At 70.5% G+C, this 40,674-nt stretch carries 41 protein-coding genes; 16 read left to right on the top strand and 25 right to left on the bottom strand.

Features of this window, described 5'->3' with window-relative positions; all coding sequences use genetic code 11:
- Positions 1–366 precede the first annotated feature (366 nt).
- The 6 genes from ACRX5W_RS22490 to ACRX5W_RS22465 all read right to left on the bottom strand — a co-directional run bounded on the left by ACRX5W_RS22490 (position 367) and on the right by ACRX5W_RS22465 (position 5,186).
- Entirely contained in the window at positions 367–507 is a 141-nt protein-coding gene (locus ACRX5W_RS22490) for a hypothetical protein (protein ID WP_436790060.1), read from the bottom strand.
- Positions 508–641: 134 nt separating this feature from the next.
- On the bottom strand, positions 642–866 hold the full coding sequence (locus ACRX5W_RS22485; protein WP_436790059.1) for a hypothetical protein: 225 nt from the start codon (positions 864–866) through the stop codon (positions 642–644).
- 226 nt (positions 867–1,092) lie between these two features.
- Positions 1,093–2,685 (bottom strand): alkaline phosphatase D family protein, encoded by a 1,593-nt coding sequence (locus tag ACRX5W_RS22480; RefSeq protein ID WP_436790058.1) that lies wholly within the window; start codon positions 2,683–2,685, stop codon positions 1,093–1,095.
- Between the two features lie 323 nt (positions 2,686–3,008).
- Positions 3,009–3,941 carry an anti-sigma factor RsbA family regulatory protein gene (locus tag ACRX5W_RS22475; RefSeq protein WP_436790057.1) on the bottom strand — a complete coding sequence of 311 codons (933 nt, stop codon included), beginning with the start codon at positions 3,939–3,941 and terminating at the stop codon, positions 3,009–3,011.
- Complete coding sequence (locus ACRX5W_RS22470; RefSeq protein ID WP_436790056.1) at positions 3,938–4,288, bottom strand: STAS domain-containing protein; 351 nt, start codon at positions 4,286–4,288, stop codon at positions 3,938–3,940. The genes ACRX5W_RS22475 and ACRX5W_RS22470 overlap by 4 nt, the downstream gene beginning before the upstream one ends.
- Positions 4,289–4,502: 214 nt before the next feature.
- Positions 4,503–5,186, bottom strand: a complete 684-nt coding sequence (locus ACRX5W_RS22465; protein WP_436790055.1) for a winged helix-turn-helix transcriptional regulator — start codon at positions 5,184–5,186, stop codon at positions 4,503–4,505.
- A gap of 37 nt (positions 5,187–5,223) precedes the next feature.
- Between ACRX5W_RS22465 and ACRX5W_RS22460 the strand changes: the two genes are divergently transcribed.
- Positions 5,224–6,249: an alpha/beta fold hydrolase gene (locus ACRX5W_RS22460; protein ID WP_436790054.1), complete on the top strand. Its 1,026-nt coding sequence runs from the start codon at positions 5,224–5,226 to the stop codon at positions 6,247–6,249.
- Positions 6,250–6,481: 232 nt separating this feature from the next.
- Complete coding sequence (locus tag ACRX5W_RS22455; protein ID WP_436790053.1) at positions 6,482–6,973, top strand: pyridoxamine 5'-phosphate oxidase family protein; 492 nt, start codon at positions 6,482–6,484, stop codon at positions 6,971–6,973.
- A 589-nt stretch (positions 6,974–7,562) separates the two neighbouring features.
- On the opposite strand, the gene ACRX5W_RS22450 is transcribed toward ACRX5W_RS22455, so the two are convergent.
- The gene (locus ACRX5W_RS22450) at positions 7,563–9,098 is read right to left on the bottom strand and encodes a hypothetical protein (RefSeq protein WP_436790052.1); all 1,536 of its coding nucleotides are present in this window, start codon (positions 9,096–9,098) and stop codon (positions 7,563–7,565) included.
- 1,079 nt (positions 9,099–10,177) lie between these two features.
- Here ACRX5W_RS22450 and ACRX5W_RS22445 point away from each other — a divergent pair.
- On the top strand, positions 10,178–11,167 hold the full coding sequence (locus tag ACRX5W_RS22445; protein ID WP_436790051.1) for a LysR family transcriptional regulator: 990 nt from the start codon (positions 10,178–10,180) through the stop codon (positions 11,165–11,167).
- Between the two features lie 140 nt (positions 11,168–11,307).
- Here the strand turns inward: ACRX5W_RS22445 and ACRX5W_RS22440 are convergent, their stop codons facing one another.
- Together ACRX5W_RS22440 and ACRX5W_RS22435 are read right to left on the bottom strand one after the other, a co-directional pair.
- Positions 11,308–12,729 (bottom strand): MFS transporter, encoded by a 1,422-nt coding sequence (locus ACRX5W_RS22440; RefSeq protein WP_436790050.1) that lies wholly within the window; start codon positions 12,727–12,729, stop codon positions 11,308–11,310.
- A 78-nt stretch (positions 12,730–12,807) separates the two neighbouring features.
- A complete protein-coding gene (locus ACRX5W_RS22435; protein WP_436790049.1) occupies positions 12,808–13,413 on the bottom strand; it encodes a TetR/AcrR family transcriptional regulator in 606 nt (201 codons plus the stop codon).
- A gap of 151 nt (positions 13,414–13,564) precedes the next feature.
- Between ACRX5W_RS22435 and ACRX5W_RS22430 the strand changes: the two genes are divergently transcribed.
- The 3 genes from ACRX5W_RS22430 to ACRX5W_RS22420 all read left to right on the top strand — a co-directional run bounded on the left by ACRX5W_RS22430 (position 13,565) and on the right by ACRX5W_RS22420 (position 15,809).
- Positions 13,565–14,845 (top strand): MFS transporter, encoded by a 1,281-nt coding sequence (locus tag ACRX5W_RS22430; protein ID WP_436790048.1) that lies wholly within the window; start codon positions 13,565–13,567, stop codon positions 14,843–14,845.
- Positions 14,846–15,172: 327 nt separating this feature from the next.
- Positions 15,173–15,430: a hypothetical protein gene (locus ACRX5W_RS22425; protein ID WP_436790047.1), complete on the top strand. Its 258-nt coding sequence runs from the start codon at positions 15,173–15,175 to the stop codon at positions 15,428–15,430.
- Positions 15,431–15,434: 4 nt separating this feature from the next.
- Positions 15,435–15,809: a toxin Doc gene (locus ACRX5W_RS22420; protein WP_436790046.1), complete on the top strand. Its 375-nt coding sequence runs from the start codon at positions 15,435–15,437 to the stop codon at positions 15,807–15,809.
- 224 nt (positions 15,810–16,033) lie between these two features.
- On the opposite strand, the gene ACRX5W_RS22415 is transcribed toward ACRX5W_RS22420, so the two are convergent.
- The 3 genes from ACRX5W_RS22415 to fdxA form a co-directional block, all read right to left on the bottom strand.
- The gene (locus ACRX5W_RS22415; RefSeq protein ID WP_436790045.1) at positions 16,034–16,918 is read right to left on the bottom strand and encodes a hypothetical protein; all 885 of its coding nucleotides are present in this window, start codon (positions 16,916–16,918) and stop codon (positions 16,034–16,036) included.
- Between the two features lie 84 nt (positions 16,919–17,002).
- The gene (locus ACRX5W_RS22410; RefSeq protein WP_436790044.1) at positions 17,003–18,034 is read right to left on the bottom strand and encodes an NAD(P)H-dependent flavin oxidoreductase; all 1,032 of its coding nucleotides are present in this window, start codon (positions 18,032–18,034) and stop codon (positions 17,003–17,005) included.
- A gap of 106 nt (positions 18,035–18,140) precedes the next feature.
- Positions 18,141–18,467 (bottom strand): ferredoxin, encoded by a 327-nt coding sequence (gene fdxA / locus ACRX5W_RS22405; protein WP_436790043.1) that lies wholly within the window; start codon positions 18,465–18,467, stop codon positions 18,141–18,143.
- 89 nt (positions 18,468–18,556) lie between these two features.
- Here fdxA and soxR point away from each other — a divergent pair, with 89 nt between their 5' ends.
- Positions 18,557–19,021, top strand: coding sequence for a redox-sensitive transcriptional activator SoxR (soxR, locus tag ACRX5W_RS22400; RefSeq protein ID WP_436790042.1), 465 nt, complete (start codon positions 18,557–18,559; stop codon positions 19,019–19,021).
- A 379-nt stretch (positions 19,022–19,400) separates the two neighbouring features.
- On the opposite strand, the gene ACRX5W_RS22395 is transcribed toward soxR, so the two are convergent.
- Entirely contained in the window at positions 19,401–20,252 is an 852-nt protein-coding gene (locus tag ACRX5W_RS22395; protein ID WP_436790041.1) for a DUF4232 domain-containing protein, read from the bottom strand.
- 571 nt (positions 20,253–20,823) lie between these two features.
- Positions 20,824–21,156 carry a helix-turn-helix transcriptional regulator gene (locus ACRX5W_RS22390; RefSeq protein ID WP_436790040.1) on the bottom strand — a complete coding sequence of 111 codons (333 nt, stop codon included), beginning with the start codon at positions 21,154–21,156 and terminating at the stop codon, positions 20,824–20,826.
- Between the two features lie 127 nt (positions 21,157–21,283).
- Between ACRX5W_RS22390 and ACRX5W_RS22385 the strand changes: the two genes are divergently transcribed.
- From ACRX5W_RS22385 to ACRX5W_RS22370, 4 genes are all read left to right on the top strand, one after another.
- Positions 21,284–21,805: a universal stress protein gene (locus tag ACRX5W_RS22385; RefSeq protein WP_436790039.1), complete on the top strand. Its 522-nt coding sequence runs from the start codon at positions 21,284–21,286 to the stop codon at positions 21,803–21,805.
- Between the two features lie 73 nt (positions 21,806–21,878).
- On the top strand, positions 21,879–22,934 hold the full coding sequence (locus ACRX5W_RS22380; protein WP_436790038.1) for a TerC family protein: 1,056 nt from the start codon (positions 21,879–21,881) through the stop codon (positions 22,932–22,934).
- Positions 22,934–23,257, top strand: coding sequence for a hypothetical protein (locus ACRX5W_RS22375; protein ID WP_436790037.1), 324 nt, complete (start codon positions 22,934–22,936; stop codon positions 23,255–23,257). Before ACRX5W_RS22380 ends, ACRX5W_RS22375 begins: the two co-directional genes overlap by 1 nt.
- Before the next feature lie 211 nt (positions 23,258–23,468).
- The gene (locus tag ACRX5W_RS22370) at positions 23,469–24,404 is read left to right on the top strand and encodes an SDR family oxidoreductase (RefSeq protein WP_436790036.1); all 936 of its coding nucleotides are present in this window, start codon (positions 23,469–23,471) and stop codon (positions 24,402–24,404) included.
- 101 nt (positions 24,405–24,505) lie between these two features.
- Here ACRX5W_RS22370 and ACRX5W_RS22365 read toward each other — a convergent pair whose 3' ends face one another.
- On the bottom strand, positions 24,506–25,357 hold the full coding sequence (locus tag ACRX5W_RS22365; RefSeq protein WP_436790035.1) for a DUF1963 domain-containing protein: 852 nt from the start codon (positions 25,355–25,357) through the stop codon (positions 24,506–24,508).
- A gap of 385 nt (positions 25,358–25,742) precedes the next feature.
- Between ACRX5W_RS22365 and ACRX5W_RS22360 the strand changes: the two genes are divergently transcribed.
- On the top strand, positions 25,743–26,516 hold the full coding sequence (locus ACRX5W_RS22360) for a lycopene cyclase domain-containing protein (RefSeq protein ID WP_436790034.1): 774 nt from the start codon (positions 25,743–25,745) through the stop codon (positions 26,514–26,516).
- Positions 26,517–26,543: 27 nt separating this feature from the next.
- The gene (gene crtI, locus ACRX5W_RS22355) at positions 26,544–28,034 is read left to right on the top strand and encodes a phytoene desaturase family protein (RefSeq protein ID WP_436790033.1); all 1,491 of its coding nucleotides are present in this window, start codon (positions 26,544–26,546) and stop codon (positions 28,032–28,034) included.
- Here crtI and ACRX5W_RS22350 read toward each other — a convergent pair.
- The gene (locus ACRX5W_RS22350; protein WP_436790032.1) at positions 28,015–29,007 is read right to left on the bottom strand and encodes a phytoene/squalene synthase family protein; all 993 of its coding nucleotides are present in this window, start codon (positions 29,005–29,007) and stop codon (positions 28,015–28,017) included. The two genes, crtI and ACRX5W_RS22350, sit on opposite strands and share 20 nt — an antisense overlap.
- Before the next feature lie 294 nt (positions 29,008–29,301).
- On the opposite strand from ACRX5W_RS22350, the gene ACRX5W_RS22345 reads away from it, so the two are divergent.
- Positions 29,302–30,012 (top strand): CDP-alcohol phosphatidyltransferase family protein, encoded by a 711-nt coding sequence (locus ACRX5W_RS22345; RefSeq protein ID WP_436790031.1) that lies wholly within the window; start codon positions 29,302–29,304, stop codon positions 30,010–30,012.
- A gap of 8 nt (positions 30,013–30,020) precedes the next feature.
- Here the strand turns inward: ACRX5W_RS22345 and ACRX5W_RS22340 are convergent, their stop codons facing one another.
- From ACRX5W_RS22340 to ACRX5W_RS22310, 7 genes are all read right to left on the bottom strand, one after another.
- Entirely contained in the window at positions 30,021–31,514 is a 1,494-nt protein-coding gene (locus ACRX5W_RS22340; RefSeq protein ID WP_436790030.1) for a phytoene desaturase family protein, read from the bottom strand.
- The gene (locus tag ACRX5W_RS22335) at positions 31,502–32,665 is read right to left on the bottom strand and encodes a glycosyltransferase (protein ID WP_436790029.1); all 1,164 of its coding nucleotides are present in this window, start codon (positions 32,663–32,665) and stop codon (positions 31,502–31,504) included. The genes ACRX5W_RS22340 and ACRX5W_RS22335 overlap by 13 nt, the downstream gene beginning before the upstream one ends.
- Complete coding sequence (locus ACRX5W_RS22330; protein ID WP_436790028.1) at positions 32,662–33,525, bottom strand: carotenoid biosynthesis protein; 864 nt, start codon at positions 33,523–33,525, stop codon at positions 32,662–32,664. The genes ACRX5W_RS22335 and ACRX5W_RS22330 overlap by 4 nt, the downstream gene beginning before the upstream one ends.
- Positions 33,522–34,268, bottom strand: coding sequence for a hypothetical protein (locus ACRX5W_RS22325; RefSeq protein ID WP_436790027.1), 747 nt, complete (start codon positions 34,266–34,268; stop codon positions 33,522–33,524). The genes ACRX5W_RS22330 and ACRX5W_RS22325 overlap by 4 nt, the downstream gene beginning before the upstream one ends.
- Before the next feature lie 108 nt (positions 34,269–34,376).
- A complete protein-coding gene (locus ACRX5W_RS22320) occupies positions 34,377–35,315 on the bottom strand; it encodes a YhjD/YihY/BrkB family envelope integrity protein (protein WP_436790026.1) in 939 nt (312 codons plus the stop codon).
- A 404-nt stretch (positions 35,316–35,719) separates the two neighbouring features.
- Positions 35,720–36,505: a maleylpyruvate isomerase family mycothiol-dependent enzyme gene (locus tag ACRX5W_RS22315; RefSeq protein WP_436790207.1), complete on the bottom strand. Its 786-nt coding sequence runs from the start codon at positions 36,503–36,505 to the stop codon at positions 35,720–35,722.
- 285 nt (positions 36,506–36,790) lie between these two features.
- Positions 36,791–37,510 carry a leucine-rich repeat domain-containing protein gene (locus ACRX5W_RS22310; RefSeq protein WP_436790025.1) on the bottom strand — a complete coding sequence of 240 codons (720 nt, stop codon included), beginning with the start codon at positions 37,508–37,510 and terminating at the stop codon, positions 36,791–36,793.
- Positions 37,511–37,792: 282 nt separating this feature from the next.
- Between ACRX5W_RS22310 and ACRX5W_RS22305 the strand changes: the two genes are divergently transcribed.
- Positions 37,793–38,023: a hypothetical protein gene (locus ACRX5W_RS22305; protein WP_436790024.1), complete on the top strand. Its 231-nt coding sequence runs from the start codon at positions 37,793–37,795 to the stop codon at positions 38,021–38,023.
- A gap of 504 nt (positions 38,024–38,527) precedes the next feature.
- Here the strand turns inward: ACRX5W_RS22305 and ACRX5W_RS22300 are convergent.
- Entirely contained in the window at positions 38,528–39,730 is a 1,203-nt protein-coding gene (locus tag ACRX5W_RS22300) for a low temperature requirement protein A (RefSeq protein ID WP_436790023.1), read from the bottom strand.
- Between the two features lie 429 nt (positions 39,731–40,159).
- Entirely contained in the window at positions 40,160–40,384 is a 225-nt protein-coding gene (locus ACRX5W_RS22295) for a hypothetical protein (protein WP_436790022.1), read from the bottom strand.
- A 110-nt stretch (positions 40,385–40,494) separates the two neighbouring features.
- Between ACRX5W_RS22295 and ACRX5W_RS22290 the strand changes: the two genes are divergently transcribed.
- Positions 40,495–40,674, top strand: a 180-nt coding sequence (locus ACRX5W_RS22290; RefSeq protein ID WP_436790021.1) for a hypothetical protein, incomplete at its 3' end; no start/stop codon positions are given.

Raw genomic sequence — 40,674 nt, 5'->3', positions numbered from 1 at the left:
CGGTGCCGGCACCGCCGACTGGTCGCGCTCGTCCCCCGGGGGCGGCGCGTCTGCAGCCATTCCGGAAGCCTCCCTCCTCAGCACACCGATCGGGGGCACGCCGGCTCGACGTCTCCTTTCCATGCCTCCTCTTTCCATGCTGCCCCTCGAACCGGCAACGCACGATCGGGCCGAGTCCTGGCGGTGCACAACGCCGAAACAACGAAGAGCTGCCCCGCACTCCGCGTCACAGGACGACTCCGGACAGGGACGGCACGGCGACTGCCGACTCGGACGCACGCGAGACCCGGTCGGACGGCCGGCACGGCCGCCGGACGACCGTCATCCGGCGTCACCAGTCGTCGGCGGACTCGACTGAGTGCGAGGTCAGCACCCCACCTCGCGCACGTAGCGGCTCATGCGGCGCGGCGAGTACCAGTGGACCGAAATCGCATGCTCGGTCGTGGTGTCGCGTACGTGGATGTGGCGGTCAGGGAGGCTCCGAGCGCTGTGAGTCGACAGCCGCACGCGAACTTCCGTACCGGGAAAGAAAGTTGCGAACATGCCGCCCGCCCGTCGACACACGGGCCGTCGGTACGCCGGGCCGGACCAACGCAACTGGTCCGACCCGGCGTACGTCGACGTCCCGGGAACCGGCGGTTCTACGCGGAAGCCACCACCTGACCGGTGGTGACCTGAGGCGGGTCGGGGAACAGCGACGCCAGGTTCTCTCGCACGAACTCCGCTGCCTTCGAGGTCGATTCCTCGGCGCCGGACCGGTCCTCGAAGACGCTGGTCGAGACCATCACCCCGTTTCCGGCATCGACCCAGTAGTAGGCCACGAAACCAGGCACCTGACGCACGAGGGGCACGAACCCCTCGGTCACGGCGCGGGCCACCTCGGCCGGATCGGCGACGTTCTCGTAGCGTCGGACTGTTGCGTAGATGGCTGTTCTCCTTGCATGTCCGGGTTGTGATTGCCCAGACGCCGTACCCAGGGAGCGGATACGCCGTCATCAGGGCGCCCGACATTCACCGGAAAGGCCGCGCCGCAGGTCCCGGAGTCGAACGCTGCTCCGGCCCGGCCGACCGAGACAAAACGCGATCCGGGGCTCAGGCCGGGGTCAGTCCCGGGACACCGGCGATCGCCGCCCACGACGCGGTGGTGCGTACCGGCGACTCGCGTGCCGTGATGCCGTCGACGGTGCGCACGTCGGTGAGCCAGCGCTCGCGGTCGACGGTCACGCGCAAGTAGCCGCGACGGGAGCCGTCGAAGTACCGCACATGGGGATTCAGCGTCGGATTGGCCGCCTTGAGAGGCCCGTCGAACGCGGCCGGGAAGTCCGAGCTGACGCTGGTCGCGGTGAACTCGACAGCGACCGGGGCACTCGCCAAATCGTCGCGGTCCACGCGCAGGTCGCTGCACCACGTGGAGTGGATGTCCCCGGCGAGCACCACCGGGTTGGCCGCACGGGTGTCACGCAGCAGGCGCAGCAGGCGGACGCGGGCCGGATCGTAGCCGTCCCACTGGTCGAGGTTGGCGATCGGCGGGAACGGGTTCGCCGGGTCAAGGAAGTTCGGGAAACGGATCTGACTGACCATCACCTGCTGCGCCAGGACGTTCCAGCGGGCCCGCGACGAGCGAAGGCCGTCGGCGAGCCACCGCTCCTGCGCGGCGCCGACGAGTGTGCCCGAGCCGTTGTCCAGGCCGTCGGCGACGGGCCCGAAGTCACCGGAGTGGCCGCCGGGTTGGTCGGTGCGGTACTGACGGGTGTCGAGCACGTTCAGGCGTACCAGGTCGCCGAACTCGAAGCGCCGGTAAAGCCGGTAGTCCGTCGACCCGGGAACCACCGCCCTGCGCAACGGCATGTGCTCGTAATAGGCCTGGTACGCCGCTGCCTGCTGCCGCGCGAATCGCGCCGGGTCCTGGAACCGGTCGCCGGTGTCGTCGATCTCGTCGACGAGGCCCGCGTAGTTGTTCTCCGTCTCGTGGTCGTCCCACGTGACGATCCACGGGAACGCGGCGTGGGCGCGTTGCAGCGCGGGATCGGTCTTGTACTGGGCGTGGCGTGCCCGGTAGTCGCCGAGGGTGACGAGCTGGTCCAGGCCCACGGTCTGCGGCGCGGTGTGCAGGCGGTCGGGGTACGCACTGCTCGGATCGTATTCGTAGATGTAGTCGCCGAGATGCACCACGACGTCCAGGTCCTCGGCAGCCAGACCGAGGTAGGCGGGCCAGTAACCGTTCTGCCAGTCCTGGCAGTTCACGACGCCGACGCGGAACCGGTTCGGCCGCGAGTACGCCTCGGGCGCGGTACGCGTACGGCCGGTCGGGCTCACGTGGCCACCGGCGCGGAAGCGGTACCAGTAGACGCGGCCGGGCCGCAGCCCTCGTACGTCCACGTGCACGGAGTGGGCCAGTTCGGGGCGCGCGGCGGCGGTGCCGCGGCGTACCACCGCCGAAAAACGCTCGTCGGCGGACACCTCCCACTCGACGGGCACGGTCCGGCGGCCCATCGCCGCAGCGTCGAACGGGTCGGCGACCAGCCGTGTCCACAGCACCACCGCGTCGGGAAGCGGATCTCCGCTGGCGACGCCGAGGAGGAACGGGTCGCGGCGCACCGGCTCGGCGTGCGCGGTGCGCGTGCCCGCCAGCCCCAGCCCGACCCCGAGCGCGGCACCGGCCGCCACGGTGGCGCGACGGCTCACGGGCCGGGAGGGAGAAGACGACGGGGAAGGTTCGATCGCAGATGGCACTGACGCCTCCTGGGGCCGCCGCGGGTGCGGAAGGTGAATGACGACGCACGCTGATCCCCGAATCGAAGCACGCCGTGATGACCCACCCGTGAATGGCAGGCGGCCCGCACGTGACCGGCGCGGCGCCGAACTCCCGCCGCCTGACCACCGCTTCCCTGATGCGTGGCGGACGGACGCGTCACGCGACGGACGAACCGCCTCCGCCGTCGCCGCCACGAAACCTCGCGCCCAGGCGTCGGGGAAGTACGCCCGCGTCGGGCGTGGGCCACGACGTTTCAGCGGTCGAAGTGGATGCGCACCGTGGTGCCGTCGTCACCGGTGTGCACCCGCACGAGATCGGCGACGTTGTGGACCAGCAGCAGGCCCCGACCGCCGATCTGCCCGGCCTCCGGGGGCCTGCGGCCGGCGAGCGGGTCGGCCAGCCGACCCCGGTCCCGGACCTCGCACCGGAACTGTCCGGCTTCTGCCCAGACCGCCAGCGTTCCGCTGCCCCCGCCGTGCATCACGCTGTTCGTCGTCAGTTCCGCCACGGCCAGCTCCACGTCCAGCAGGCGCTGCCCCACCAGGCCGAGTTGTCGGGCCTGGCCGACCGCGAAACGGCGCGCCGCGGAATGCTTCGGGGCGGCGAAAGCGAACTCCGCCGCCGTCGGCGCGGGGGACAGGGGCTCATTGAAGCGGGCCACGGCCGCCCGCCAGTCGTACGCGTCGCTGTCCTGCTCCCGCCCGCGGCTGATGACCGTGGGATGGGTGAGCCGGGCATCGGCCAGGATGTCCGCGTCCAAGCGGGCCTCGTCGTACGGGCACAAGATGGTCGCCGCCCGGTTCTCGAAGGCCGGGTTGATCAACGCCTCGTGCTGGGCGCACGCGGGATACTCCATCGCGCTGCGGTCCGCCCAGATCGGCTCGCCGATGATCCGCACCCGCCGCCGCGGATGGGAGTCGGCGAACTTGCGGAGCACCTGGGAGATGATGCGCCCGGGGTTGCGTCCGGCCTCGGCCATGTCCAGGAAGGACACCGCGTCGGCATCCGCGCCCAGGCCGGCCCTGATCAGGTCGAGATTCCGGCCCGGCACCGCCACGGCCACCGGTTCGTCCGAGGCCAGGCCCTCACGCACGAACGACACCGTCTGCGCGGTGTACTCCTCCTCGGTGCGATAAAACAGCGCTGGATGAACGAACGCCTCATCGATGCCCGGCCGCCTCGTCACGGTGCCACCTCGATCCGGCGCATCTCCGGCCAGAACATGTCCAGCACGCGCGGTAGTTGCGGCGGAGGGTGCTCCACCACGACCCGGCCGCCCGGCAGGGTCAAGGCCGTGACCGCAAGCGCCGCCACACCCGCAACATCGACGAAGCCGACGCCTGACAAGTCGATGAAGGACACATCCTCGTGCTGCCCGGCCATCGTCCGCAGAGCCTGCTGCCAGGCCGTGCGGGTGGCCGCGTTGATCTCGCCGCTCGCGCGGATTCCACGACGATCGGACAACAGGGTCACCTCCAGCACGGCCGATCCGTATATCGGCCCGGACCCTTCCCGGCCGTGCGGCAGATCCACATCTTCTCCTCGCGGGGTTCGTCGACAGCCTGCTCGCCGACCCACCCGCGGCGCCGGACCGCGCCCGCTCATTGCCAACCGGGGAAGCCTATCGCCGCTGTCCCCAGGCGACCGCACGGCCCCCGCCCGAGGCGACCGGGGTCCTCGCGACAGCGCAAACGAAAACCTAATGGATGGTTGGGTCTGTGATGGTCCGCGTGAGCAGAGTCGGACGTCACGCGGGCCTCGGGTCCGCTCCGGCCGGAATCGGCCGCCGCGCGTCCCCCGGCGGATCCACCTGATGAACGGCTCCTTGTGGTCGGCGTTCCGGCAGTGCCGCGACCAGCCGGTGCAGCGCTTCCTCGTTCCCCGTCACGCGGAGCTGTCCCGACGAGACCGCGCCGGCCACGGTCGACCGGTGGGCGAAAACGTCCTGAAGGGCGACTTGGGTGGCGGTGACCGACGTGTCGGCGGGTGTCGACACGTCACCGCGGGTCACGGACGTCAGTCGGCCGTCGGTGACGTCGATGCGGTAGACGTCGCGCTCCAGTTCGATGCGGTAGGTCGCGGTCCAGGGTGAGTCCGGCTGCGGAACGAAATAGGCGCGCATGCCCAACAGAACGGTGTCCGCCGTCAGTTCGCCATCGAGCGGCACGACCGGCGACCGCATCCCCCAAACGCGGAGGGCCGCGAAGACCGGCTCCAACTCCGCGCCCCACGAAGTCAGTTCATAGACCTTGGCGGATGCCGGCCGTGGCAGGTCGCGCTTCTGCACGACGCCGACGGATTCGAGGTCCTTCAAGCGCTGCGCGAGCACGCTGGGGCCGATCGCCGGCAGGGCGGCCTGCAGGTCGCTGTAGCGGCGTGCGCCGAGCCGTAGTTCGCGGACGACCAGGAGCGCCCACCGATCGCCGATCATGTCGAGGGCGTGCGCGATGGGGCAAGCCTGACCGTACGTGCGCCGTCTCGACTTCGCTGAATCCGCCGCCTTCGTCATCGCCCACCTCGCATCGTCCGATCCTTGCTTTGAAAATAGTAGCAGTTACTTCGGTTTCAGTAGTAGATTGAGGGCCTCGACGACCCAGGAGGCTTCCATGACCCCCGTCCGCATCAGCCCCGAGACGACTGTCCGCGCCAACGGCATCCGGCTCGCCGCGCAGGCGTTCGGCGAACCAGACGCTCCGGCCGTACTGCTGATCGGGGGCGCCGAAGCGTCGATGGACTGGTGGGACGACGAGTTCACGGCGCGCCTCGCCGACGCGGGGAGGTACGTGCTCCGGTTCGACACACGCGACACCGGCCGCTCGACCACGTTCCCGGCCGGTGAACCGACGTACTCGCAGGACGACTTGGTGGCCGACGCGGTCGGGTTGCTCGACGCTTTCGGCATCCGGGCGGCGCACATTGTCGGGATCTCGATGGGCGGCGGCCTGGCACAGCGGATCGCCCTCACCCACGCCGAGCGTGTGCTCACCCTGACCCTGATGTCGACCACCCTCGGCGGGCCCGGCGGGCCGGAAAGCCCGGAGCTGCCGCCGATGAGCGACGCGTTGGCCAAGGCCTTCGCAGAGCCCGGACCCGGCCCTGACTGGTCGGACCGGGATTCGGTGATCGCCTACTTCCTGGCGGCCGAACGCCTTTTCGCCGGCACGATCCCGGTGGACGAGGATCAGGTGCGCGCCGTCGCAGGCCGAGCCTTCGACCGAAGCACGGACCCGGCCGCAGCCGCGAACCACTGGTTGATCGACAGCGGCGAGCCGATCCGCGCGACGCCGGGCGACATCGGCGCTCCCACGCTCGTGCTGCACGGCACCGCGGACCCGCTTTTGCCGTACGGGCACGCCGAGGCCCTGGCCCGCGTGATCCCCGGCGCCACCCTCGTGCCCCTGCCGGGTATGGGACACCAGATGCCGCCACGCTCGCTCTGGGACACGGTCGTCCGGGCGATCGCGCGGCACACCGCGGCACACGCGACAGACTGAGCAGGGGCTGCGGCAGCGGGACGGCAGTCGAGGCGACCCTCGACCAAGCGCGCCGGACGCGGCCGCGAGCGTGGGTGACGTTCAAGTCGCGAAGCAAGTTCGCCGCACGATGTCGAGAACGGCGTGACGGCTTCGTCCCAGGGGTGGAAGCGACAACTGTCGGCCGCACCGCACTCAGGAGGCCCACCATGACGAAGTCAGCGAGATTCTCGAACACCCGCTGAGCCAGGCGATGCTGGCGCGTGACCTCTGCCGCCTGGCCTACGTCGCCAAGGACGGGACACCGCGGAACATCCCGATCGCCTTCGCCTGGAACGGCAAGGAGGTCGTGATGTGCACGTCGAAAAACGCCCCGAAGCTGGCCTCGCTCCGTCGAAACCCGGCCGTCGCCATCACGATCGACACCGAGGTGCACCCGCCGAAAATCCTGCTCGTCCGCGGCACCGTGGAACTCGACGAGGTCGACGGCATTCCCGACGAATACCTTGAGATGAACGGCTCCTACGCGATGACAGCCGAGCAACGGGTCGAGTGGGAGGCCGGGGTCCGCTCGCTCTACGACGGCATGGTCCGCATCGTGATGACGCCGACGTGGGCCAAACTGATCGACTTCGAGACGACTTTGCCCAGCGCGGTCGAGGAACTCGTCCGGCAGCGCGCAGAACGCCGGCAGCAGAGCGGCAACGGAGTGCGGTCCGACGAGCCGGGGGCGTCGGCATCATGACCGTCAGGCCCACGGCGCCGACTGCAGAACAGCCTGACGACTTCGCCCGGCTCCCCGAAGCGGCAGCCGAGCCGGTTCGCCGAGCATCAGCTCCGGGCCCGCCCCCGGTCGGCGTGCGTACGACGCCGGCTCCGTCTGTTCTGCCGGCTGTGAAACGCACGGCCGGGCGGTGCAGAGGGCACACCACCCGGCCGGGTCTCTCTGTTCCGTTGTCAGGTCCCGTTCGCGGGTGTACGTGCGCCCGTCCAGGGTGGTGGTGAAGGTGCCGATGGCGTTGAACGCGGTTCCGAAGAGAATCGGTCGGCGGGAAGCCGAACTTCGGGGGAGTGGGTGACGGTGGCGCCGGGATGACCGACGCCGGATCACGAGTCTCGGCCGGGGCATCTCCGATGCGGCCCGGGACCTGCCCCCGTTCTCGGAAGCGTCGGGCTCGACGCCCGTCGGCGAACGCCTGGACGTCGATGCGTCCGCTGTTCTCACGAAGGACACCGACGGCTTCGTCGCCGGACCGCGTGTCCGGAAGTCCGAATCACGCGGTCCGGCGGCCGAGTTGGTCCTCGTCAGCCAACGAATCGGGCCGGAGACCTTGTCACACGGGTTCGAGGAGGATCAGGTAGATCGCGTTCGGCTCAAGATCGATCGTCTCGGTGTACGTCTTGCCGGGATCGACGATCTTCTCGTCGACCTGCTGGAGATCGGCCTTCGCCGGGTCGGCGAAGTAGTTGCTCGTCGTTTGGTCGATCCGGAACATGCGCTGACGGACCGGCCCGTGCCGCAGGTTCGGCGGCAGGTTGGACATGTCGATCGTGGCCTGGTAGCGGCGTTCGTTGACATGCTGGTAGTTCCAGACCATGAGCGACGCGCCGGTCCTGTCCTTCGCCGCGACGGCATACACGCCCTGGCCCGCCTCAAGGCTGTCCGAGACGGCTTCCACCTTGGTGGTCTTCATCTTGGACTGCATCAGCAGCATGTTTCCGTAGGGCGTGAACGTGTCGACCACAGGTCCGTCGGGAGTCCGGGTGACCAACTGGTCCTTGCGCCCGTTGCTCCCGTGGCGGAGCACCCAGTGGAAGGGGTACGTGTTGGGCTGGTTCGACCACCAGTAGTGGAGTGCAGCCATTCCGGCGGCCTGCCGGACGTAGTCGGTTGTGCCGGGATCCGGATCGTCGTACGCCGGGCCGGGATACAGGCCCGTCTCCGTGATGAACGCCGGGATGCGCGTGCTGATGCAGCGTTCATGCAGCCATGCGTCGACCTGGGCCCGCTGCGTGCCCACCTCGCTCGGATCCTCCTTGAAGAAGTGGAAGCGGGTGTAATCGTCGTTGAAGTCGCCGTATCCGTGCCAGGAGATGAAATCGAGGCGCTTTCGCGGGTTCGGGTCGGCCGCGTAGTCGTCCAGGAAAGCCTTGAACCACCGTTCCTTGAAGTAGGCGAACGCGGGGCCGCCGACCTTGAGCGGAACCTCGGGCCGCAGTTCTGCGTTGAGTTCGTTGACGGCCTCGTAGAACGGTACGTAGTACGCGTAGAGATCCTCGGGCTGCAGCGCCGGCTCGTGTCCCGCGCGGACGTCCTCCCCGTGGAGAGCCCAGTCGGGCTCGTTGAACGCCTCGACATACTCGATCTTCGGGTGGCGCTGCTTCAGCCCCCCGATGGCCAGCTTGACCAACCGCTTGATCTCGGACGGGTCCTTGCCCTCCCGTATCAGCCAGGCCGGGTTCCCCGGACCGTCGTAGGGGGCACCCGTCATCACGATCATCAGCGATTCGGCGAGGTCGTCGGCTTCGCTCAGGTACGGGTCCATGCGCTGGAACTCGCACGTGCCCGCCACCGAGTCGCAGATGTCTCCGCGGAGCCACACGCGCTGCACGTCGCTGCGAAGGCCCTGCTCGTTGAGGAAGTCGACGTCGGCACGCCGTTGCTCGGGAAAATGATTGATGTGGTGGAAGTTGTTGAACCGTTCGGTGTGCAGCAGCGCACCTTGGCGGTCACCGAAGTCAACGGACACGGTGGCCGGTTCGAAGGGCTCCGAGTCGGCTGTCGCCGGCTGGATCACAGCCACGAGGACGAGCATTGCGACCAGCACGGAGACTGGCGCGAGACGTCTGCGCAGGAACCTGAGGAGCATAGGTCGTTCACCTCACGTTGTAGGTGGCCCGAATGAAGACAGTCCGACAACGGTCGCCTGGCGGAATAAAGATTTCAGGCTCGTTCTCCACCGCAAATCGCTCCTCGCCGCGCACGACGAATCAGCCCAACCCATTTCACCTGGAATACGGGGTTCGGACTCGCAATTGCCACGACAATTGAATGCTGCTGCCGATGCACGGGCGAAAACATCTCGATCGCTTGGCCGGGATGATTTGTCGGTGGCATCTCGCAGGTTGCGGCGGCGCGTCGAGGGCGCGGTGACCTGAGGAGTCAGCCGGACTGTGTGGTGAATCGAGTCGTCTCCGCCGCGCGTGGGTCGGCAATGGCCGTGGCCGACAACGACCGTCTGGTGGGGCTTTGCATACTCATCTGCACTCTGGGAGACCTCGCTTCCGCAGACATGGGGAGTCCGTTCGCCGTATGCAAAGAACCAATGGCCACCTACCGCCAGGACAGGGCGGGTTGCTCGAAGTCGTGGCCGGATGCCACGGTACGATTTGCGTTCCCGTGACGTCGTCCGGTGCTGCGGCCCTGAAAACCCTGAGAGCTGCAGTCGCCGTCGGCGCCCATGGCGGTCGCAATCATAGAAATTGTCGTTCTCGAATTTCAATGGATGCATTGTCAGAACTAAAACTCATGATGCCATTGCCGGAAATGATGGGGCCCGGGTCGTCGGGCTCGGGCGGCCTGCGGCGATGCGGGATGAGCGCGCCCCGGCCGTCTTCCTCGCTCGGGGCGGCCGGGGCGCGGCGCGAAGGCAAGGAGCGGCGTCCGCGCCCACGTCGGAGTCGCATTGCCCGGGCGACCCCAACTCCCTTGACCGCGACCGCCCGTGGCCGTGGCCGCGGGTAGCGGTGGTCCGGCCCATCGACATCGGCGGTCGACATTGAAAGCCCTGCTTCCATCAATCAGAATCAGTGTTCGAGCGGACGGCTCAGCCGGCACCTCGGCCGACGCGCCAGGCACGATCGCCGCCACACCCGCCGCGAGAACGGTCACTGATGAACGGCGGGCCCGGTGGACGGCTTCCGCCTGCGGGCAGGCGAGAGGAAACGCGTGGAGTTCAAGCAACTCAAAGCCCTGATCACGGTGGCCGAGGTCGGCAGCGTCACCCGCGCCGCCGAACTTCTGGACCTGGTCCAACCCGCTGTTACCCGGCAGATCCGCACACTGGAGGACGAACTCGGCGTCACACTGTTCGAGCGCAGCAGGCAGGGCATGCGCCTCACCGAGGCAGGGGAGATCATGGTCGACCGTGCCCGCCTCGTCCTCGACGACCTCAGGCACGCCCTGATGGCGGTTCAGCAGCCGCCCGGCCAGACGACCGGCACCGTGAACATCGGTCTGCCGGAGAGCACCGCCGACCTGCTGGGACCGCCCGTCGCGGCGACGATCCGACGCGACCACCCCGGCGTCCGCCTTTGCTTGAGCACCGCGAGCTCCGGCCATCTGCAGGAATGGCTCGACAACGGCACCCTCGATCTGGCCCTCCTCTACGCCGTGGACGACGAGCAGGCACTCAACACGCATCCACTGGCACGTGACAACCTGTGGGTCGTCGCGCCGTCCTCGGCAGGACTGCGGCCGGACGACCCGATTCCCTTCGCGCTTGCCGCGCAGCACCCTCTCGTCCTGCCTCCGGTCAGCCACGCGCTGCGCACGCTCATCGACGGCGCAGCAGCCGACGCGGAGGTCACCGCCGACGTCGTCGTCGAGGCCGACTCCTTGCGTCTGCGGAAACAACTTGTGCTCACCGGTCTCGGCTGGACCATCCTGCCCGGAGCGGCAGTCATCGACGAAGTCGCCGACGAGTCGCTGTGCGCAGCCCCCCTGTGCGATCCCGAAATATGGTGCTCCATCGTGGTCGCCACCCAACGCGCCGTCCGAACACCGCCTGCCGTACGAGCTGTCGCCCGCGCCCTCAGCCGCCAGGCCAAAGCCGTGGCCCGCCAAGGACGATGGCGGCCCGCAACCCTGCACTGCGCAGGCCGGACCCAACCGAAGGGCTGCGAAACACCCGACCCGGACGGCGCCCTGTCGGGCTGACGGCCACCAGGCGTGCGCGCCGAGATGGATGCGGTCTCGGTTGACGAAACGGATGCGGCGCTCCGCGGCAGCTTCGTCATCGGCCTCCCAACCTCCGGACCTCCGGCAAGGTCGTGTCCGGGCCCGGAGGACCGGGGGTGTCAGTGGTTGTCGGCCGGCTCTCCGGACACGCTGCCGTGAGTCTCCGCGCCGGTTCCGTCAACCGATGATGTGCGCAGCAAGAGCCCGGTCAGGAGGGTCGCGATCAGGCCTCCGGCACCGGCGATCACGAAAACCGCCTGCGGGCTGGTGACGTCGAGCAGCAGCCCGCCGCAGACATAGGAGAGCGCCGCCGCCACTCCGATGGCTCCGTAGAAGGTGCCGAAAACACGACCGAGCAAGGGGCCGGGCACGGATCGTTGCAGGAGTGTGCCCGCGGCCACGTCCATGGCGGCGATGCCGAGCCCGCGGGTTGTCTGTACGACGAAGGCTGCGGCGACCGACCAGGCAAGCCCCGTCAACAGGTTGCCCGCGCTGCTGACAGCGAAGCCCGCGAGCAACAGGAGCGGCATCGAGAACCGCGTCACCCGGTTCAGCAGGAGGTAGCCGACGAACAACCCGATCCCGACCGCTGCCAGCAGGACCCCGGCGGCCGAGTCGCCTTGGCCGAGGGTGTCCTTGGCGAGAAGGACAAGCGCGACATCGTCGATCCCGTTGAAGGCCACGACCGCGAAGAAACCCAGGCCGACCGCCCGGACCAGCCGATCGCGCCGGATGAACCGGAGGCCTTCGAGTGCGTCGCCGAACAGGCTCGTCGTTTCGCTTCGCGACGGGCGGACGGACGGCATGGAGACGAGAAGCAGCGCCGAGAGGAGAAAGGTCGCCGCGTCAACGAGCAGCACCCCGCGCACTCCGACGAACGGAATCAGCGCCGCCGCGACCAGCGGTCCGAGCGCCTCTCCGCCGTTGGTGCCGAACCCGATCGCCGCGTTCGCCTGCGGCAGTTCGCGGTCCTGGACGAGGGCCGGCACGATCGCCCTGGACGCCGGTTGAAATGCCTGACCCGCGATGGCCCGCACCGCCACGAGAACCAACAGCCATGGCAGCGACGGCAGCCAGAGCGCCATCACCAGCACGGTCAGCCCCTGGAGAACCTCGCAGCAGACCATCACCCTGCGAAGGTCGAACCTGTCGCTGATCGCGCCGGTCAGCGGTCCGAGCAGCGAGGGAGCGAAGTCACCCACCAACAGCAGGGCCGCGAGCGCAAGTGCCTTTCCTTCAGCGCTCTCCACATGGAGCATCAGCGCGACCAGGCTCACCGAATCACCCAGGAAGGACACCGTCCGAGCGGCCCACAAACGCCGAAACTGCCCGTTGGTTTTGATCACGTGAGCGCTCACCGGGGCCATGATCCTGGAGCTGACCTCCGGCGGTAAAAGCATTTTCGAGGCCGCTTGCGCGCGGCGTTCCCGGGCTGTCGGCGCACGCTTCGCGTCGCCTCCGGACGCGGGCCGACGACGTTCCCCGGATCTCCTGTCGGCCGGTGACCTGCCTGTCGAGGCGTTCATGCCGATGCGCTCCACACTGCCGTCCCGGCGCGGCCTGCCCAGCTGTCGGTCGGGCCATTCGTTGCGTCGGTCGTCCCGAGGGCCCGGTGGGGTTCAGTCGGCGCGGGCGGCCAATCCGGCAAGGACGAGGTCGACGCTGTTCTCGACCAGGGTGCGGTTCAGGGGGGCGTGCCGGAAAAGCGCCCGGTAGTAGACCGGTGCGGCGAGGGCGTCGAGGGCGAAATCCATGGCGGCCCCGTCGAGTTCGGGGATCACGCCGCGTTCGGCCGCGTGGCGCAGGACAGCTTCGGTGCTGCGGCGTCGTGCGTGGAAGACCTCGTCGAGGAAGGCGTCGCGCAGGACGGGGTCGCGCGCGAGGTCGGCGACCAGGGCGGGCAGTACGTGGCCGAGCACGGTGGTCTCGAACGCGGTGACAAGCGTCTCGATGCCGGTGATCAGGTCTTCACGCAGGTTGCCGGTGTCGACGGTGGGCACCGTGCCCAGCAGATCCGCAACGGCGTCGACGACCAGATGCTGTTTGGAAGGCCAGCGCCGGTAGACGGCCGGTCGGTACACCCCGGCGTTCTTGGCGAGTTGGCCGATGGTGAAGTCGGCGTAGCCCACTTCGGCGAGTAGGTCGAGGGTTGCGGTGCGGACGGCCGCATCGATCGCGGGGTCCTTTTGGCGGCCGGCGGCGCGTGGGCCGGGAGGCGTGGGCACGGCGGGTTTCCTTGCGGGTCGGCGGGCGGGGGAGCAGCGGCACTTGTTTTTGATTCAGGTCGTACTGTATCACTTCAATACGCCGTCCCGCTCCGGCCACCCGACTGCCGGGCGGGAGGCAGCCGTTCCGCTTTCCCTGAAGGGCCGTGCCGTGTCCGCTCATCCGACCGCCCCCCAACCGCCGCACTCCCGGGCGTCCGAAGGCGAACAACGCCCGTCGGTTCCCTCGTTCGCCTCCACAAGACCCGGCAATCCGACGGTGTTGCGTGCCGGGTTCGGGGCGCTGGCCGCGCTCGCCTTGGTCGCCGTCGTCCTCCGCGCGCCGGTCACCGCCACCGGGCCGTTGTTGCACCGCATCCGCGACGATCTCGGCCTGGCCGGTGCGGCCATAGGTGTGCTGACCGCGCTGCCGGTGCTGTGCCTGGGCGTCTTCGCTTTCGTGGGTCCTGTGCTGGCCCGGCGTTACGACGAGGCCCGTGTCGTGCTCGGCAGCCTGCTCGTCCTGGCGGCGGGAGCAGTCGTCCGTCTCCTGCCCGGCGCAGGGGCGTTGTTCGCCGGAACGGTCCTGGTCGGAGCGGCCATCGGCCTCGCCAACGTGCTCCTCCCGAGCCTGATTCACAGCCGTTTCGCGGGCGCGGCGGCCGGGGTGACCGTTTTCTACTCGGCCTGCCTGACCCTGGGCGGCGCGGGTGGTTCCGCAGTTGCGGCGCCACTCGCCGAGGCCACCGGATCGTCGTGGCGTGTCCCGCTCGCGCTGGTCGCGCTGCCCGTGACCCTCGCCGCGATCGCGGCCTGGCTGCCAAGTGCGCGCCGGGCGGGGCCGGCCGCAGCGGCGGGTGGCACGGACCGGGCGCGTTTGTGGCGGGACCGCACCGCCTGGTACGTCACCGCCTTCTTCGCCGCCCAGGCGCTCCTTGCCTACGTGGTCTTCGGCTGGTTGCCCACCATGTGCCAGGACCGCGGCATCAGCGAGGCGCACAGTGGGCTGATCCTGTCGCTGACGAGCCTGGTCGGGGTGCTGGGGGCGGCTGTCCTTCCGGCGGTGTACCGTCGCCTGCCCGACCAACGCGGCCCGGCCGTCGCCGTCGCCCTGCTCAGCGGGACGGGTCTGGCCGGCGTCGTACTCGTTCCGGCGCCGGGAGGTGTGTGGCTCGCCGCAGGGGTGCTCGGGCTGGGGCAAGGGGCCGGATTCGCCGTGGCGCTCAGCCTGATCGGCCTGCGCACGGCGGACGGGGCCCAGACCTCGGCGCTGTCCTCGATGGCACAGGGCATCGGCTTCCTGCTCGCGACTGTCGGACCCCTGGGCACGGGGCTCCTGCATGAGGCGAGTGCCGGATGGGCAGTGCCGCTATCGGCATTGCTGGTTGTGTGCGTGGTCCAGGTCGCCGCCGGCCTGGCGGCCGGACGCACGCGACGCGTCCTGGACGTCTGAGCGTGGTCCGTACAGCCGCCGAAGCCAGGCTGAACACGGGCCTGCCCACCGGCCTGGGACCCACCGCCTCAGTGGTCAACCGCCCCTCAATGCGGGTGCTCCGCGCGCTTGGTCGATCGGACTCGGCCAGAACAGCGCCCTGGTCACCGAACCCCGCACGGACACCACCACGGCCCCGGCATCTCTGCCGTGCTGCGAACGCGGCAATCGGCCGCTGGCGGGCGAACGTGGCCGAGCCTGTCTGTGCAACGTCATTCGGTACCGGTGATTCAGTGCTTTGACCTGGACTTATATCCTTGGCGGTACCCGAGTTGGTAGCATCCTGCCATGCCTGCATTGAATGTGGAGTTCTCCGACGACGAACTCGCCGCGCTGCGGTCGGCGGCCCGGGACAGCGGAAAGACCCTCAAGGCGTACGTCCGTGAGCTTGTCGACGGCGACCTCGCCGAGCGCCGCGCCCAAGCCCGCGCGTCGGAAGTGTTCCGGACTTTCGTGGCCGAGAACGCAGCCGCGTTCGACGAGGCTTTCCCCGAGGACGCACCGGGCCGACCGGGCGAGCACCAGGCCGGCCGCGGGGCGGCCTGAAGCAGTGGAGTGGTACATCGACATCCGCTGGCTGCTTGAGCGCCAGACCGAAGTCCTGCCCGGCGGTGAACTGTCCGTCCGCGACTACTCCGCGCTGGTGGCCGCCGTGGCGCGCCACCGCGTCAACACCCCCAGGCTCGGCGAGGACGCCGACGCGGCATGGCGGGCCGCAGCGCTGTTGCACACACTGGTCCGCCTGCGTCCGCTCCCGGCCCGGAACGTGCTGTTCGCCTGCGGAGTCGCGATCGCGTACATGGACGCCTCCGGACAGGCGGTCGACCCGCCCTACGGCGAACTCGTCGACCTGGCACGGGCGATCGCCGACGACACCGCCGACGTGTTCGGCACCGCACACCGGCTCCGAGCCTGGCGCGTCTGAGGCCCCCGGGAACCAAGGAGTCGAAGCCTTGGCTCCGATGAGCCGGCACCCGCGGTCCCTTCGACGCCAACACCGCAAAGGCTTACGCCGGTTCTGCACTCACCCGCCCATGACATCGACGACACGACGTGCCTGCGACCGGGGTCAGACCTGCCGCGCCCCCGGGCGGCCCGCCAGGACCGCGAACGAACCCGCAGTCTCGGCCGGTGCGCCGGGAGTCGCGGTCAGCGCTTCTTGAGGCCGAAAGCCCGAAGCACCTCACGGCCGGCGGTTCCGATCGGGCGAAAGACATTGCGACCCACCCATCGCATCGGCGCCACGACGGCGAAACGCCATACGGCCCGGATCGCCCGGCCGATCGGCGCAAACACGTGGTTCCACGCCCACACCGCCGGCACAACGACCACATGACGCCAGACGAAAGCGATACCGCGACCGATCGGGACAAGCACAGCGCGCCACAGCCACGACAGCGGGCGTACGACCAGGAACGTGAACACCGTGGTCGACACATCCCACGCGAACCGCAGCGCCTGGACCACAGCTCGGCCGACCGGCGCCAGAACCCAGCGCCAGAGCGCGCTCAACGGCACGAGCAGCACGTACCTGACCAGGAACACGATCGGCACCATGACCAGGCGCACCCAGGCCCACGCGATCGCCCGGCCGATCGGGAGCAGCACCCACCGCCACACGAACAGGCCGACCGGATACAGGAACCAGTCCCACACAAGGATCTTGAGGCCCTTGCCGATCGGGCGCAGGAACCAGTCCCACAACGCGATCTTCAAGCCGATCAGGACCGGGCGCAGGAACCAGTCCCACAGCAGCAAACGCACGCCCCTGCCGATCGCCTTGACGAGTTCCCACAACAGACGCAGCGGGACCACGACGACCACCGCGATGATCCGCGCGGGCCAGCGGACCACCGAATACAAACAGCCGTCCCCCGACTCGGGACGTTCCGGTTGCGGAGCGGGCCCCTGCTCGGCGTAGACCTGCCACGCGGGCACGGGCCGCTGCAGCGACCCGCCGGATGGACGCGACGAATCCCCACCGGTCATCGCGGTGGACTGGGACGGATCCTCGCGATCCCCGTTTGCATTCACTCGCGAAGGCTAGCGCTGCCCGAGCCTGAAGGTGGCCCGCACCGACCGCGCAGCGAGCGGCGAGACCGTCTCGGCCGAGGAACGTCACGCCCGAGAGGCCAGCCGGTCCAGGATCTGCGCGGCGGGTTCCGCGGTGGCATGGCGGTAGCCCGTCCCGGCCCACAGATTGATGTGCTCGGGATCGTTCGCGGTTGTCGCGGCGCCGCGCATGGGGCTGGTCAAGTGGTGCAGGGCGGGGTAGCCGTACGGCGCCAGGTCGCTGTACCGATCGGTGAAGTCGTTGCTCAGCGCCCGCGCCGGGCGGCCGGTGAACGCCCGCGTCACCACGGTCCTGCGGGCCGCCGGGTCGGCGAGCGCGGCCCGGTAGGGGGCCGATGTGCCCGCCTCATCGGCACGCAGCAAAGCGGTGCCCACCATGACAGCCGCAGCTCCGGCCGCCAGCGCCTCGGTCACGTCGTCCGCCGTGGCGATGCCACCCGCGGCGACGAGGGGCACGGACACCGCGTTCCGAACCGCCCTCACCAGGTCGGGCAGCGGCACGCCGGGAGGCATGTGCTGCGGCGTCCAGGTGCCCGAGTGGCCGCCGGCGGCTGACGCCTGCACGGCGAGTACGTCGACTCCCGCCTCCACGGCCGCGCGAGCTTCCACCGGTGACGTGACCGTCTGGACCACCAGGGTTCCCGCCGTACGCAAGGCCGCGACGATGCCCGGCTCCGGGACCCCGAAGGTGAAGCTGACGACGGGGACGGGGGAGGAGAGCAGGAGATCGACCTTGTCCGCCCAATGGTCGTCGTCCTCGACGATCCGTGCCCCGGCGGTGTCGAGACCGTACGCGCGAGCAGCCGGCGCGATGGCGCGGGCGAACGCGCTGAAGGCACCGGGATCCACCGGCAAGGCGTTGGGTGCAAACAGATTGACGCCGAAGCCGACACCCGCCGCCCTCACACGGGCAATCTGCGCCTCCACGGCCTCAGCCGTCTTGTATCCGGCGGCGAGGAACCCGAGGCCGCCCGCGCCGGCCGCCGCGACGACCAGTTCCGGCGTGGTGGGGCTGCCCGCCATCGGCGCCGCCAGTACCGGCGTCTCCAACCCCAGGCCAGTGAGCGGCGAAGCCATCCGAGATCTCCTCACAGAACCATCCAAACGCCTGCCCGATACCGGTGGTCCGCCACCACGTCGCCCCATTCTTCATCGCGAGCTCCAGCGGCACAGCCCGGGGCTGTCAGGCGATGGTCCCCTGATGCGGCAGTACTGCCACAGTCGGGTGGTCTCGTCCGATCGGGCCGAGCTTTGCGCTGCCGCCGGGGGAGCCGAGGTCGGAGAAGAACTCGGCGTTCACGGCGGTGAACTGCTGCCAGTCTTGGGGCGTGTCGTCCTCGAAGAAGATCGCTTCGACGGGGCATACGGGTTCGCACGCGCCGCAGTCGACGCACTCGTCCGGGTGGATGTAGAGCATGCGCTCGCCCTCGTAGATGCAGTCGATCGGGCACTCGTCGACGCATGCCTTGTCCTTGACGTCCACACAGGGCGAAGCGATCACAAAAGTCATCGAACTGCCGTCCCCTCGTTTCTGTTTGCCGTTCCGACGCAGCCGACCATAGGACCTCAAGTAATCTTGAGGTCAACAGGAGGCTTTGCATGACGAGGGACAGCTCCGGTGAGGTCCGGGCCCGCCCGGACGACTGGTTGAGCATCGGCGAGGTGAGCGCCCGGACCGGGGCGGCCGTCTCCGCCCTGCGGTTCTACGAAGAGTTCGGCCTGATCGCGTCCGAACGCGACGATCGCAACCAGCGCCGCTACCCGCGGCACATGCTGCGCCGAGTCGCGTTGATCTCGGTGGCGAAACGGATCGGCATCCCCTTGCAGGACCTCCTGGAGGCGTTCGCTGATGTGCCGCTCGATCGTCCTCCCAGCCACGCGGAGTGGCAGCGCGCCTCACGTGGCTGGAAGCGCCGACTGGAGGAGCGTCGGCAGACCATCGAGCGGCTTGAGGCCGAGCTCACCGGGTGTATCGGCTGCGGATGTCTCTCCATGAAGGCCTGCGCTCTGTTGAACCCCGACGACGCGCTTGCCGAGGATGGCGTCGGGCCCCAACGACTGTGACGCCCGCTTGAGGCACCGACTTTCAGACGGCTGACCTGTCTACCGGGCAATTGTCGAGGGCGAGCCGGAACAGTCGCTGCGCAGCGGTTGACCGTCCCCATGCAACGTCATTCCTCCACGTTGTGGTACGGGCACAACAGCGCCCGTCGCGGTCGGCGATCGCCGTGCTGCGCCCAGGTGTTCGCGTCGCCCGCGCCACGCCGGTCCGTCAGGTCTCCCACCGAGTCCGCGCCGGCGCCACCGGCGATCATCCGCTCGCACACGGCGCGGCCCTCGCCGCGATCTCCGCGTCGGACATCGCGGCGAGGGCTCGGGGATGGATCGCCGCCTTCCGGCCGGGTGTTGGGAGAGTCCGCCCGGAAGGCCCTGCCGTGGGCTGTCACTTCGACATGACGAAGTCCAGCGCGAAGCCGGGGGCGGTGGTCCAGTACGTGACGCGTTGGAAGTCGTTGGCGTACAGCGGTGTCGCACCGGGCATGGGGACGTCGACCGGCCCGCCTGCCGTGCTGCCGGAAGTGCTGCCCTGCAGGGTGAGGCTGATGCTGTTCACCTCGTACTCGTCCATCGGCCCATTGAGGACCATGGCCGCGTACGCCTCGTCCCCCGGTGCGAGGGTGACCGGCATGCCCGGGTCCGGATCGCTGTCCTCGATCACCGGGGCCGGCGCCTGGCCGTTGCCGAGCAGGACGTAGGGGTAGCGGTAGAGGTTGCACGTCGTGCTGCCGGCGTTCTGGACGGTGATCAGGAGGTGCCTGGTCTCCGTGGCGTCCGCGGGCTCTTTCTGTGAGGAGACTGCCAGCGCTTCGGTGGTGCAGGGCGCGACGGTCTCGCTGCTGCTCGTGCCGACGCGGCCGTCGGCGGCGCGGCCGTCGGTGGTCGCCGCCCCAACCTTGGCGGCGCTCGACGGACCGGCCGGTCCGGCAGCCGGAGTTCCGGGAGTGCCCGGGTTCGCGGTGCCACCCTCAGCGGTGTCGGGCGACGTCGTGGGGACGGTCTCCAGAAGCGGCGCCGCGGCCAGAGGCCCCGGCGGCGGCAGCGGCGCCTCCGCCTCTGCCTTCGCGTCGCCTCCTGTCAAGGCGACCGTGGAGACGACCGCGACCGCGGCGACCGCGGACACCGTACAAGCCGCCCACCCGGCCCGGCGCTTGCGGCGACGGGCGTCGCTCCCCGCGTCGTCCGGCGAAGGGAAGGGCACGCCGTGCCCCTGTGTGCGGTGCTCATGGCCATGCATTTGTTGTTCCTTTCGTTGTCGGGCCCAGGAGCGTCTCCAGGAGCGGAAAGCCACCCCTGCCACCCCCAAAAAAAGGGCGTCGCCGGCGAGGGCGAGGCAGCTACGCAACATCGCCGAACGAACCGCCTGGCTGCCGACCCGAAACGACTCGTCGAAGACTTCACGCTTCCCTCACACCTCCCTGCCCGGACAAACCCCGACTCGGCGCACCGGGGTTGCATGGCAGCCGAGCCGGTTCTCACAAATGTCGGCGGAAGGCCCCGACAGCGGCGTTCGCACAGGGCTTGATCACAGCGCACCTCACCCTCCCAGGAAGGCCCGTGCTTGCCCTCATGACGGTGTCAACAGCCACGCCCGCCGTACGCCAGGTCTGCCGGACACGGGCTGACCCACCTGTCGGTCTCGACCATGTGAGTGCCGTGGTGAGCGCGCGCACCGAGGTCGCGCCGGACCGGACAGTCCGGACCGACATCCCCGAGACCGTGTCCGCCCGGCGTCCGCCCTGTCCGCCGTCTGTCGCGCGGGCGCTCGAAGACGAGGTCTCGGCGAGGGCCCGGTGCATGGCCGGGGGTCAGGAGGCTGTTCGCGGCTCGGTTTCGGACGTGTCCTCGCGGTGGAGGAAGGTGTTGAGCAGGTCGCCGACGGGGTGGTCGGCCTCGTGGGGGTGGCGCAGGGCCTGGGCGGTGTCGATGGTGTAGCGGTTGCGGCGTCCGACGCGGATGCGGGTGAGGTATCCGGCGTGCTCCAGGTCGGCGACGATGAGCTGGACGGCGCGTTCGGTGATGCCGGTCACGGTCGCGACGTCGCGCAGCCGCGCTTCGGGGTCGCGTGCGAGGCACAGCAGGACGCGGGCGTGGTTGGTGAGGAAGGTCCAGGCGTCGCCACGGGCGGAAGGAACGCTCATGCATCCACCCTAGCCCCTCGCACGAACAATGATTGGCGAAAACAATTTCGCGTAACTGTTGACGCAAATCTTTGTTCGGGTGACGCTGGGGGTGTCGCTGCCGCCGTTCCCGAAGGCGTGATCCCCCGTGAATCTCCAGCTCTCCCGCCCGCCCGCACCGGCCGTTCCCGTGCGGGGCCGCCTGTCGGCCCCGCAGCCGGTTGCGGCTGTGCTGGCCGACCGCCTCGACGACGTCGCCGTGGCCGAGACCGCGGCACGCATCGCCGCCTCGCGCGGGGTGCCGCTGCTGCTGATCGCCGTGCTGCCGCCCGCGCCCGTGCCGGGCACGCGTGCTCGGCCGGACGACCCGGAGGCCCGGGCCGTGCTTGCACGGGTGCTGCCGCGGGTCCCCCGGCACCACGCCGCCCACATCCCGGCCGTGTACCGCCGTCCCCACGGGCGGGGCACCCGGCTGGGCGCGGCGGCAGGAGTGCTGGCGCTGGCCTCCCACCATCACGCGCCGCTCGTGGTCGCCTCCCGAACCGGCCCGGCGGGGCTGGACGCCTTCTCGCTGATCGAGGCCGCCGCGATCCGCGGCGGGCCGCCGGTGCACGCCGCCTCCCCGCTGCCCTGGGCACAGCCGACGGCGCCCGGCCGCCCTCCCACATGACAACCCCGGCGGCTTACCGCGGACACGCTCCCCGGTCGTTTCCGCCCTTTCCCCGACGAGGAAGCCGATCACCATGAATGACATGTCGTTCGCGGTCCCGCTGTGGGTGTGGGCCGCCGTCACCGTCGGCATCTGCCTGATGCTCGCTGTCGACCTGCTCGCCCACCGCGACAACCACGTGATCGGCTTCCGTGAGGCCGCGATTTGGAGCGGCGTCTGGATCGCCGTCGGCCTCGGCTTCGGCCTGATCCTCCTGGCTTGGCAGGGCGGGGAGGTGTCCTCCACGTACTACGCCGGCTACCTGATCGAAAAGGCCCTGTCGATCGACAACGTCTTCGTCTTCGCGCTGGTCTTCTCCTTCTTCGCCGTCCCCGACGCCTACCAGCACAAAGTCCTCTTCTGGGGCGTGCTCGGCGCACTCGCGGCACGGCTGGTCTTCATCTTCGTCGGCGCCGAACTGCTCCAGGTCTTCTTCTGGACCGCCTACCTCTTCGGCGCGTTCCTGATCTGGACCGGCTGGAAGATGGCCGTCTCCAAGGACGAGGAGGTCCACCCCGACCGCAACCTTGTCGTTCGCCTGGTCAAGAAGATCATCCCCACCGACCCGCGTTACCACGGCGGCAAGTTCTTCACCCGCATCAGCGGACGCAAGGTCGCGACGCTGCTGTTCGTCGCCCTCATCGCGATCGAGGCCACCGACCTGATCTTCGCCGTCGACTCCGTCGCCGCCGTCCTGGCCATCACCACCAACACCTTCCTGGTGTGGACGGCCAACGCCTTCGCCGTGCTCGGCCTGCGCAGCCTGTACTTCTGCCTCGCCGGACTCCTGCGCCGCTTCGCCTACCTCCACTACGGCCTCGCGGTCCTGCTCGCCTTCGCCGGCGTCAAGCTCATCCTGTCCGAGACCCCCGTCGGCAAGCTCCCCATCCCCCTCACCCTCTCCGTCATCGCCGTCACCATCACCGTCTCCATCGCCTGGTCTCTCATCGCCACCCGCGGCGAGGACGGCGAGAGCGGCGAGTCCGCATCCCGGACGGACCACGCAGCAGACGCGCAGCCACACCCGGCCACCGGCACCCACGCCTCGACCCCCTCCGCCGACGCGCACCATCCGGAAGGACGGCCGTGATGGCCCGCTCCAGGTCCGTGTACGCGTACACCGTCACGGGCCGGACGTCCGGGCGAACGCCGCAGCGTGGGGGCCGCCGCTCGGGCGGTGCGGTCAGCTGCGGCGAGCACGTCGGCGGCGAAGTCGGCCCGGATCTTGTCGTGGCCGGGTTCGCACGGTGGCGCGTACGGCACGCGGGCGACGCCTGCGGGCTGCCGGGCGTGCACGAGGACCAGTTCGGATCCCCGCAGGGCGGCCTAACGGGCCGCCCGGCCGACGACTCCTCGTCGCTGCCGGTACCGGCGACCGTTGGCCGACAGCGTGCGAACCAGCGGCTCGGGTGAGGCGTTCGAGAGGCATTGCCTCAAAGCGCGGCTGTGTCGGCTTCGGCCAGGGACCGCACCGGTACAAGCCGAAGCCAGACAGTGCCCTTGTTCGGTCGCAGCGTCGTCTGAATGCGACACAAGGTGTCGGGTTTTCGGAGGATCCTTGATTCACCGGTCGGCGCCGATGGCGGCCCCACGGACCGGGTCGGACGGACAGACAAGGACCACCATGGCGTTCAAGCCCGATACATCGGCACCGGACCTCCGCGGGAAGATCGCCCTGGTCGCGGGGGCCACCCGGGGCGCCGGGCGTGGCATCGCGGTGCAGCTCGGCGCGGCGGGGGCGACGGTCTACGTCACCGGCCGCACGACTCGGGAGCGGCGCTCGGAGTACGACCGTCCCGAGACCATCGAGGAGACCGCCGAGCTTGTCACCGCCGCAGGCGGAACGGGCATCGCGGTGCCGACCGACCACCTGGTGCCCGAGCAGGTCCGTACGCTGGCCGAGGGCATCGACGCCGAGCAGGGCCGGCTCGACGTGCTGGTCAACGATGTCTGGGGCGGCGAGCGGCTGTTCGCGTTCGACACGCCGGTCTGGGAGCACGACCTCGACGACGGACTTCGGCTGCTCCGCCTGGGCGTGGAGACACACGCGATCACCAGCCACTTCCTGCTGCCGCTGCTGGTACGGCAACCGGGTGGGCTCGTCGTCGAGATGACCGACGGCACCGCCGCGTACAACAGAACGCATTACCGCAACTCGTACTTTTACGACCTGGTCAAGAACAGCGTGCTGCGCATGGCGTTCGGGCTCGCGCACGAGCTGAAGCCGCACGGCGGCACGGCGGTCGCGCTCACCCCGGGCTGGCTGCGCTCGGAGATGATGCTCGACGGGTTCGGCGTCACCGAGGAGAACTGGCGGGACGCGCTGGCCACGGTCCCGCACTTCTGCATTTCGGAGAGCCCGTCGTACGTCGGACGCGCGGTCGCGGCGCTGGCCGGCGACGCCGACGTCGCGCGCCGGAACGGCCAGTCCCTGTCCAGCGGACAACTCGCACAGGAGTACGGCTTCACCGATCTCGACGGTTCGCGCCCGGACTGCTGGCGCTACCTGGTCGAGGTCGAGGAGCCAGGCAAGCCCGCGGACGCGACCGGTTACCGGTGACAGATATCCCGGCGCGCCGCCCCGGTTTCGCAGCTCCGGCGGGCCCAGTGCCTCGACTCGGAGTTGCGGCGGAGCGAGCCGTTGGGATCGACGCTGAGAGGTCAGGTGTCCTGCCAGGCGAACGCCGCGCGGTCGAACCGGCGGGCATCGAGGTCTTCCCGGCGGATGTACCAGTACCGGTAGCCGGTATCGGAACACCAAAGCGCGGACCGGTAATCCGGTGGGAATTGGGCGAGCGTCAACCACTGCCTGCATTCGGCTTGCCAGGCTTCGAGTTGGCCGGGACCGGTCTGCAACGACTCGTCGCCGACGATGTCCCACAGCGACGGGTTCTGGGGCGAGAACGGGTAGCCGCCCAATTGATGGTCCAAGTGTTCCCAAAGATCCAGGGCGTCGTGAAAATCACCGTCGTAGAGCGCCTCCGAGACACGGGCGTCCGTGGTGTCGAACTGATCCTCCAGGACGTGTGACGCCTGGGACGGCGCGGTGAACTCCACCGACACCGTCAGCGGTTCCGCCGAGACAGGCCGCAGCACGTGCGGCGGCGTCCGCCGCCTCACGGTCGTCCCGGCCGGAATGTGGAGGACGCGGTGCGCCTGCGGTACGCCGTCCAGCGAGGGCATGGTGCTCTCGCACACCTGCCCGTCGAACAAGAAGAAGTACAGCAGGCCGGAGTCGGGCAGGTTCAGATTCCCGCGCGGCAGCGCACCGAGGTCGAAGCCGGCGATCAGCGACAGCGGCCCCTCCCCATCCCAGGTCGGCCAGGGCATGTCCGGTGGCATCAGCGGTTCTCCGCCGCGGTGTGCGACGGCCGGGTCGGCGTCGTCGCCATGCCGGAACTTCAAAGTCGGCCGCAACAGTCCTGTCCACTGTTCGGCGAGGTCCGGTGGGAGGTATTCGTGTGCCGTGCGAATCAGCCGGGCGGACTCTTCCGGCAGTGTCCCGAGATCCATTCGCGGATCCTAGAGCGAAACCGCTGCCGCCACCGTCGTCACGGGTTCCCTCACGTCGGCTGCGCCACCCCCCAAAGGCGGCCACTGACTGCCGCGACGGCACCGCGGCGCGCCCGGTCGCCAACGGCGTTCACCGCGGGCGCCCGCCGCATCCGCGCGGTCCGCGACACAACGGTGCCCGTCTTCGCCGTCACCCTCGCCGGTTTCCTCGACACCCCCGGCACCGGCATCGTTCGCGGCCGCGGCTGACCCGCCGCATGGCGCCGGGGGAGCCGCGGTCGCGCCCCGACCTGCCCAGCTCGTGGACGTGTCACTGCCCGGGGGCGGTCACGGTTCTTTCCAAGTTCGGGTGGGTACCGGCGCGGTCTGCGATGAAAGGCTGCCGGTGAGCTATTTCGGATTCGTCTCGGTCTTCGTCCTGCCGCCCGTGCTTGTCCTGGCGTTGGCTTTGGCGGCGGACCGGGGCACCGACCCGGTCGTGCGCCGCCGGGGTCTGGCCGCGCTCGGTGTGTATGTCGTCGTGGCGCTGGTGTGGACGGTTCCGTGGGACCGGTGGGTGATCGGGCGCGGGTTGTGGTCGTACCCGGACGAGCGCGTCCGGGCATGGTGGTGGGGCGTCCCGGCGGAGGAGTTCGGCTTCATCGTCGCGCAGGCGTGCACCGTGGGCCTGTGGACGTGCCTGGTCGCCGGGCGGCGCGCCAGGCGGTGGCCGTTCCAGCCCGCCACGGCCCGGCTGCGTCTGGTATCCGCCGCCGGGTGGACGACTGTGGTGGTCGTCGCTGTCCCGGTGGCGGCGGCAGGGCCGGACAGCGCGTTCTACCTGGCGGCGCTCGCGGCGTGGTGCGGCGTCCCGGCGGCGGTGCAGCGCGCGGTCGGGGCGGATGTGCTGCGCGCCGAGCGGGGGGTGCGGGCGCTGGCGGTGTTGCCGCCGGTGGCGTACCTGTGCGCGGCGGACTGGTGGGCGCTGACCGACGGCATCTGGATGATCTCGCCCGACTTGACGGCGGGTCTGCGGCCGATGGGTCTCCCCGTGGAGGAGGTTGTCTTCTTCCTGGTGACCAGTCTGCTGCTCGTGGACGGGCTGCTGCTGACCATCCACCCGGCTGTCCGGACCCGAGTCCTGCGTTCCGAAATGGTGTCGGCCGGGGCCACCCAGTGACGGCGACATTCGGGAAGGCAGGACGGTGTGAAGAAGCGCAGGGTGCCCGGCCGCACCGACCGGGTCGTCGTTGTCGGCGCGGGCCTGGGCGGGTTGTCCGCGGCGCTGCGGCTGGCCGGGGCCGGCCGCGAGGTGACGGTTCTCGAACGCGGCGCTGCTCCCGGCGGACGGGCCGGGTCGCTGACGGTGGCGGGGTTCACCTTCGACACGGGGCCGACCGTGCTGACCATGCCGGGGCTGATCGAGGACGCCCTCGCGTGCGTGGGCGAGAACCTGCCCGATTGGCTGGACCTGCTGCCGCTGAGTCCGGCCTACCGGGCGCACTACGCGGACGGTTCGACGCTGGACGTGCACGCGGACGTGGAGGCCATGGCCGCCGAGGTGGCCCGGGTGTGCGGGGCGGCGGAGGCGGCCGGATACCGGGCCTTCGTCGCCTTCGTCGCCGAGTTGTTCCGGCGCCAGTACACCGACTTCATCGACAGCCACGCGGACCTGCCGGGCGTACTGCGGCCGAACCTGGCCCGGCTGGTCGCCATGGGCGGCTTCCGGCGTCTGTCGTCCAGGGTCGGGGAGTTTTTCGCCGACGAGCGACTGCGCCGGGTCTTCTCCTTCCAGGCGATGTACGCCGGTGTCCCACCTGATCGCGCGCTGGCGCTGTACGCGGTGATCGCCTACATGGACACGGTCGCGGGCGTGTATTACCCGCGGGGCGGTGTCCACGCGGTCCCCCGGGCGCTGGCCGGGGCCGCCGAGAAGCACGGCGTGACCTTCCGGTACGGCACGGAGGTCGTGGCGGTCGAGACCCGCGGCGGGCGGGCCGAGGCGGTGGTGACGGCGGCCGGAGAGCGGTTCACCGCGGACGCGTTCGTCCTCAATCCGGATCTGCCGGCCGCCTACGGGGACCTGCTGCCCGCCCGTCACACCCCGAGGCGCCTGCGGCGGCTGCGCTCGTCACCGTCGTGTGTGGTGTGGCATGTCGGAGGGGCTCGGGCGTACGACCATCTCGCCCACCACAATCTGCTGTTCGGGGAGCAGTGGGATGAGGTGTTCGCCGATGTGATGGACAGAAAGGTGCCGATGCGGGACCCCTCACTGCTGGTCACCAACCCGACCCGCAGCGACCCCGCGGCGGCCCCTGCCGGGGCGCAGACGTACTACGTCCTCGCGCCCGCACCGCATTTGGGCGGCGCCACCGACTGGCGGGCTCGGGGCCGGGCGTATCGCGATCACTTGGCCGCGACCCTTGAGGCGCGCGGTCTCACCGGCTTCGGCGGCGCGGTCGTGGCCGAGCACCTGGTGACCCCGGCGGACTGGCTCGACCAGGGGCTGGCGATGGGCACCCCCTTCTCCGGCGCGCACACGCTGCTGCAGACGGGACCGTTCCGGCCCGGGAATCGGGTGCGTGGCCTGGACAACGTCGTCCTCGCCGGATGCGGCACCCGTCCGGGCGTCGGCGTGCCGATGGTGCTGTTGTCCGGGCGGCTGGCGGCCGAGCGCATCATCGGACCCGTGCGTTGACCCCGGCCGGGGGTTGGTCGCCGAAAGACGTGACGCTCACGCGGCGTTCGGCACGCGCGGCGATCGCCGCGCGCCCGGCATGGCGCGCGGCCACCGCGAGCCTCGTGCGGCGGGGGACCGTCACGCGACCGGTGAGCACCTGGTAGCCGGACCGTTCGACCTCCCGCAGGATTCCCGAGTACAGCGTGAAGGCGGTGGCGATGCACGGGCGTGACGACGAGGCGAGCATCGCGATGCCGGGAGCCGCGGCGCGGTAGTGGGCCCACGCGCGGCCCATCTCGAACCGCAGCAGGTCACGGATGCCGTCGGTGACCCGGCCGGCGGCCAAGTCCGCAGGCCTGACCTTGAACCGGTCGAGGTCCCACATCGGCAGGTAGATCCGCCCTCGGGCGAGGTCTTCGCCGACGTCGCGGATGAAGTTGGTCAGTTGGAAGGCGAACCCGAGCTGTCGGGCCGGCTCCCGGGCTGCGGCTCGGTCCACGGGTTCGAGGATCGGTGTGGTCATCGTGCCGATGACCGCGGCCGATCCTTCCATGTAGGTCAGCAGATCCTCATAGGTGTCCCAGTGCGTGCGTGTCAGATCGGCCTCCATGGAGGCCGCGAACGCCTCGAAGTCCGCCCGGTCGAGGTCGAACGCCCGGACCGTGTGAACAACCGCGGGCAGGATCGGATCGTCCACCGGTACACCGTCCAACGCGCGTCGCAGCCGGCCGGTGAACCGTCGCAGCTCCCGAAGCCGCTCGCCGGGGCGCGTGTCCGCCCGGGCGTCGACGATTTCGTCCGCGTAGCGGGCGAAGCCGTAGAGCGCGTGAACATGCCGGCGCTTCCAGCGGGGGAGCAGCATCGTCGCGAGGTAGTACGAGCGGCCGTGGCGTGCGTGAAGCCGTCGGCAGCGTTCGTATGCGGCGGACAGCGTCACCGGCTCGGCCGTCCGGCTTCGGCCGCCGGTCGCGTCCCCGTACAGCAGCTCCATGCGGCTCTCCCGGTGCGTTCGGGCCACCGGCGACAGCCGGTTCGTCGCGAACGCTGTGCCCGAACCGCAGGTGAGGCACCCGGCGCGTTCGGGTGCTTCTTCTCCTGCACGGGCCTCGAAGCCGGGGCATGGCTGTGGGCGGCGAACTTCATGGGCGGCCCGGCTTTGCCCCCTTGCTCGTGAGACGTCTCCTCTGCCGCTCGCCCCGCCGTCATGGACGGGCCCCGCGAGCCGTCACACGCCGGACAAGCCGAGACGCGCGCGGCTCCCCGGCCTGCGGCTTACGCTCACGGAATGGAGCAGCCCGGTGGCGGTCACGGTCCCGAGTGTCGGGACGAGGACCTCGCGCAGTGGGCCGACCAGCACGGTGGTCACAGGCCGGAGGGCAGTCGCGTCGTCTTGGGATGGCTGGCGCTGATGCGGGCCCTGGCCGGGGCCACGTGGATGAGGTCGGTGCCGCCGAATGCGGTGACGATGGCGGCGCTGGGCATGGCCGTCGTGGCAGTCGTGCCGGCTGCGGCAGGGGGCAGATGGGCCCTGGCAGCGGCCGGATTGGTGTTGGTGGCCGGGGTGCTGGACGGCCTGGACGGCGCGGTCGCCCGGCGGCAGGGGCGGGCCGGGCCCCGCGGCGCGGTCCTGGACGCGATGGCCGACCGTTGCACCGACGTACTGCTGGTGATGGTGCTGTGGCTGCTCGGGGCCTGGCCGCGCTGGTGTGTCGCGGTCGTCGTCCTGGTGCTGCTGCACGAGTATCTGCGGGCTCGTGCCAACGCCGCGGGCATGGCCGGGGTGGGGGCGATCACGGTGGCGGAGCGCCCGACGCGGGTTGTTGTGGTCGTCGTGTTCGCCGCGTGTCAGGGGGTGTTCGCCGACTGGCCGTTCGGTGCGTCCGGACGGTGGGCCGTGGCTGCCGTGGTCGCGTGGACGTCGGTGTCCGTTGTGGGCTTGGTCCACCTGGGGGTCGCGGTGCGCCGTGGGCTGCCCGCCGCTCCCGGGCGCGGGTGAGTCGGTTCTCAGGCGGGGCCGATCTGGCGGGCGACGATAGCCGCTGACAGCGCCACCAGCGGCAGGCCGCCTCCGGGGTGTGCGGAGCCACCGACGAGAAAGACCCCCGGCACGGGCGAGCGGTTGGACGGGCGCAGGAAAGCCGCGCGGGCGCCATTCGAAGAGCTGCCGTAGATGGCGCCGCCGGGGGCCGCGGTGGCGCGCTCAAGGTCCGCCGGCGTTCGCGTCTCGCGCCACAGGACCCGATGGCGTACGTCCAGCCCGCGGGCGGCCATGACGTCGAGGATGTTGTCGGCGTACGCGGAGGCCCGACCCGGCGCGTCCCAATCGACGGTGCCCGGGCTGCCGGGCGGGCCGGAGCGGGGAGCGTTGACCAGCACGAACCACGCCTCATGGTCGTCGTCGGGGCGCAGGGTCGAATCGTCGGGCGCGCTGACATACACGGTGGGGTCGGCCACCGGTCGTGTGCGGTTGCCGAACAGCGCGTCGAACTCGGCGTCGTAGTCGGCGGGGAAGAGCACACGGTGGTGGGCGGGGCGGGGAGTCCGGCCGCGGAGGGCGAGCAGCACGACGAACCCGGACAAGGACGGCTGGGTCTTTTCCAGGGAGCGCAGTGGCCGTCGGGCTCTTGGGTCGTCGACGAGGCGGCTGTACAGGTGTCGGGCGTCGGCGTCGCAGACCACGATGTCCGCCGGGAGGACACGGCCGTCTGCGGTGGTCACCCCGGAGGCCCCGCTTCCGGTGGTGTTCACCTGCGCCACCTCCGTGTCGAGCAGAACGCGCACGCCGAGTTCGCGGCAATGGTCTGCGAGGGCTTCGGCGAGTCGGCGCAGGCCGCCGCGCACGTACCAGCAGCCGAAGTGCTGTTCGGCCCAGACGATCGTGGCAAGGGCAGCGGGCGCGCGGCGGGGGTCGGAACCGGTGTAGGTGGCGTAACGGTCGAGGAGCATGCGCAGGCGCGGGTCGCGCAGTCGGGTCCGGCCCAGGGTGCGCAGCGAGCGCCACGGGGCGACGCGGACCAGGTCGCGGATGGCTGTGGCGCGGCCGGCGAGGTCGCGGAGCCCGGCGAGTGGCTGTTCGAGCACGGGGCGGCCGACGACGCGCCACAGGTCGCTCGCGTGTGTGGTCAGACGCTGCCAGTCCGCGGCTGCATCCGGCCCGAGGACGTCGGCGAGGGCGGGTCCGACGGCGGCCTGGTCGTGCGGCATGTCGAGTTCGGTGCCGTCCGGGAAGCGATAGCGGAAGGCCGGGTCGACCGGCAGCAGGTCGACGGCGTCGCGCAGCCGGGCGCCGGTCTCGGCGAACAATTCCTCGTAGACGTGCGGCATGGTGAGGAGTGAGGGCCCGGTGTCGAACGTGAAGCCGTCGCGGGTGTAGGTGCCCACTTTTCCGCCGGCCGCCGCTGTTCGCTCGCAGAGGGTGACGCGGTGCCCCAGGGCGGCGAGGCGGGCGGCGACGGCCAAACCGCCCATGCCCGCGCCGATCACGATCACCCGTGCCACGGCGGGTACGCCTGTGGGGTGTGGACGGGGCGACCCTTCCAGTGGAGCGTCCCACGGCGGTGGTGCCGGAACGACCGGGCGGTGAGCACCCCCCAGACGATGACCGACAGCGGATGGGCGAGGCTGTCCGGCCACGCCCGCCCTCCGGTGCGGCGCGCGCAGATCACCCGTCCGGCGACTGCGAACGCGTAGCCGAGTGCGCCGGTGCGCGAGCCCGCCAGCGCCGCGGCCGGAGGGACGAGGTAGACCAGCGCCAAGGCCGCGCCGACTGCTGCGGCCTTGCCCGGAGCGCCGAACGCGGCCCACAGTGACTTGCTGTAGCCGTCCCTCAGATCGGCCCAGCCCTCGTACATGCGGCAGACGGCCAGGTGGGTTCCGTCAACGACCACACCCCGTCCCCAGGCGCGCTTGACCGCTCGAAGCAGAGCGATGTCGTCGAGGACCCGCTCGGAGGCCGTCCGTAAGGCGCCGAAACCGCCGCAGGCGTCGTACGCGTGGCGGTCGACGACGAGGAACTGTCCGTTGGCGGCTGTCAGGGACGGCCGCCGGGACCGTTCGGCCGCTTGCAACGGAAGAGTGGTCAGCCACGACCACTGCAGCAGCGGCTGGACCAGTCGTGGCGCGAGGCCGTCGGCCAGTTGCCGAGGATACGGCGAGACGAGATCCAGCCGGGCTTGCCGCAGCAGCGCGACGGATGCGGCGACCGCGTGCGGTGCCAGGATCACGTCCGCGTCGACGAACACCAGGACGCAGCCGCGGGCGGCGGCGGCCAGCCGTTCGCAGGCGCGGGTCTTGCCCGCGGTCACCGGGCCCGGCCCGTCGCCACCGCGGATCACCTTGAATGCGGCCCGGGTGGGCGCCGCGAAGGCCGCGGCAGTGGCGGCCACTGCGGTGTCGTCCGTCGAACCGTCGTCGAGGACGAGTACCTCCAAGTCGTCCACACCCTGCTGCGCCAACAGGGAACGGACACAGGCGCCGATGTTCCCGGCCTCGTCCCGTGCCGGGACCAACACCGAGACCGGCTCTCGGACTTGCGGCGGTGTCGACGGCGGAACCCGCAACCGCGCGGCGTTCACCCATGCATGCGCGGCGCCCGCGGCGGCGAGGACGGTGCCGCATCGCACCAGCGCCCGCCAACCGAGGGCGTTCATGCCGGGGTCCGAGGCCGGCCCTGCGCGGCCGGGGCGGTGCGATCCCGCAGCGCGCGCACGGTCCGCAGTGCGAAGGGCAGGGCCGTCAACCCCATCAGGACGCCGCCCGCCAACGCCGCGCCCGGTCGGTCGAAGAACAACGCGCCGGCCATGGCGGACGACGCGTATGTCCACAGGTACAGCGCAGCGGGCGGGCCCTGCGGCGCACCGGTGTGCGTCGTGTCCTCCGGGAGCAGTCGGTGCAGGGCCGCGACCATGGCGACCGCGACGGCCAGCCAACCCGCGTAGTTGGTGAGGGGGACACCCGGTACCCCGGGCAGGGCCGGCCGGGGGTCGGCCCAGCTCCAGTGCCCCTCGTCCACCATGCGCGGGTCCAGGAAGACGTCCCACGAGGCCAGGGCCCAGCCGCCGACCGCGCCCACGGCCCACGTCCCGCAGCGGTCGGCGCCCGGGCGGGCGAGGGTGCGGCCGACCACGAGGGACGGGTAGGCCATCATCGCCCACGCCAGGGGCACCAGCACCGGGACCTGCGCGACGTCCGGCCCCAGACCGCCGCCGTAGGTGTAGGTGCCGAACGGGAAGCCTGTGCGCAGCCCGGCCGCCTCCACCGCCCAACCCCCGACCGCGCAGACCCCGAGCACCGCCGCGGCGCCCCGCGCGCCGTGCCTGCTCCACGCTGCCAGAACCGACGCGGCGCAGCAGGTGAGGACCGTCCCCTGGGTCAGACGGTCCCGCCCGGTCTCCGGCCACAGGGGTGTGATCATCTGGAGTCCGACGGCCGCGCCCGTCAGGGCCCAGGTCCAGGCCCCTGCCCGGGGACGGCCGAGGGTCTCCGGCGGCCCGGCCGGCGCGGTGGTCACCCGGCCGCCTTGGCGGTGGACCCGTAGGTGGTCCCCGCATGGCTGCCGGACATGCGCTGCACGCGGAAGGTGGCGAACAGCTCCTCGGCGTACCACCGCGTCCGGGGGGTGAGACGGACGGCCCGTCGGTGGGCCGGCGAGTCGTGGGCGAACGCACGCATGGCGTCGGCGTCATGCCAGACGCTGAAGGTGCCCTGGCGTCCGAACGGGTTCTCGCCGACACCGAACGCCATGATCTTGCCCGGGGATGTGCGCAGTTCGGCCGCGATGGCGGGTACCGCGCGGCGGAACGCGGTGTGCCGGCCGAGGGCCAGGCGGGCGCGGGTGAGTGCCGCCACCGGTTCCGGACCACGGTGTTCGCCTCGGGCTTCCGCGGAGCCGAAGGGCGCGCGGCCGTCCCAGCTGCCCCGCCACGTCACCGGCTCCAGCACGAGGCGCAGCCGCTCTTCGCTCGCCGCGTCGCGCCTTCGCACGAGGGGACTGTCGTCGAACGCGTCCGCGTGCTCGGGCGCCGACCAGGTCGCGAACAACGCCCAGTGCCGCCAGTCCGCATCGCGGGGCGAGAAGGTGCGGCCGTGGCCGGTGCCGAGGAACTTCGCGAAGTGCAGGCCTCGCAGTCCGCGCAGGCTCGGCCGGTCCAGGCTCGCCCGGGCGGCGAACCACGGCACCCATGTCGCTGCGGCGCCCCACACATGCACCGTGGCCCAGAGCGGTCGGGCGAGGCCGGGATTCACGGCGACCATGCCGGTGGTGGGGCGGTGAGGCCGATGGGCATGCGGGTGGCCTTCCCGAGGTCGGGGATCGGGGCGTGGAGGCGGGGTTACCCCGCGGCGACCGGGGCGCAACCGGGTTCACGCCAATGGCCCAGGGGCATGGTGTCCGGCCCGTCCGTCGCGGCCGGCGCCCGACCCGGGCCAGGTGGTGTCGAGTTCGAGGGCGAACCGGTAGCCGGCCAGGGCGATCATGTGCAGCAGGTAGGTCCACAGCGCGACTGCCGCGGCGGCACCGACCTGCTCGTAGCCCCCGAACGGGACGCCCAGGTCCAGCGGGATGGCGATGAACACGACGAAGCCCTCAAGGAAGCCGGCCAGGAAGGACCCGACGGTGAAGCCGCCGACGAAGCAGGACTTCCACCGGGGGGTGACGGGGCCGAGAATGCGGTAGCTCACCGCCAGCAGTGGGGACAGCAGCACCCAGTTGACCGCGAAGGCCACCAGCACTCCGGCGACGGTGCCGCCCGCGCCGCGCGGGAACAACGACGCCAGCAAGGGGCCACACGCGAGCACTACGACCAGTGCGGGGAGAGCGAGGACGAGCAGCGGAAGAAAGGCGAGACGCCCCCGCCAGCCGACCCAGCGGCGGCGTTCGCGGCCACCGGGCGCTACGTGGCCGAACGTACGGCGCAGCCCTTCGCCGTACAAGGTCGCCGGCAGCAGGCCCGCCAGCGCGGCCGGCAGCGGCAGGGCGACGGCGTTCTCGACGAATTCGCGGAACACGTCGTCGGCGCCGAGTCCGTCGGGCAGGGCGGCAGCCGTGTGCCTGCCCCAGTCGACCACTCGGTCGTCACCGATGGCCCAACTCGCGAAGGTCAGCAGCAGCACCAGCGCCGGGACCAAGGCGATGGCCGCGTAGAACGTCGCTGCGGCGGAGCACATGGCCAGGTCGGTTCCCCGAAGTGCCCTCGCCGTGGCGGTGGCCGCACGCCGGCCCGCCTGCCACCGGCGGTCGGCCTCGGCGATCCACCCGCGATGGGTGACGGCTCGGGCGGGCACAGCCGTGCGCTTACCCACCGGCGCGAGGCAGCAACCAGTGGCATGCCACGGGGGCGCTGCGGCGCGTGCGACAGCCGGATCCGACGCACTCGCCCAAGCCCGGTGCGATCCGCGGAGGCGTCAGGGAGTGTGGTCGAGTGCTCGGCGCGCGAACGGCCCCAAGGCCTGCACGGCCGTGCGGTCGGCGCCGACGCGCACATCGACCGGGAGCACGGCGGGCCGCGAACTGCACCTGAGCGTTGATTCACGGCCACTCCCGCGATGGCCCGGCTCGGCTACCCCCTTGAGCCGCCGAGTCGCCCGACGAAGTCGCCCAGGAAGCCCTCGACAACATCGCCAACGGTCCGCTGCGGATCGCGGGGCCGGGGCCGGGGTCCGTCTCGGTCGGCTCAAGACGGGTGCAACCGTGGCTGATTCTCCGGCTACCCGACGACTGCGAATAGCTCCGTCACAGCATCAGCCAGCTCCCGGTCCCCACTCGACTGCGAGCGCTTCCGGGCGCTCTCGATGGGGATCCCCCGGGTCGCCAGGCGCCAGAAGGTGTCCTGGTCCATGGAGACGTGCGCGTACGGCTTCCGCTCGGGTGTTCCCAGACGCCACCGGTCGGCCTGGCGTACCGCGGTCCACCGGCCGCCGGACGGTCCGCTTACCTCGAGGTGGACCGCCGTTCCGGCCGGCCGCGTGTGTTCCTGGAGGGCGGCCGGCAAAGCTCGGGCGAAGATGTCCAGGACCGGGGCCATGAGCTCGGGTTCGTCGGCGCCGGGGCGGGAGACGGCGTCGCGGATCTGCTGCTGGTGCACCCAGAACTCGGTGTACTCGCGGCCGATGTCCAGCCATGCCGGGCTGGGGAGGTCCGAGGCGGCCCAGGAGACGTCAAGATCGGCCGGCGCGTAGAGGTCTCTGGTCGACCACACCGCGTCCAGTTGGGGACCCAAGTGCTCCAGCAGGTCCATCAGCAGCTGCGGGCTGAGCTGGCGGCTCGCCCGGACGAACTCGTCGTTGGTGCGGGCCAGGTAGGTCGGCAGTGTGTCGTCGCCAGCGAAGACGGCGCCGGGGTGCCCGTCGCGGCTGCCCGAGAGACGTCGCATGTAGTCGTTGAGCACATGGCCCACGACATCGTGGACGTCCCAGCCGGGACACACCGTCGGCTTGGCCCAGTCCTCCGGACCCAGCGCACGCAGCAGCCCGAGCAGAGCTCGTCGCTCCAGTGGGAAAAGCCGGCGAACATCAATGGCCGGACCGAAGATCGTTATGTGCCGACGGTATGTGCTGCCACTGCCCGGCGCACCGGAATTCGTCCGCCCAGCGACCGCGGACGGATTCTTGGGGCGTCCACGGGAGTTCGGACCACAGAGTTGCGCCCAGGGCTCCGCGACCCTTCAAGCGGTGTGCCGTCGGGACCGGCCACCGGGTTGCACGGCGGAAGCACCGCGGTAGTCCACCAGCCGGTGGTCGCCGGTGGGGTCTTCGTACGTGTCGGGGGCGCTGTTGGGTCACTTCAGGACAATGCACCCACGGCGGGCCAGGTGGTCGAGGAGTCGCGGGGCGGGCTCGATCTCGTTCCAGCGGAGGTCCAGTTTCTCCAGCGAGGGCATCCGGGCAAGCCAGCCGGGCAGCTCCATGACGCGGTTGGCACGTAGATCGAGGTGCCGCAGGAGCGGGAGCTCGGCGAGAGACTCGGGAACCTCGGTCAGCGCGTTGTCCCGCAGGTCGAGGTGACGCAGTTGGGTCAGTTCGGCTGCGGATTCCGGTAGACGTTGAAGGGCGTTCCCGCGGAGCCACAGCTCTCGCAGCTGAGACAGCCCGCCAATTGTGTCGGGGAGCCGGGCCAGGTTGTTGTACTGCGCCCGCAGTTCGGTGAGGCAGCGCATGTTCCCTATGGTTCCCGGGAGTTCGGTGAGGTTGTTTTCGCCGACGTTGAGATAGCGCAACCGCGTCAGCCGTCCCAGCGACTCGGGGAGCTCTGTCAAGCGGTTGTCGTGCAGGTACAGGAAATCGGTGAGTGCCGCCAAATCGCCAAGTTCGCTGGGGACCGCGGTGAGCGCGTTGTGCCCCAGATCCAGCGTGTGCAGACGATGTAAAGATCCGACCTTCGGGGAAATCGTGGTCAACCCGTTCTCCGCGAGAATCAAGACGTTCAGGTCGGTCTGCAGCCAAACCGACTCCGGCGCCGTGCCCAGACTGTGCCGCCATAGATTCAATGCATGTTCCACGAGATCGCCCCCACGCTGTTTGCGGCCTCCCCCAGGACTACGCCCGCCGGCCTTTCACCGCCCGCGACAACATAACCCTCGGCCAAGGCCCCCGCGACGACGCCACCGAGGTCATCGCCCGCCTTCCCCACGGCCTGGACACCTCACTCGCCCGCTCCTGGTGGGGCGGCCACGAACTCTCCGGCGGCCGGCGGCAACACATCTCGGCAGCCCGCGCGTTCTACCGCGCCGACACGTTCCTCCTCGTCGCCGACGAACCCACCGCCGTCCTCGACCCCCGCGGTGACGAAGCGGTCCACGACCGCATCCGCACCCGCCGACCGCGGCCGAACCGTCCTGCTCGCCACCCACCGCCTCGGCTCCCCCCGCAACGCCGACCGCATCATTGTCCTCGACCGCGGCCGCATCATCGAACAGGCCCGCCATGACGAACTCATCATCCCAGGCGGTGAGTACGCGGCGACGTGGACCATCCAGGCGGCCACCTACCACACCGTCCCCCAGGCACGTTGAGCTTGGCACCCCGCGATCAGGGGGAGGAGGCGACACGCGTCGCACCGTCCGATGGTCTCCCTTTTCCGGTTACGGGGTGAAGTGTGCGTTGTCCGACGGTTGTTGGCACGGTGAACCGCACCGAGATCTCCCGGACATGCCGTGGCCGCGGCAGCATGGTTCGTATCGGCTCCCGGCCACTGATCCGGAGGACGTGATGTCGCGAGGAGTTCGGCTACTGACTGCCGCGACGGCATTGCGGCGCGCGCCTGGTCGCCAACGGCGTTCACCGCGGGCGGTGGACACCCACCCCCGGCCGCGGCGGTGCAAGCCGCGCCGCCTCGCAGATCACCTGCAGTGACGCTGCGGTGATCAAGCAGACCCTGCCCAACATCCTCCATGACGGCGAGACCGCTACCAAGCGCCCGTCCCTGAACGGAAGCCGGGAGCCCGATCGATCCGGGGCCCTGAAGAAGGACACAAGGGACAACCACCCGCTGGGCGCGTCCGACTCAGCCACGCTGCCTACGACTCGGCGGGGGCCAACACGACGGGATTCCGCTGCCTATAAGTCAGCGCGAGTGTCGCCGTCCCCGCGGACAGCAGTACGAGCGACACCAGCGCCGGGAGCAGCACGACGAGACCGCCGGCCGCCACGGAGGCAACGCCCGAGACCAGGAGCGTGGTCGGGCGACGGCCGGTGGTGCGCCACAGGATCGCGCAGGCGCCCAGCAGAAACAGGCCCACCCCGCCCGTCAGCGACCACGCGACGATGCCGTGCAGGGGTTCCGACAGCTCATAGTGCGAGTCGTCGGCGACCTGGTGCGCGACCTTCTTGATGCCCAGCGCCGCCAGTACGATCCCGGCGACGAGCGGCAGGTGCAAGAAGGTGTAGACGTCCCGGGCGAAGCCGGTGCGTTCCTCCCGGGCCTCGGTGAGGCGGTGTTCGGCCGCCTCGGCGACCCGCCGGAAGTACACCCGCCACAGTGCTACCGCCAAGAGGAGGGCCGCTGCCGCGGTCACGAGCACGGGCGCGTTCAGCGGCAGCCCGGCCACACCCGCGCCGATCGCCATCAGTGACTCCCCCAGCGCGATGATGACGATCAGGCCGTGTCGTTCGGCGAAGTGGGCCGGGGAAGTCACCCGCCAGCCGGACGCCCCGATCACGTAGATGGCGCCGTAGTCCACAAGTACCGCCGCCAGCCACAGGATGATCTGCGCGGCGCCGTCCAGCGCGGCGCCGACGAGCAGCAGCACGAACGGCGGGCTCACCGACAGCAGTGCGGCGCGGCGTATCGTGGCCCGAAGCTCCGCGTCACCGGGCGCGGACAGCCAGTACGCCACCAGGTGCAGGACACGGACCGCGCCGTAGCACAGCACGAACACCAGCGGCACGGGGAAGCCGGTGTCGTGGTCGCTGTAGACCTGCGGGACGGCCAGCGTGACCACCAGCACCGCCGCCATGACGCTCACGAGGACACCGAGGAGCGCCCCGGTGTCGGCGCGTACGACGTTGCCCAGCCACGCGAAACAGCACCAGCACCACCACAGCAGCGCCAGCACCACCACGGCGCCGAGCATGCGCAGCGCGCTCGTGTTCTCCGCCATCAGCGCGGTGACCTGGGTTATCGCGAACACGAAGACCAAGTCGAAGAACAGCTCGGCGGGTGTCACCCGGTGCTCGTCAGTGGTTGCCGTCAGACGTGGCCGGGCACGTTCACCGGGCATGTGTGTTTCCCCTCCCCTTGGGCCGCTGCGGTCGGCCGCCGCCGGAACATTACCGGCGACGAGGTGACCGCCGGCAGGGGAGTAGCGCTCCGCTCCGAAGCCCCCACCGTGATCGACGCCGACCGGCGACTCGGGGATGGGGAGCGACTCCGTCCAAGGCGTCCTGCGCGTGGTAGGCGAGTGGATCACCGGCCGGCTCCAGGACCGGTGAACCAGAACAGCGCTGACGGGCATGCCCAACCCCGAACCCCCGGCCGGCGAAAGTCCCTTCGATCGCTTGATCCGCGTAGGTCAGGGGCGCGTGCGAAGCCAGCCGCCGCCGGTGGCTCGTGGAATTCCGCTAGCGGTCGGCCGCACATCGAGCTCGTCGAGCCGGTGGCGTTCACCGCCCGCACCGTTCGGCGCCGACCCCCGTTCAGCACGACTGACTCAGTCGTTCGACTTCGGTGTCGATCCCCGTCGAAGTCGTCCGGCCCCGTGAGCGGGGCGCGCAGCTGGCTGTGCGTCTGTCGGGCCGCGGCTGCCGGAGGTAGGTGCCGCGGCCAGAACGGCGCGGGCGTGCGCGGAGTCCAGGCCCAGCGTCCCGCTGCCGTGGAAGACGGTCAGGGCAGCCGGGTAGTACTCGCGCAGATGGGAGCGGAGCTGGTTGACCATCTGGCCCTTCTCCCAGACGGCGTCCTGGTGGGCGCGGGCCAGGACGGCGATGGCCTGGGCGGTCGCAAGGCGGCCGCGCGTGGCTCCGGAGGGCAGCGGCAGAGCTTCGCTTGGAGCGGCTGCGGCCCTTCGAGGAGCAGTCCCAGCACATCTGGGAGGAACTGCGCCAGCAGAGCAATGTCGACCTGCGGTCGGTGCGCCTGGTCGGCAGCGCCAGCGTACGCAAGCTCGCCATGGACGTCGCCGTCGACGGCCGTGAGGCATCGGCGCTGAGTGTCATGAGCCAGGGC

This window comes from Yinghuangia sp. YIM S10712, from assembly GCF_051388935.1.
Classification (GTDB): Bacteria; Actinomycetota; Actinomycetes; order Streptomycetales; family Streptomycetaceae; genus Yinghuangia.
Note: the sequence above shows the minus strand (reverse complement) of the source record. Positions and strands in the feature narration are given on the sequence as shown.

Excerpts from the sequence above, each read along its gene's own strand:
- ACRX5W_RS22465 (WP_436790055.1), bottom strand. The coding sequence starts at position 5,186 with ATGATCGGCGATCGGTGGGCGCTCCTGGTCGTCCGCGAACTACGGCTC.
- ACRX5W_RS22455 (WP_436790053.1), top strand. The coding sequence starts at position 6,482 with ATGCTGGCGCGTGACCTCTGCCGCCTGGCCTACGTCGCCAAGGACGGG.
- ACRX5W_RS22450 (WP_436790052.1), bottom strand. The coding sequence starts at position 9,098 with ATGCTCCTCAGGTTCCTGCGCAGACGTCTCGCGCCAGTCTCCGTGCTG.
- ACRX5W_RS22425 (WP_436790047.1), top strand. The coding sequence starts at position 15,173 with ATGCCTGCATTGAATGTGGAGTTCTCCGACGACGAACTCGCCGCGCTG.
- ACRX5W_RS22410 (WP_436790044.1), bottom strand. The coding sequence starts at position 18,034 with ATGGCTTCGCCGCTCACTGGCCTGGGGTTGGAGACGCCGGTACTGGCG.
- fdxA (WP_436790043.1), bottom strand. The coding sequence starts at position 18,467 with ATGACTTTTGTGATCGCTTCGCCCTGTGTGGACGTCAAGGACAAGGCA.
- soxR (WP_436790042.1), top strand. The coding sequence starts at position 18,557 with ATGACGAGGGACAGCTCCGGTGAGGTCCGGGCCCGCCCGGACGACTGG.
- ACRX5W_RS22395 (WP_436790041.1), bottom strand. The coding sequence starts at position 20,252 with ATGCATGGCCATGAGCACCGCACACAGGGGCACGGCGTGCCCTTCCCT.
- ACRX5W_RS22390 (WP_436790040.1), bottom strand. The coding sequence starts at position 21,156 with ATGAGCGTTCCTTCCGCCCGTGGCGACGCCTGGACCTTCCTCACCAAC.
- ACRX5W_RS22380 (WP_436790038.1), top strand. The coding sequence starts at position 21,879 with ATGAATGACATGTCGTTCGCGGTCCCGCTGTGGGTGTGGGCCGCCGTC.
- ACRX5W_RS22375 (WP_436790037.1), top strand. The coding sequence starts at position 22,934 with ATGGCCCGCTCCAGGTCCGTGTACGCGTACACCGTCACGGGCCGGACG.
- ACRX5W_RS22370 (WP_436790036.1), top strand. The coding sequence starts at position 23,469 with ATGGCGTTCAAGCCCGATACATCGGCACCGGACCTCCGCGGGAAGATC.
- ACRX5W_RS22365 (WP_436790035.1), bottom strand. The coding sequence starts at position 25,357 with ATGGATCTCGGGACACTGCCGGAAGAGTCCGCCCGGCTGATTCGCACG.
- ACRX5W_RS22350 (WP_436790032.1), bottom strand. The coding sequence starts at position 29,007 with ATGGAGCTGCTGTACGGGGACGCGACCGGCGGCCGAAGCCGGACGGCC.
- ACRX5W_RS22345 (WP_436790031.1), top strand. The coding sequence starts at position 29,302 with ATGGAGCAGCCCGGTGGCGGTCACGGTCCCGAGTGTCGGGACGAGGAC.
- ACRX5W_RS22335 (WP_436790029.1), bottom strand. The coding sequence starts at position 32,665 with ATGAACGCCCTCGGTTGGCGGGCGCTGGTGCGATGCGGCACCGTCCTC.
- ACRX5W_RS22325 (WP_436790027.1), bottom strand. The coding sequence starts at position 34,268 with ATGGTCGCCGTGAATCCCGGCCTCGCCCGACCGCTCTGGGCCACGGTG.
- ACRX5W_RS22300 (WP_436790023.1), bottom strand. The coding sequence starts at position 39,730 with ATGCCCGGTGAACGTGCCCGGCCACGTCTGACGGCAACCACTGACGAG.
- ACRX5W_RS22295 (WP_436790022.1), bottom strand. The coding sequence starts at position 40,384 with ATGGTCAACCAGCTCCGCTCCCATCTGCGCGAGTACTACCCGGCTGCC.